The 57,671-nt window shown below is 43.4% G+C and carries 54 protein-coding genes and 3 tRNA genes (2 of these 57 only partly in view); 32 read left to right on the forward strand and 25 right to left on the reverse strand.

The features are described from left to right. On the reverse strand, positions 1-1,851 hold the 5' portion of the coding sequence (locus AC59JT_RS11610; RefSeq protein ID WP_497398932.1) for a valine--tRNA ligase. 807 nt of this gene lie to the left of the window's left edge; the window shows 1,851 of its 2,658 coding nt (coding positions 1-1,851); its start codon is at positions 1,849-1,851; the stop codon falls past the left edge of the window. A 164-nt stretch (positions 1,852-2,015) separates the two neighbouring features. On the opposite strand from AC59JT_RS11610, the gene AC59JT_RS11615 reads away from it, so the two are divergent. The 4 genes from AC59JT_RS11615 to mazG all read left to right on the forward strand — a co-directional run bounded on the left by AC59JT_RS11615 (position 2,016) and on the right by mazG (position 7,156). Next, positions 2,016-4,058 (forward strand): M13 family metallopeptidase, encoded by a 2,043-nt coding sequence (locus tag AC59JT_RS11615; RefSeq protein ID WP_497398934.1) that lies wholly within the window; start codon positions 2,016-2,018, stop codon positions 4,056-4,058. Between the two features lie 55 nt (positions 4,059-4,113). Continuing rightward, positions 4,114-5,448, forward strand: coding sequence for a rhodanese-like domain-containing protein (locus AC59JT_RS11620; RefSeq protein WP_497398936.1), 1,335 nt, complete (start codon positions 4,114-4,116; stop codon positions 5,446-5,448). A gap of 3 nt (positions 5,449-5,451) precedes the next feature. Continuing rightward, complete coding sequence (gene mnmC2, locus AC59JT_RS11625) at positions 5,452-6,126, forward strand: tRNA (5-methylaminomethyl-2-thiouridine)(34)-methyltransferase MnmC2 (protein ID WP_497398938.1); 675 nt, start codon at positions 5,452-5,454, stop codon at positions 6,124-6,126. A gap of 226 nt (positions 6,127-6,352) precedes the next feature. Further along, a complete protein-coding gene (mazG, locus tag AC59JT_RS11630; RefSeq protein WP_497398940.1) occupies positions 6,353-7,156 on the forward strand; it encodes a nucleoside triphosphate pyrophosphohydrolase in 804 nt (267 codons plus the stop codon). A gap of 421 nt (positions 7,157-7,577) precedes the next feature. On the opposite strand, the gene AC59JT_RS11635 is transcribed toward mazG, so the two are convergent. Continuing rightward, positions 7,578-8,798, reverse strand: a complete 1,221-nt coding sequence (locus AC59JT_RS11635) for an ABC transporter permease (protein WP_497398942.1) — start codon at positions 8,796-8,798, stop codon at positions 7,578-7,580. 64 nt (positions 8,799-8,862) lie between these two features. On the opposite strand from AC59JT_RS11635, the gene AC59JT_RS11640 reads away from it, so the two are divergent. Both AC59JT_RS11640 and fmt read left to right on the forward strand, forming a co-directional pair. Further along, on the forward strand, positions 8,863-10,095 hold the full coding sequence (locus tag AC59JT_RS11640; protein ID WP_497398944.1) for an exo-beta-N-acetylmuramidase NamZ family protein: 1,233 nt from the start codon (positions 8,863-8,865) through the stop codon (positions 10,093-10,095). Between the two features lie 37 nt (positions 10,096-10,132). Then, on the forward strand, positions 10,133-11,053 hold the full coding sequence (gene fmt / locus AC59JT_RS11645) for a methionyl-tRNA formyltransferase (protein WP_497398946.1): 921 nt from the start codon (positions 10,133-10,135) through the stop codon (positions 11,051-11,053). A 315-nt stretch (positions 11,054-11,368) separates the two neighbouring features. On the opposite strand, the gene AC59JT_RS11650 is transcribed toward fmt, so the two are convergent. Together AC59JT_RS11650 and AC59JT_RS11655 are read right to left on the reverse strand one after the other, a co-directional pair. Beyond that, positions 11,369-12,205, reverse strand: coding sequence for an aminotransferase class IV (locus AC59JT_RS11650; RefSeq protein ID WP_497398948.1), 837 nt, complete (start codon positions 12,203-12,205; stop codon positions 11,369-11,371). Positions 12,206-12,211: 6 nt separating this feature from the next. After that, positions 12,212-13,267, reverse strand: a complete 1,056-nt coding sequence (locus tag AC59JT_RS11655) for an RluA family pseudouridine synthase (protein WP_497398950.1) — start codon at positions 13,265-13,267, stop codon at positions 12,212-12,214. A gap of 133 nt (positions 13,268-13,400) precedes the next feature. Here AC59JT_RS11655 and AC59JT_RS11660 point away from each other — a divergent pair, with 133 nt between their 5' ends. From AC59JT_RS11660 to AC59JT_RS11675, 4 genes are all read left to right on the forward strand, one after another. Further along, positions 13,401-14,471, forward strand: a complete 1,071-nt coding sequence (locus AC59JT_RS11660) for a DUF6588 family protein (RefSeq protein ID WP_497398952.1) — start codon at positions 13,401-13,403, stop codon at positions 14,469-14,471. Positions 14,472-14,479: 8 nt separating this feature from the next. Then, positions 14,480-15,367: a 1-aminocyclopropane-1-carboxylate deaminase/D-cysteine desulfhydrase gene (locus AC59JT_RS11665; protein ID WP_497398954.1), complete on the forward strand. Its 888-nt coding sequence runs from the start codon at positions 14,480-14,482 to the stop codon at positions 15,365-15,367. Positions 15,368-15,638: 271 nt separating this feature from the next. After that, complete coding sequence (gene lat / locus AC59JT_RS11670; RefSeq protein WP_497398956.1) at positions 15,639-16,973, forward strand: L-lysine 6-transaminase; 1,335 nt, start codon at positions 15,639-15,641, stop codon at positions 16,971-16,973. 185 nt (positions 16,974-17,158) lie between these two features. Beyond that, on the forward strand, positions 17,159-17,596 hold the full coding sequence (locus AC59JT_RS11675; RefSeq protein WP_497398958.1) for a hypothetical protein: 438 nt from the start codon (positions 17,159-17,161) through the stop codon (positions 17,594-17,596). A 13-nt stretch (positions 17,597-17,609) separates the two neighbouring features. Here AC59JT_RS11675 and bshB1 read toward each other — a convergent pair whose 3' ends face one another. From bshB1 to AC59JT_RS11690, 3 genes are read right to left on the reverse strand one after another with little or no spacing between them, the layout of a single operon-like run. Further along, complete coding sequence (gene bshB1 / locus AC59JT_RS11680) at positions 17,610-18,329, reverse strand: bacillithiol biosynthesis deacetylase BshB1 (RefSeq protein WP_497399361.1); 720 nt, start codon at positions 18,327-18,329, stop codon at positions 17,610-17,612. Positions 18,330-18,337: 8 nt separating this feature from the next. Further along, positions 18,338-18,838, reverse strand: a complete 501-nt coding sequence (locus AC59JT_RS11685; protein WP_497398960.1) for a glutathione peroxidase — start codon at positions 18,836-18,838, stop codon at positions 18,338-18,340. 2 nt (positions 18,839-18,840) lie between these two features. Beyond that, positions 18,841-19,452, reverse strand: coding sequence for a DUF4294 domain-containing protein (locus tag AC59JT_RS11690; protein WP_497398962.1), 612 nt, complete (start codon positions 19,450-19,452; stop codon positions 18,841-18,843). A 107-nt stretch (positions 19,453-19,559) separates the two neighbouring features. Here AC59JT_RS11690 and AC59JT_RS11695 point away from each other — a divergent pair, with 107 nt between their 5' ends. The 5 genes from AC59JT_RS11695 to AC59JT_RS11715 all read left to right on the forward strand — a co-directional run bounded on the left by AC59JT_RS11695 (position 19,560) and on the right by AC59JT_RS11715 (position 24,527). Continuing rightward, positions 19,560-21,779: a RelA/SpoT family protein gene (locus AC59JT_RS11695; protein WP_497398964.1), complete on the forward strand. Its 2,220-nt coding sequence runs from the start codon at positions 19,560-19,562 to the stop codon at positions 21,777-21,779. Between the two features lie 120 nt (positions 21,780-21,899). Beyond that, entirely contained in the window at positions 21,900-22,367 is a 468-nt protein-coding gene (locus AC59JT_RS11700) for a Fur family transcriptional regulator (protein ID WP_497398966.1), read from the forward strand. Between the two features lie 5 nt (positions 22,368-22,372). After that, on the forward strand, positions 22,373-22,666 hold the full coding sequence (locus AC59JT_RS11705) for a DUF6922 domain-containing protein (protein ID WP_497398968.1): 294 nt from the start codon (positions 22,373-22,375) through the stop codon (positions 22,664-22,666). Beyond that, positions 22,621-23,250 carry a nucleotidyl transferase AbiEii/AbiGii toxin family protein gene (locus tag AC59JT_RS11710; protein WP_497398970.1) on the forward strand — a complete coding sequence of 210 codons (630 nt, stop codon included), beginning with the start codon at positions 22,621-22,623 and terminating at the stop codon, positions 23,248-23,250. Before AC59JT_RS11705 ends, AC59JT_RS11710 begins: the two co-directional genes overlap by 46 nt. Continuing rightward, positions 23,250-24,527 carry an adenylosuccinate synthase gene (locus AC59JT_RS11715; protein WP_497398972.1) on the forward strand — a complete coding sequence of 426 codons (1,278 nt, stop codon included), beginning with the start codon at positions 23,250-23,252 and terminating at the stop codon, positions 24,525-24,527. The genes AC59JT_RS11710 and AC59JT_RS11715 overlap by 1 nt, the downstream gene beginning before the upstream one ends. 65 nt (positions 24,528-24,592) lie before the next feature. Here the strand turns inward: AC59JT_RS11715 and AC59JT_RS11720 are convergent, their stop codons facing one another. From AC59JT_RS11720 to AC59JT_RS11730, 3 genes are all read right to left on the reverse strand, one after another. Beyond that, a complete protein-coding gene (locus AC59JT_RS11720) occupies positions 24,593-24,949 on the reverse strand; it encodes a hypothetical protein (RefSeq protein WP_497398974.1) in 357 nt (118 codons plus the stop codon). Positions 24,950-25,031: 82 nt separating this feature from the next. Continuing rightward, positions 25,032-25,385, reverse strand: coding sequence for a hypothetical protein (locus AC59JT_RS11725; RefSeq protein WP_497398976.1), 354 nt, complete (start codon positions 25,383-25,385; stop codon positions 25,032-25,034). 211 nt (positions 25,386-25,596) lie between these two features. Continuing rightward, positions 25,597-26,286, reverse strand: coding sequence for a S24 family peptidase (locus AC59JT_RS11730; RefSeq protein ID WP_497398978.1), 690 nt, complete (start codon positions 26,284-26,286; stop codon positions 25,597-25,599). Between the two features lie 480 nt (positions 26,287-26,766). Here AC59JT_RS11730 and AC59JT_RS11735 point away from each other — a divergent pair, with 480 nt between their 5' ends. Then, positions 26,767-27,192, forward strand: coding sequence for a hypothetical protein (locus AC59JT_RS11735; RefSeq protein ID WP_497398980.1), 426 nt, complete (start codon positions 26,767-26,769; stop codon positions 27,190-27,192). A 104-nt stretch (positions 27,193-27,296) separates the two neighbouring features. Here the strand turns inward: AC59JT_RS11735 and AC59JT_RS11740 are convergent, their stop codons facing one another. Beyond that, positions 27,297-27,575, reverse strand: coding sequence for an RNA recognition motif domain-containing protein (locus AC59JT_RS11740; protein WP_497398982.1), 279 nt, complete (start codon positions 27,573-27,575; stop codon positions 27,297-27,299). A 94-nt stretch (positions 27,576-27,669) separates the two neighbouring features. Further along, entirely contained in the window at positions 27,670-28,245 is a 576-nt protein-coding gene (locus AC59JT_RS11745) for a hypothetical protein (RefSeq protein WP_497398984.1), read from the reverse strand. Between the two features lie 175 nt (positions 28,246-28,420). Here AC59JT_RS11745 and AC59JT_RS11750 point away from each other — a divergent pair, with 175 nt between their 5' ends. The 11 genes from AC59JT_RS11750 to AC59JT_RS11800 all read left to right on the forward strand — a co-directional run bounded on the left by AC59JT_RS11750 (position 28,421) and on the right by AC59JT_RS11800 (position 37,080). After that, complete coding sequence (locus AC59JT_RS11750; RefSeq protein ID WP_497398986.1) at positions 28,421-28,891, forward strand: terminase small subunit; 471 nt, start codon at positions 28,421-28,423, stop codon at positions 28,889-28,891. 30 nt (positions 28,892-28,921) lie between these two features. Continuing rightward, positions 28,922-30,145 carry a terminase large subunit gene (locus AC59JT_RS11755; protein ID WP_497398988.1) on the forward strand — a complete coding sequence of 408 codons (1,224 nt, stop codon included), beginning with the start codon at positions 28,922-28,924 and terminating at the stop codon, positions 30,143-30,145. After that, complete coding sequence (locus AC59JT_RS11760; protein WP_497398990.1) at positions 30,142-30,729, forward strand: hypothetical protein; 588 nt, start codon at positions 30,142-30,144, stop codon at positions 30,727-30,729. Before AC59JT_RS11755 ends, AC59JT_RS11760 begins: the two co-directional genes overlap by 4 nt. Positions 30,730-30,897: 168 nt before the next feature. Beyond that, a complete protein-coding gene (locus tag AC59JT_RS11765) occupies positions 30,898-32,103 on the forward strand; it encodes a hypothetical protein (protein ID WP_497398992.1) in 1,206 nt (401 codons plus the stop codon). Between the two features lies 1 nt (position 32,104). Further along, a complete protein-coding gene (locus tag AC59JT_RS11770; RefSeq protein WP_497398994.1) occupies positions 32,105-32,536 on the forward strand; it encodes a hypothetical protein in 432 nt (143 codons plus the stop codon). 37 nt (positions 32,537-32,573) lie between these two features. After that, entirely contained in the window at positions 32,574-34,280 is a 1,707-nt protein-coding gene (locus AC59JT_RS11775; RefSeq protein ID WP_497398995.1) for a hypothetical protein, read from the forward strand. Between the two features lie 24 nt (positions 34,281-34,304). After that, on the forward strand, positions 34,305-35,264 hold the full coding sequence (locus AC59JT_RS11780; protein WP_497398997.1) for an acyltransferase family protein: 960 nt from the start codon (positions 34,305-34,307) through the stop codon (positions 35,262-35,264). Positions 35,265-35,319: 55 nt separating this feature from the next. Continuing rightward, positions 35,320-35,688, forward strand: a complete 369-nt coding sequence (locus tag AC59JT_RS11785; RefSeq protein ID WP_497398999.1) for a hypothetical protein — start codon at positions 35,320-35,322, stop codon at positions 35,686-35,688. Next, entirely contained in the window at positions 35,685-36,068 is a 384-nt protein-coding gene (locus AC59JT_RS11790) for a hypothetical protein (protein ID WP_497399001.1), read from the forward strand. The genes AC59JT_RS11785 and AC59JT_RS11790 overlap by 4 nt, the downstream gene beginning before the upstream one ends. After that, positions 35,960-36,508, forward strand: coding sequence for a CHAP domain-containing protein (locus AC59JT_RS11795; RefSeq protein ID WP_497399003.1), 549 nt, complete (start codon positions 35,960-35,962; stop codon positions 36,506-36,508). Before AC59JT_RS11790 ends, AC59JT_RS11795 begins: the two co-directional genes overlap by 109 nt. Next, on the forward strand, positions 36,505-37,080 hold the full coding sequence (locus tag AC59JT_RS11800) for a hypothetical protein (protein WP_497399005.1): 576 nt from the start codon (positions 36,505-36,507) through the stop codon (positions 37,078-37,080). Before AC59JT_RS11795 ends, AC59JT_RS11800 begins: the two co-directional genes overlap by 4 nt. Positions 37,081-37,088: 8 nt before the next feature. Here the strand turns inward: AC59JT_RS11800 and AC59JT_RS11805 are convergent. Together AC59JT_RS11805 and AC59JT_RS11810 are read right to left on the reverse strand one after the other, a co-directional pair. Beyond that, a tRNA-Leu gene (locus AC59JT_RS11805) sits at positions 37,089-37,172 on the reverse strand. A gap of 53 nt (positions 37,173-37,225) precedes the next feature. Continuing rightward, positions 37,226-37,309, reverse strand: a tRNA-Leu gene (locus tag AC59JT_RS11810). A 129-nt stretch (positions 37,310-37,438) separates the two neighbouring features. On the opposite strand from AC59JT_RS11810, the gene AC59JT_RS11815 reads away from it, so the two are divergent. The 4 genes from AC59JT_RS11815 (at position 37,439) to AC59JT_RS11830 (ending at position 41,546) form a co-directional block, all read left to right on the forward strand. After that, positions 37,439-38,464 (forward strand): WD40/YVTN/BNR-like repeat-containing protein, encoded by a 1,026-nt coding sequence (locus AC59JT_RS11815; RefSeq protein WP_497399006.1) that lies wholly within the window; start codon positions 37,439-37,441, stop codon positions 38,462-38,464. Positions 38,465-38,574: 110 nt separating this feature from the next. Continuing rightward, positions 38,575-38,647 (forward strand) — tRNA-Lys (locus AC59JT_RS11820). A 230-nt stretch (positions 38,648-38,877) separates the two neighbouring features. Next, a complete protein-coding gene (locus AC59JT_RS11825; protein WP_497399008.1) occupies positions 38,878-40,521 on the forward strand; it encodes a carboxylesterase/lipase family protein in 1,644 nt (547 codons plus the stop codon). 41 nt (positions 40,522-40,562) lie between these two features. After that, complete coding sequence (locus tag AC59JT_RS11830) at positions 40,563-41,546, forward strand: glycoside hydrolase family 43 protein (protein ID WP_497399010.1); 984 nt, start codon at positions 40,563-40,565, stop codon at positions 41,544-41,546. A 64-nt stretch (positions 41,547-41,610) separates the two neighbouring features. Here the strand turns inward: AC59JT_RS11830 and AC59JT_RS11835 are convergent, their stop codons facing one another. From AC59JT_RS11835 to AC59JT_RS11850, 4 genes are all read right to left on the reverse strand, one after another. Beyond that, on the reverse strand, positions 41,611-42,762 hold the full coding sequence (locus AC59JT_RS11835) for an acetyltransferase domain-containing protein (protein ID WP_497399012.1): 1,152 nt from the start codon (positions 42,760-42,762) through the stop codon (positions 41,611-41,613). 82 nt (positions 42,763-42,844) lie between these two features. Then, a complete protein-coding gene (locus AC59JT_RS11840; RefSeq protein ID WP_497399014.1) occupies positions 42,845-46,060 on the reverse strand; it encodes an error-prone DNA polymerase in 3,216 nt (1,071 codons plus the stop codon). Positions 46,061-46,066: 6 nt separating this feature from the next. Beyond that, entirely contained in the window at positions 46,067-47,572 is a 1,506-nt protein-coding gene (locus AC59JT_RS11845) for a Y-family DNA polymerase (RefSeq protein ID WP_497399016.1), read from the reverse strand. A gap of 2 nt (positions 47,573-47,574) precedes the next feature. Further along, positions 47,575-48,306 carry an ImuA family protein gene (locus AC59JT_RS11850; RefSeq protein ID WP_497399018.1) on the reverse strand — a complete coding sequence of 244 codons (732 nt, stop codon included), beginning with the start codon at positions 48,304-48,306 and terminating at the stop codon, positions 47,575-47,577. An 85-nt stretch (positions 48,307-48,391) separates the two neighbouring features. On the opposite strand from AC59JT_RS11850, the gene AC59JT_RS11855 reads away from it, so the two are divergent. Next, positions 48,392-48,670, forward strand: a complete 279-nt coding sequence (locus tag AC59JT_RS11855; RefSeq protein ID WP_497399020.1) for a hypothetical protein — start codon at positions 48,392-48,394, stop codon at positions 48,668-48,670. A gap of 62 nt (positions 48,671-48,732) precedes the next feature. On the opposite strand, the gene AC59JT_RS11860 is transcribed toward AC59JT_RS11855, so the two are convergent. The 7 genes from AC59JT_RS11860 to AC59JT_RS11890 form a co-directional block, all read right to left on the reverse strand. Continuing rightward, on the reverse strand, positions 48,733-49,830 hold the full coding sequence (locus AC59JT_RS11860; protein ID WP_497399022.1) for a PKD domain-containing protein: 1,098 nt from the start codon (positions 49,828-49,830) through the stop codon (positions 48,733-48,735). Between the two features lie 202 nt (positions 49,831-50,032). Further along, positions 50,033-51,157 (reverse strand): PKD domain-containing protein, encoded by a 1,125-nt coding sequence (locus AC59JT_RS11865; protein WP_497399024.1) that lies wholly within the window; start codon positions 51,155-51,157, stop codon positions 50,033-50,035. A gap of 33 nt (positions 51,158-51,190) precedes the next feature. Continuing rightward, positions 51,191-52,672, reverse strand: a complete 1,482-nt coding sequence (locus AC59JT_RS11870; protein WP_497399026.1) for a hypothetical protein — start codon at positions 52,670-52,672, stop codon at positions 51,191-51,193. A gap of 79 nt (positions 52,673-52,751) precedes the next feature. Then, on the reverse strand, positions 52,752-54,590 hold the full coding sequence (locus AC59JT_RS11875) for a DUF4983 domain-containing protein (protein WP_497399028.1): 1,839 nt from the start codon (positions 54,588-54,590) through the stop codon (positions 52,752-52,754). Between the two features lie 82 nt (positions 54,591-54,672). After that, complete coding sequence (locus AC59JT_RS11880) at positions 54,673-56,292, reverse strand: DUF5008 domain-containing protein (protein ID WP_497399030.1); 1,620 nt, start codon at positions 56,290-56,292, stop codon at positions 54,673-54,675. Positions 56,293-56,343: 51 nt separating this feature from the next. Continuing rightward, positions 56,344-57,126, reverse strand: coding sequence for a fasciclin domain-containing protein (locus AC59JT_RS11885; RefSeq protein WP_497399032.1), 783 nt, complete (start codon positions 57,124-57,126; stop codon positions 56,344-56,346). 15 nt (positions 57,127-57,141) lie between these two features. Continuing rightward, positions 57,142-57,671 carry the 3' end of a RagB/SusD family nutrient uptake outer membrane protein gene (locus AC59JT_RS11890; RefSeq protein WP_497399034.1) on the reverse strand. 1,114 nt of this gene lie beyond the right edge of the window, so 530 of the gene's 1,644 nt are visible here — the last part of the coding sequence; its start codon lies beyond the right edge, outside the window; the stop codon is at positions 57,142-57,144.

Consider the following 57,671-nt stretch of genomic DNA (forward strand, 5'->3'; position numbering starts at 1 on the left):
AAAGCGGCTTTCAAACCAATCCATAGCGGTGTGGTTAGGGCAGGAAATACTGTCGTCAACTTTCCAACCCTTAACTAATAAGAAAGCGTTCCATATTTTGTTGTAGAAGTTACGGCCCTGCAGACAGTAGCTTTCGTCAAACATCAGATCGTTCCCGGCAGGCGAACTCATCAGCATACCTACGCGTACGCCATCGGCTCCGTACTGACCTATAAGATCCAATGGATCAGGCGAATTACCTAGTTGTTTTGACATTTTACGGCCCAGCTTATCGCGAACGATACCCGTTAGGTAAACATTTTTAAACGGCACTTGTCCCCTAAACTCATGCCCGGCCATGATCATACGCGCTACCCAGAAGAACAGGATCTCGGGCGCGGTAACCAAATCGTTGGTTGGGTAATAGTAGTTAATGTCGGCATTATCCGGGTCCTTAAATCCGTCAAATACAGATATAGGCCACAACCATGAGGAGAACCAGGTATCTACTACGTCCTCGTCCTGTGTTAAGTCTTGAGTTGTGAGTTGTGAGTTGTGAGTGAGTTGCTTTGCAAGTTCAAGCGCTTCTTCTTTAGTCTTGGCAATTACGTGCTGGCCGTTTGGCAGATAGTAAGCAGGTATTTGCTGCCCCCACCAAAGCTGGCGACTAATGCACCAATCCTTCACGTTCTCCATCCAGTGGCGGTAGGTGTTGATGAATTTTTCGGGGATCAGTTTTATCTCGCCGTTCAATACATAATCAAGCGCCGGTTTGGCCATCTCTTCCATCTTGCAAAACCATTGCATAGATAGTTTAGGCTCGATAACGGCGTTGGTACGCTCGCTAAAACCAACTTGTGATTTGTACTCTTCTACTTTTTCCAGCGCACCGGCTTCTTCCAACATCGTGGCAATTTTTTTCCGCGCCGCGAAACGATCTTCGCCTACTAAAATCTGCGCTTTTTCATTCAGCGAGCCGTCGTCATTCAAAATATCAATAACGGGCAGGTTGTGCTTCTGGCCCAGCTCATAGTCATTCAAGTCATGCGCAGGTGTTACTTTCAAACAGCCGGTACCAAAATCCATTTCTACGTACTCGTCCAGGATGATCGGTATCTCGCGGTTTATAAGCGGGATGTATACTTTTTTGCCATGCAGGCCGGTGTAACGCTCATCATTAGGGTTAATGCATATCGCGGCATCGGCCATGATGGTTTCGGGCCTTGTTGTCGCAATCGTCAGATCGCCTTCGCCACCAGCAACTTTATATTTAATGTAGAAAAGCTTTTGGTTAACTTCCTTACGGATAACTTCCTCGTCAGATACTGCCGTTTTCCCCTGTGGATCCCAGTTTACCATGCGGATACCACGGTAGATCAAACCTTTGTTATAAAGGTGAATGAAGGTATCAATTACCGCTTCACTCAGATTATCATCCATCGTAAACTTAGTACGATCCCAATCGCACGAAGCGCCTAGTTTTTTTAATTGCTCCAGGATAATGCCGCCGTATTTTTCCTTCCACTCCCAGGCATAAGCCAAAAACTCGGGGCGGGTAAGGTCTTTTTTGCTGATGCCGCGCTCTTTCAACATGGCAACAACTTTAGCTTCGGTGGCTATACTGGCGTGATCGGTACCCGGTACCCAGCAGGCGTTTTTGCCTTTCATACGGGCACGGCGGATCAAAACATCCTGTATAGTATTGTTTAACATATGGCCCATGTGCAGCACGCCGGTTACGTTTGGCGGCGGGATGACAATGGTATAAGGCTCGCGTTCATCCGGCACCGAACGGAAAAATCCGTTGTTCATCCAGTAGCTATACCATTTTTCTTCGGCTTCTTTAGGCAAATATGTTTTTATAGTACTCATAAGATTGCAAAAATAGCGTTTTCGCTGCAAAATTTTGCAGTATACTGCACACACTGCGATTTTTTGCGCTATGTAAATAACATGCAATATTTATTACGCCGATATAATTATTAAATACCTAAATACGTTACATTTGCCTATCCAATAACTGATATTATTATTCAATGAAACTTAAATTCACTCATCTGATGATGGCGGGTGCCTTGTGCATTACTACCTCTGCCATGGCTACTGAAGATCCGAAACCGGGTAAAAAATTTATCGACCCGGCTAATATGGACAAAACGGTTAATCCCGGCGACGATTTCTTTTTATACTCAAGCGGTGGCTGGTTAAAACGTAACACCATACCGGCTAAGCAAAGCGCTTTCGGTTCGTTCCATATTTTAATACAGGATAATACCGACAAATTGCTGGCTTTGTTAAAAGAAGTTAGCAACGCTAAAGGCCAGGTAAAAGGCAGCCTTAAACAACGCGTTGGCGACCTGTATGCCAGCGGTATGGATAGCATTACTATTGATAAACGTGGCTATGACCCAATCAAACCATCATTGGCGCGTGTTGATAAAATTGCCGACAAAGCCGGCGTGTTAACTGAACTTACCTACCAGCGTATGCATGGCGAAGGTGGGGGCTTGTTCAGCTTCGGCGTTGGCCGCGATTCTAAAAATCCATCAAAATATATGGTAAGCTTTGGTCAGGGTGGTACTACTTTGCCTGATCGTGATTACTATTTGAAGGACGACGCGACATCTAAAAAGATCCGCGACGCGTATACCAAATACATTGTAGCCTTATTTACATTGACCGGGACCGATGCAAATACTGCCGCCACTAATGCCAAAACTATTATTGCCATTGAAACAGAGCTTGCCAAAGCACAAATGACCCGCGTTGAAATGCGCGACCCCAACAAAACTTACAACAAACTGGTAACTACCGAATTAAACAAAACTACGCCTAACCTAAACTGGTCAAACATTATGACCATGTTAAAAGTTACGCCGCAGGATACAGTATTAACCACATCGCCATCGTTTTTAAAAACTGCCGATGCTTTGTTTGCAAGTACCCCTGTTGACCAGTGGAAAGTTTATTTAAAATGGAACATCCTGAAAAGCAGAACAGGCTCGTTAAGCGCGTCGTTTGTTGATGCCCGTTTTGCGTTTAACAGCGTATTAACCGGCCAAAAAGTACAGGCACCACGTACCGAGCGTATGAGCAACCTGGTTGACGGCAGCCTTGGCGAATTGCTGGGCCAGCTTTATGTTGAGAAATACTTTACCCCCGCCGCTAAAGCGCGCATGCTGCAACTGGTAAACAACCTTAAAGTTACTTTGGGCGAACGTATTAAAAACCTGGAGTGGATGAGCGCCGAAACCAAAACTAAAGCGCTGCGTAAACTGAGCGCCTTCACCGTTAAAATTGGTTATACCGACAAATGGGAAACCTACAAAGGCCTGGTTATTAACCGCGATGATTACAGCGGCAACCTGCAACGTATAGCCGAATGGGGTTATAATGATAACATTAGCAACCTGGGCAAACCCGTTGATAAAACTAAATGGGGCATGACGCCACCAACAGTTAACGCTTACTATAATGCGCAAAACAACGAGATCGTTTTCCCGGCAGGTATACTGCAGTTCCCATTTTTCTCGCAAAGTGCTGATGATGCCTTTAATTATGGCGCTATTGGCGCGGTTATCGGTCACGAGATGACCCACGGCTTTGACGATAAAGGCCGTTTGTTTGATGCCGACGGTACCCTGCGCGACTGGTGGACCAAAGAGGATAACGAGAAATTTACCGTACGTGCCGAACGTGTTGCCAAACAATACGACGCGCTTACCGTGTTAGATACTTTACATGTTAACGGTCACCTTACCTTAGGCGAAAACCTTGCCGACCTGGGTGGTATTAACGTAGCTTACCAGGCCTTCAAAAAAACGCCGCAAGGTAAATCAAACGTTAAAATTGACGGCTTCACGCCCGATCAGCGTTTCTTCCTGGCTTATGCGCAGGTATGGCGGGGCATGCAACGCCCTGAATACGCAGCGCAGCTGATCAAAACCGATCCGCATTCGCCGGGCGAGCACCGCGTTAACGCGCCGCTTACCAACATTGATGCCTGGTACAAAGCATTTGATGTGAAGCCGGGCGATAAGCTTTATGTAAAACCGGAAGACAGAATCAGAGTCTGGTAAAAACCTCACCCCAACCCCTCTCCATTTGGAGAGGGGCTTTTTTACTTTGAGCCCTATGATTATTCATCAATTTTATGATAAGGGATTGGCGCATGCATCGTACGCGGTGGTAAGGGATGGCAAAATGTTGGTTATTGACCCCAGCCGCGACCCACAGCCGTACTATGATTTTGCCGCCCTCCATAATGCCGATATTACTGCCGTTGTTGAAACGCACCCCCATGCCGACTTTGTAAGTTCGCACATGGAGATACACCAAACTACCGATGCTACCATTTACACCAGCAAGCTGGTTGGTGCAGCCTACCCGCACCAAACGTTTGATGATGGCGATGTTTTGCCATTGGCCGATGTGCAGTTAAGAGCCATTAATACCCCTGGCCACTCGCCCGATAGTATTTGTGTTTTGCTGCGCGATGAGCATGGTCATGATAAGGCCCTGTTTACCGGCGATACGCTGTTTGTAGGCGATGTTGGCAGACCCGATCTGCGAGAGAGCGTGGGAAACATTACCGCTAAAAAAGAAGAACTGGCCAGGCAGATGTATCGCAGCACACGCGAGAAGCTGATGACGCTGCCGCACAACATCACCGTTTATCCGGCGCACGGCCCCGGTTCGCTTTGCGGAAAGACTACGAGTACCGATCTGTGTAGTACGATCGGTCGTGAGGTGGAGCAGAACTACGCCTTGCAACCTATGAGTGAAGATGAGTTTGTGAAGCTTTTACTGGCGGATCAGCCGTTTGTGCCGCATTATTTTGGTTATGATGTGGACATGAACAAGCAAGGCGCGCCCGCTTATAAAAAAAGTGTGGACGCGGTTTTGGTATCGACCACTGCTGAAGGTTTAGCAGCCGGTATACCTGTTATTGATATTCGCCCTAAAGCCGATTTTGATAGCGGCCATACCAGTGGTGCCATCAATTTACAGGACGGCGAGAAGTTTGAAACCTGGCTGGGCTCCATCGTAAAACCTACCGAGCGGTTTTATTTAATTGGCAATGACGAAGAAGCTTTGGCTGTCGCGATTAAAAAAGCTGCCAAAATTGGTTATGAGCAAAATATTAAAGCGGCGCTGATAGCCACCACGGCCAAACCCAATACCGCAGCCCAACTGGATGTGGATGCCTTTAAAGCATCGCCGCAAAACTATACTATTGTAGATGTACGCAACTGGGGCGAGATCAATAACGGGCAGATATTTGAAAACGCGCTGAGCATCCCCCTACCCGAGCTGCGTGATCGCGTTAGCGAAATACCTACTGATAAACCCATTGTGGTACATTGCGCGGCAGGCTACCGCTCGGCAGCGGCAAGCAGTATTGTTGCGGCCCAAATTACCAACGTACCGGTTTACGACCTGAGCGAAACCATAACCGAACTGAAATAGCCTATGGACCAAAACTTACAAATTGTAACCACAGCCGACGGCTCAAAAACCATATTTAACCCACAGGTTGGCGAAAACTACCACTCTAAACATGGTGCCCTGCAAGAGAGTAAACACGTGTTTATAAACGCAGGACTGAACTATTTCCTGGAGCAAAATAACGCCACCGAAGTATCAATATTTGAAGTGGGTTTTGGCACCGGCCTCAACTTTTTGCTAACTGCTGACGTTTGCACCGAAAAGCAAATTAAACTGGATTATTTAGGTGTGGAAGCCTACCCCCTAACAACCGACCTGATAACCGAAACCGGCTACGCAGAATATGCCACAAAACCAACCTGGGAAGCATTCATTAACAACTACCCGGCGGCGCTAACCGCCCCGGTTGAATTGAATGACTATTGCAAACTGCAAATTGCCCATAGCCAACTGCTCGACCTAAAGCCCGAACCACGTTTTGATGTGGTATACTTTGATGCCTTCGCCGCCATACACCAACCCGAGATGTGGAACGAGGAAGCTATTGGCCATACCGTACAATTTTTAAAACCCGGCGGCATATTTGTAACCTACGCCATAACCGGCAACCTAAAAAGGATGCTGAAAGGCATGGGCCTGCAGGTACAAAAAATACCGGGAGCACCGGGCAAGCGGGAAATGCTGCGGGCGGTGAAGTAAATGTGCAAATATGCAGATGTGCGAATGTGCAGATGCTTACCAATTTGTCATTGCGAGGAACTAAGCAATCGCACGGAGAAAAGTTCGCGACCTATCTAGTTCGCGATTGCTTCGTTCCTCGCAATGACATATTCTTTTGAGTTTGTAATTTAACATCAGCCCATCAAAAAATATCTGCACATTTGCACATCCGCATATCTGCACATCAAAAACACATCTGCAAAAAATGGCACTAACTCCACCCATCACGGCAAATAACCCCGCAACCGCTTTTGAACGCCTGCTTACCATTATGGACGACCTGCGTATTAACTGCCCATGGGATAAAAAGCAAACCCTGGAAAGCCTGCGCCATTTAACCATTGAGGAGGTTTACGAACTATCTGACGCCATACTTGGCGCTGATATGAATGAGATCAAAAAGGAAATTGGCGATATAATGTTGCACCTGGTGTTTTATGCCCGCATAGCATCCGAAACGAATGATTTTAATATCACCGACGTATTGAATGCCATCTGCGATAAGCTGATCAATCGCCATCCCCATATTTATAGCGATACCGAGGTAAACGACGAAGCAGACGTAAAACGTAACTGGGAAAAACTGAAGCTGAAAGAAGGCAATAAATCTGTTTTAGGTGGCGTGCCGGTTTCATTGCCGGCCCTGGTTAAAGCATCGCGCATACAGGAAAAAGCCCGCGGCGTGGGTTTTGACTGGGAGGAAAAAACCCAGGTTTGGGAAAAGGTGGAAGAGGAAATGCAGGAATTTAAAAACGAATTTAACGCTGCCGATGAAACCACCATCGACCACGAAAAAGCCGAAGACGAATTTGGCGATCTGCTGTTTTCATTGATCAACTACGCCCGTTTCATCAACATAAACCCCGAAAACGCGCTGGAGAAAACCAACCGCAAATTCATCAAACGTTTTCAATACCTGGAAAGTAAAGCCGCCGAACTTGGCAAAAACCTGCACGACATGAGCCTCACAGAAATGGATGTGTTTTGGAACGAGGCGAAGAAGCTTTAAGTTTAGTATTGAGTAGCAAGTATCTGGTGTCAAGTAAGAGCGGCAAGTTTGTTTCGGATGCCGCCGGAGGTTGTGTGCCAGCCACACCCCCACCATGTCATTTCGAACGAGGAACGAGTGAGAACTACTCTCTTGAGCGCTAACGAAAAAATCTTATACGCGTAACTAAATAAGTGGCATAGTCAGGGCTTGTATAAGATTTCTCTTGTTGGTCAAAATGACATTTTTTCATTAACAAAGGGTGCGCCACTTTTTTAAGGTATAAACTTTTAAATTTTATAAATATCTAATAATCAGCTATTTATAAAAACCAGCGGGTGCGCCGCATTGCGCCGCTTTTTTCTATAATAAATTAACAATCAATAACTTAACAAAAACAAGTGCGCCACTTGCGCCACTTTAAATGGCGCACCCTAGCCTGTTATTTAAACTGTATAGCCCGTACCGGTGATATTTTAGATACCAGCATGGATGGGATGATGAGCACCAGCAGGCATATCACCAGGGTGCCGAGGTTGAGTAAAAGGATATCCGACCAATCCAGCAATACCGGCACAAAGGTCATGTAATACGAAGCCGGATCAAGCTTAAAGAAATGAGTTTCGTATTGAAACCAGCTTAGCCCCAGTCCCAGGGCGTTGCCCAGTAGCAGGCCCAGTCCTATCAGGTAAGCCGCATTGTATAAAAACACCTTCTGTATGCTCCAGTTGTTGGAGCCCATGGCTTTCAGGATGCCGATCATGGCAGTGCGCTCCAATATCATGATCAGCAGTGCCGATATCATGTTGATCAGCGCCACGGCCAGCATCAGCACCAGCATAATTACGGCGTTAACATCCAGTATCTTCAGCCACTCAAATATGGCGGGGTAGTTTTCGGTAACGGTGCTCAGGCGCAGGCGGGTTGGCAGCAGGTTGTTTACATAATCGGCGGTGGCGTCAAGGCGTTCAAAATCGTCGACACGCAGCTCGTAACCGCCTATTTCGTTCGGGCCCCATTCGTTTAGCTTTCTGATATGGGCAATATCGGCTACCACATATGTCTTGTCAATATCCTCAATACTGGTATCATAAATACCCGCCACAGTAAATGAACGGCGGCGTAAGGGATCCTGCACAAAATACATCAATAGTTTACTACCCACTTTAAGGTGCAGGCGGTTAGCCGTAAACTGTGATACCATGATCTGCTTTTTAGCTTTTATACTATCGCTAAAGTCAATAACCTTACCGGCAAGGAGGTTTTGTTTGATAAAGCTCCAATCGTAACCGGCATCAACCCCTTTTAGTATAACACCTTCTATATCGTCATTAGCTTTAATGATACCCGGTTTGGTGGCAAAGGGCATTATTTGTGTGATGAAGTGACGCTTTTTGATCTTAGCTTCCAGCAGGGGATCGCGCTCAAAAGGTGAGTTTTCAAAGGAGGTATTCAGGTCAAATTTAACCACGCGTATGTCGCCGTCAAAGCCGCGGATCTTCTCGCGTATCTCGTGCTTAAAGCCTTTTACTACCGCTACCGAAAGTATCATTACGCCCAAACCCAGCATAATGCCGATGATGGCAATGCGCACGATCAGTTTAGAGAAAGTGCGTTTTGATTTAAACGTTATACGACTGGCAATAAATGAAGCGAAACTCAAAGCAAAGAGGTTTTTTTCGTAACTTAGCAAATATGCGGTTTTACTGCTTAAAATAGTACTTTTTATGACAGCAACTACCATTTTTTCAAGAACAACCCTTGTAGCCCTACTGTTGTTTGGCAGCGCTATGGCCAACTGCTCGCCTGCCGACCAGCCTCAGCAAAATCAGCAAAAAAATAACAAAAAAATAATTTGCGGTGCCGACCAAACTCAGCTATATATTAGCTATCTTAAAGGCAAAAACATAGGCATGGTTATTAATCAAACTTCCGTTATAGGTTCGCGCCGTACCGCAAGTGTTGATAGCCTCCTGAGTTTGGGTATTTCTATCAAAAAAGTGTACGGACCCGAGCATGGCGTACGCGGTAATGCCAGTAACGGTGCCAAGGTTGATAACAGCGTTGATCCTAAAACCGGTATCCCACTTATATCACTATACGGCAATAAGCACTACAAACCAACAGTAGATGAATTGAAAGGCATCAACCTGATGATATTCGATATCCAGGATGTAGGCGCGCGCTTTTACACCTACATATCAACCCTGCATTATATTATGGAGGCCTGTGCCGAAAACAACATTGAGCTGTTGATCCTGGACCGCCCCAATCCTAACGGTTTCAGCGTTGACGGACCAATACTGGATACAGCCAAATTCCGATCGTTCGTTGGTATGCATCCCATCCCTATCACCCACGGCATGACTATTGCCGAATACGCCCAAATGATAAACGGCGAAGGCTGGCTTAAAAACAAGGTAAAGTGCAAGTTGAAGATCATTAAAATGCAAAACTACACGCACGCGTCTGATTACACCTTGCCTATTCCTCCATCGCCAAACTTGAATACGCAGCAATCTATATTGCTATATGCCAGTACCTGTATGTTTGAGGGCACTACATTTAGCTTAGGCAGAGGCACTATGATGCCTTTCCAGATATTGGGGCACCCGTTATTAAAAGGCAAATATCAATATTCGTTTACGCCGAAAAGCATTGTAGGTATGAGCGAAACCCCGCCGCAACAAGATAAGGTGTGCTACGGTGTGGACCTGAGCAAGTATAACACCAGCACTTTTAAAGATGGCAAGATCAACCTGTCATGGCTTATCGGGTTTTACAAGGAATTTCCGGACAAGGCCAACTTCTTCAACGCTTACTTCGCCAAACTGGCCGGTACCGACCAATTGCGCAAGCAAATTGAAGACGGCAAAACCGAACAGGAGATACGCAAAAGCTGGGAGCCCGGCTTAAGCAAATACAAAGCAACCCGAAGCAAATATTTACTCTATCAATAAAAACATAAAGAACACTACTTAAAAAACATATATAGCTATGAGAATTGTATTTATGGGTACACCCCAATTCGCTGTTGCATCGTTAGATGAACTGATACAATCGGGTGCAGATATTGTAGGCGTGGTTACCGCGCCTGATAAACCTGCGGGCCGTGGTCAGAAAGTAAGCGAATCGGCTGTAAAACAATATGCTGTTGAAAAAGGGATAAAAGTGCTGCAACCCAGCAACCTTAAAGACCCTGACTTTTTAGCCGACCTGAAAAAACTAAATGCCGACCTTCAGGTAGTAGTTGCCTTCCGCATGCTGCCCGAAGAGGTTTGGACCATGCCGTCAAAAGGCACCATCAACCTGCATGCTTCCTTGCTGCCGCACTATCGCGGTGCCGCCCCTATTAACTGGGTACTTATTAATGGCGAAAAGGAAAGCGGCGTTACCACCTTCTTCCTGAAACATGAGATTGATACCGGCAACGTACTCTTCACCGAAAAAATAACCCTTACCGGCAACGAAACCGCCGGCGAACTGCACGATCGCCTGATGAATAAAGGCGCGGGCCTTCTGGTTAAAACCGTTAAGGCGGTTGAAAGTGGCCGATATAACGAACACCCCCAATCAACTTTTATTGCCGAAGGCACCGAGTTAAGATCGGCACCTAAGATATTTAAAGATACCTGCGCCATTAACTGGAACCAACCGGTTGTTAACGTATACAACCACATACGCGGCCTTAGCCCCGTGCCTGCGGCGTACACCCAACTAAACGAAAAAACCTTCAAAATATACAAAGCAGACTACAACGAAACTGAGCCCGGCATACAACCAGGCGGATTTGTTACCGATGGTAAAACGCACCTGAAGTTTGCTGCGCAGGATGGTTTCATCAGCGTAACTGATGTGCAGCTTGAAGGTAAGAAACGGATGAGTATTGAAGAATTTTTAAGAGGAGTAAAACTATAAAAACCATGAATCTACCAGGATCAATTTGGGAAACATTAACTATGGAGCAGCAGCAGTGTGTGTTGGAAGCTTACCTTGAAAACGAAAAGGAAGAGCGGCTGAATTCAATATCAGAGTTGAATAGACGGCGGTCTATTATTTCGGGAGATACCGACAGGGCTTATTTGGGAGATAAGACGAGTAATTGAAGTTAACCCTTCCTCACCCCTAATTGTCATTTCGAGCATAGCGAGAAATCTTATACGCCTAGCCAATAGTCGCATGCAAAAGATTTCTCCTCGTTCCTCGTCGAAATGACAAAAGGGAAGAAAAGCCCTACAACTTATTCAACTCATCCATCAACACCTTACTTACTTTATTAAAATAACGACGGATGCCGTATCCCATAACGGTTTGTATCCCCCTACTGGCGTTGGTTAAAAATACCTCGTCGGCTTCAAATAGTATTTCGGGGTTTATCTGGGCTTCGGTTATGGGCAGGTCTATTTTTTTGGCAATATCTATAATTACCTGGCGCATCACGCCTTCTACGCAGCCTTCGCTAAGCGCCGGAGTGTATAAATGGTTTTGATACCAAACAAAAACATTACTGCTGCTGGCCTCGCATAAAAAACCGTTTTGGTTTACTAAAAACACATCGTCCAGGTTGTTCTGCGTTTTGTACAAGCCTGCCATTACGTAAGGCAAGGAGTTACAGGTTTTTATGTTAGATAGATAGTTGGTGGGCTTGGGTATCTCGCTAAAAACATCAACTATCAAGCCTTTAGCATTTAAAAAATAACGCGGCTCATCGGCTGGTACAAACTCCATGCAAAAGCCGTTTTTGTTTTGCGATGGGGTGTATAAACCCTCCGCGTCGCGATATACCGTTAAACGGATGCGGCCATGTTTTGATTTATTGCGGATAGATAGCAATTCGGCCTGCTCTTTTAAAAACCAGGCATCCATTTGCGAGTAACCATCAATTTTAAGGGCCTTCATGCCACGCTGCAAACGGTCAACATGCAGGTCAACAAACTTTAGTTCGCCTTTAAGCATGCGCATGCTTTCAAACAAACCATCGCCATACTTAAACGCGCGGTTTGCCACAGCAAGCACCTTGGCATCAGCAGGTAAAATTTCTCCGTTAAAATTGATAAATAGAGGCATCATGCAATACTAAACGCTAATCTCGTCATTTTGCTCTGCACTGCTACCAACATATTTTTGCCACTTCTGCAAAACCGCTTCAAAATCCTGTGGCAGAGGCGCTTCAAAATGCATATACTTTTTTTGCGATGGGTGCACAAAACCTATGGTTTGCGCGTGCAGGGCCTGGCGTGGCATCAGCTCAAAGCAGTTTTCAACAAACTGTTTGTACTTGCTAAAAACGGTGCCTTTTAAAATTTTATCGCCGCCATACGTAGCATCGGCAAATAGCGGATGCCCGATATGCTTCATATGCGCGCGGATCTGGTGAGTACGACCTGTCTCCAGCTGGCATTCAATCAGCGTAACATAATTAAAGCGCTGCAGCACCTTATAATGGGTTACAGACCATTTACCTTTTTCGGGGTCATCATATATTGACTGCACCCGCCTGTCAGCTATGCTACGACCAATATAGCCGGTAACAGTGCCATCCTCGGGCAGATCGCCCCAAACCAGGGCAATGTATTTACGGGTAATGCTATGATCAAAAAACTGCCGGGCCAGGTAGGTCATGGAGCGTTCGTTTTTGCTGATCAGCAATAAACCCGAAGTATCCTTATCAATACGGTGCACCAAACCCGGGCGGCCATCATTACCCGGCAACGTAGGCAGTTGCTGAAAGTGATATACCAGCGCGTTTACCAGTGTACCGTGATAGTTATTATACCCGGGGTGCACTACCATACCGGCTTCTTTATTAACCACCAGCAGGTCATCATCCTCGTAAACAATATTAATAGGCAGATTTTCGGGATAAACTTCGGTATCGCGGGGCGGATGCGGTAATACTACCGATATCACATCCAGTGGCCGCACACGGTAGGCCGCCTTGGTAACTTTGTCATTAACCAGCACGTTACCGGCATCAATGGCGTTTTGTATGCGGTTCCGCGATGCGTTCTCAACCCGCAGCATCAAAAATTTATCAATACGCAATAACGACTGACCTTTGTCAACCACCACGCGTAAATGTTCGTAAAGGTCCTGCTCTTCCTGTTCGTAAATATCCTGTTCGGTTGCCATTTGCGCAAAAGTACTGGTTTTAAAACTTTTTGCGCTACGAAAATACAGAAGTGCCAAATACACAAATATTTAATATTCATAAATATTTATACTTTTGTTGAAATAAATCACCTTTTACTTTAAAACAATTTTCATGAAAAAACTTTACCCCCTAATTGCAGTCGCAATTTTGACGGCTGTTTCGTTCAAAGCAAGCGCTCAGGACGAGTTTAACCAATTGATCAAATCAAGCCCTGCTGATGCGACCAAATTATTAAGTGCTTATGCCGACCCAATGTTCAAGGGCTTTGGCATTGGCCTTAACAGTGGCTGGAACAACACCGCGGCAACCAAGAAATTTTTACACTTTGATTTACGTATCACTGCTAACGTAGCGATGGTACCGATGTCTGAAAGAACCTTTGATGTTACCAAAATTGGTTTATCAAGCAACCTTAGCGTTGATGCTAGTTCAACAACAAATATTGCGCAAACTTTTGGCGGAAAAGAGGGTGTTGCCACACCAGTTATGCGTATCAACGACGCTAACGGCAATAAAGTTGGTAACACGTTTACTTTACCGGCGGGTATTTCGCAATACGTACCGGCACCAAACGTGCAATTTACTGTAGGTTTAATTAAAAACACCGACGTTACAGCACGTATTACACCTGAAATTAAACTAGGTGACGAAGCCGGATCTGTAAGTATGTTTGGTATTGGTGTTAAACACAACATCATTCAAACACTGGCTAAAAAAGGTACAGTTAAACCTTTTGATTTGGCGATTGCGGTTAACTACAATCAAATTAAATACACCAAAGGCTTAAGCGTAAAACCTGATGCGGGTTCAACTCCTGCTCCGGGTAACAGCGCGGCTGATTTTTCGACCCAGGAGATCTCTGCAACTTTCAGAGGTGTAAACGTACAGGGTATTATTTCAAAAAGATTATTATTCTTTACGCCATTTGCGTCAGTTTCTTATCAAACGGCAAATACCAAATTGGGCGTTTTGGGTAACTATCCGTTACAATCAACCACTCCTGGTCAGGGTACTAACTATGTAGTAGTAAAAGACCCGATCAACATTGATAAAAGCAGCATCAGCGGTATCCGTGGCGATGTTGGTTTCCAACTTAACCTGGCCATCCTGCGCATTTATGCATCGGTAGGTAGCGGCAGTGGCTATGTATCAGGCAACGCCGGTATCGGTTTAGGCTTCTAATACGGTTGATGAATATCGACTTAGAAATTTTCAGCCCCGTTCATCAGATCAAAGATCCTTTGTTTGATGAGCGGGGCTTGTTAGTTTACATAAAACGCGATGACCTGATACATCCCATCATATCGGGCAATAAATGGCGTAAACTTAAATACCTGCTTAAAAAAGCGCAAGTCGAAGGTAAAACGCATTTGGTAACTTTCGGCGGCGCATACTCCAATCACCTGCTGGCCACCGCCGGTGCGGCAGCTAAGTTTGGCTTCAAAGCCACCGGCATTGTACGTGGCGAAGAGGTTGACAACAACATGTTATTTATGTGCCGTTTGCATGGCATGAATTTGTTATTTGTTGATAGAGATAGCTATCGCGATAAGCAAGCACTGTTCACTCAATATTTTGGCGATGATGTTAACGCGATGTTTATCAACGAAGGCGGCGCATCCCACGAAGCCGCCCAAGGCTGCAGCGAACTTGTTGCCGAACTACCCGAAGTTTACGACCACCTGTTTTGCGCCTGCGGAACCGGGACCATGGCAGCGGGTATCATCAACGGCTTACAACAACATCAGTTACCTACCCTACCCAACCCTGTACCTGTATTTAAAAACGGCGGCTTTATTGCCGATGAGATCAATAACCTCCTACTACAACCCGCAGACTATACCCTCCACACCGACTATCATTTCGGTGGCTACGGCAAGGTGAATAATGAACTAACAACGTTCATCAAAAACTTCGTTACCAATACCGGCATCCTCATAGATCCTGTATACACCGGCAAAATGCTATACGCTATTTACGATCTGGCCGCCAAAGACTATTTTAAACCCGGCAGCCGCATTTTGGCCATCCATAGCGGCGGTATTTGGGGTTTGTTGGGGATGAGAGATAAATTTTAGATATGCAATAGTTGATGTGCAAATATGCAGATGTGCGAATGTGCAGATGCCACGCTAAATTTTGTCATTGCTCTAAAATTTCACCTTTTACGCCATCTGCACACCTGGACATCTACTGATCTGCACATCCGCACCGCTATACCAAAATAGCGAACGGTTTAAAAAACAGGTTTAAACAATTTAAAGTTAGTTTTCACTACCTCGGTTCAAAAACCGCTTAAATTAGTATTTCAGGGCACTTTTTAGTAACTTGGCTAAAAGTAATTCGCCTATGTATAAGCTATCAGTATCCCCCGAAAATGTAATTGATTCGTTAAGCAAACATGTGCTGGCGGATGGTTTCGATCTGACTTTTGATATGGAACGCAGCAGCGGTGTGCACATCTACGATTCAAAGTATGACCGTACCCTGTTAGACTTTTTTACCTGCTTCGCTTCGGTGCCTTTGGGCTACAACCACCCCAAAATGCTGAACGACGAGGAGTTTAAAAAGAACCTGATGCTGGCGGCATTAACCAACCCATCCAACTCAGATATCTACACCACCCAATATGCCCAGTTTGTAGCCACGTTTGACCGTGTGGGGATACCTGATTACCTACCGCATGCCTTCTTCATTGCCGGCGGCACACTGGCCATTGAGAACGCCTTAAAAGTTGCGATGGACTGGAAGGTTCAGAAAAACTTTGCCAAGGGCCAGAAAACCGAAAAAGGCCATAAAGTGCTGCATTTTGAAAACGCTTTTCATGGCCGCTCGGGTTACACCTTAAGTTTGACCAATACCGCGCCTGTAAAAACCAAATGGTACGCTAAGTTCGATTGGCCGAGGGTATCGTTCCCGGCTATACAGTTCCCGCAAACAGAAGCTAACCTGGCGGATCTATTGAGGCGTGAGGAGATTTCCATCAACCAGATAAAACAAGCTTTTGCTGATAACCCCGACGATATTTGCGCCATTATAGTTGAACCCGTTCAAGCCGAAGGCGGCGACAACCATGCCCGTAAGGAATTTATGGAGCAGCTACGCATTCTGGCCGACGAGAACGATGCCTTGCTGATCTATGACGAGGTACAAACCGGCGTAGGCTTGAGCGGTAAGTTTTGGTGCCACGAACATTTTGGCGATAAGGCGAGGCCGGATATCATAGCCTTCGGTAAAAAAATGCAGGTATGCGGCATACTGGCCGGCAGGCGGATTGATGAGGTGGAGCATAATGTATTCAACGTATCATCGCGCATTAACTCAACCTGGGGCGGCAGTTTGGTGGATATGGTGCGATCAACCAAAATACTGGAGATAATTGAAGAAGATAACCTTTGCACCAAAGCCGCCGAAAACGGCCGTTACCTGCAAGATGGTTTAAGCGCAATTGCCAGCCGTTACCCTGCCGTTATAGGCAATGTACGCGGCAAAGGTTTATTAACCGCCTTTGATTTTGCCAATACCGAAAAACGTAATACTTTTTTACAAACCGGCATGGCCAATAACGTAATGTTTTTGGGTTGCGGTAACCATACCATACGTTTCAGGCCTGCGCTCATTATCGAAAAGGAAAATATTGATGAAGGACTTGATATGCTGGAAAGCATAGTAAAAGGCCTTTAAATATGTAATAATGTTGCTACAAGTTGTAACAATAAGGGTTGTTTGTGCCTCATAAAAGGGCCATATGCATTAAATTTGGGCTATTACCTTTGAAAAACTGTACTGACTGCTGTTTCCCCTAATATTATTGCAGTGTCAAAATATATGAGAGTAAAATAATATAACCCTGTAGCAGTTATTTTATTATGAGCAAACCTATCGACAAGTTAAAAAAACAACTTATTGAAATTTCAGAAGTTGTTAATTCATTCCGATCTGAAGCAGTTCAAGTAAGAGTTGTGGATAAATTATTAGATGCGATGATCGAATCAGACAGAGGAGATGCCGAAGGCACTGATCTGTTTAAAAAAGCCGGTCGGCCTGTTGCTGCCAGCGAAAGTAGGGCAGCTTTACCCTCCCGCAAAAAACCGGGCGCTACCAAAGTTTTAAATCAGCTATTGAGCACAGACTTTTTCAAAACCGCCCATTCAATAGCCGATATAGCCGAGCATTGTAAAGCTTTATTTGATTCGGAATTTAAAACTTCCGAGCTATCGGGCATATTGTTAAAGCTTGCCAACGAAAACAAGCTTAAACGCCAGCGTAATGATAGCAATAACCGTTTTGAATATGTGAAGGTTTAAGCCTTCACATATTTTATTTTAGGTTAAACAAGTTATCAACCCCTAACATCTTTCTTGAGGTAAAGCCCTCGGCGTACCTGGCTTGTATTACCTTGCCATGTTCGCGTGCGCGTGCTTCTATGATCTGTATAAAATCGGGCGATGAGATATAGGTTTGCGGCTCGTTCTCCCATTCCGGGTTATGAAACTGCGAACCGTAGGCATAAATGCTTTCCAGTTTTTTGTCCCAATACTCACTTACGTCAACCAGTATATCGGGCTTAATATACATATCCTGTATAAAATGCAGCAGCATTTCGGGGCGCCAAGGCTCTTGCACCTGGCCATCAACAACCGTTTCAATTTTGCGCAAACCGGCTAAAAAGTTTGCCGTTTCTACCAACTCATTGGCACGGCCATGATCGGGGTGCCTGTCGTAATAGGCATTGGTTATTACAATTTCGGGTTGATACTTGCGTATGGCCTCAATTACTTTAAGCTGGTATTCTTTAGTGTTTTGGAAGAAACCATCAGGCAGGCCCAGGTTTTCACGTATGGTAAGGCCCAGTATTTTGGCGGCAGCGGCAGCTTCCGCGTCGCGAATCTCGGCCGAACCGCGGGTACCCAGCTCGCCGCGGGTAAGGTCAACAATACCTACTTTTTTACCTAATGCAATGTGTTTTAGTATGGTGCCGGCGCAGCCCAATTCGGCATCGTCGGGGTGTACGGCTAAAACCAGTATATCTAATTTTATCATGGTACTTATTTTTCAGTCGCTAAAAGCTTAGCTATCTTTTTCTTGATTTTGGAAGATGTTGGTTTGGTGAAAGGGTAATAAAAATCAACCGGCACACCATCACGGTTAATTAAAAACTTATGAAAGTTCCAGCGTGGAACAGATGACAGCTTGCCGTTAGCTTTTCTATCGGCAAAAAACTTGTACAGGTCATCGGCATAAGGGCCGCGTACTCGCATCTTATCAAACGTGGGGAAGTTGGCACCATAACTTTCGCAGAACTCGCCTATGGCATCCCCCTCTAAAGGTTCCTGCTGGCCAAAATCATTTGAGGGGAAGGCCAGTATTTCAAAATCCTGGTCAATAAATTGCTTCTTAAGTTCAACCAGCTCTTTCAACTGTGGCGTAAATCCACATTGAGATGCGGTATTGACAACCAGCAGTACTTTGTTTTTATAGTAATCGAGTTTGATCTCGCGCCCATCAAGCCGATGAACCGAGAACTGGTAGATGGTATTATCAGCCATTATTAATTTCGATGCGAATCGTAACCGGCCTCTTGCAATATCGCTTCAATATCGCGTTGCTCGTCACGGTCGTACTTTTGTTTAAGATTGTGCCCAAATATGCGGGCCACCGATTGAAACATGAATGCTTTGAAACCGCCTTTCATGTCCTTCAACAAATCAAATGTTGAGTTTTCGGTTTCGCGGTCAATCAGCTTTATTAAAATTTCGCCCTGGGTTATGGTGAGGTTTTGTACTTCTTTAAACTTAACTTTAATATCATCCTCGCACTGCTTCATCAGCTCTTTCTGCTTGCGCTTATCGCCGGTCATGGCCAAATCGCGCTGTAATTTGCGGTAGCGGTCGCCGGCAAAATGGGCGTAAGGAATAACTTTGTAAACGTTGTATTTCAGCATCCGGAATGCCTTTCTGTCAGCCTCGGTCTTAAAAATACGCACATCGCGTATCACCACTTCTGACAATGGCAGCCATGGGATCATTTCGCCGTCATATTCAACCAAAAAGGTGCGTATGGTATCGTTTTTGCCCAAAATAGGGGGAGCAAGGGTTTTGTCCTGGGCGCTTGCAGTGCCCAAAAAGCTACATAACAGTATCAAAAACCCAAGTTTTTTCATAAATTTAACATTGCAAAATTAATGCAATTTTTTTTGGATATCTCATATTAACAAGCAATTTAACAGTTTATTGCGAGTTTATGATAAATATACGTTAATGCCGCAACATGAAAGAATTATTAATTGACCTGGAAGCCGAAAAAACCGAGATCCTGAAAAGGTATCGGGCTCTGCTGCGCGCAAGTAAATCTACCCTGCAAAAGGGCGATAAACGTATGATACGCAAGGCCTTTGACATGGCCCTGGAGAGCCACAAGGATATGCGCCGTAAAAGTGGCGAGCCCTATATATACCACCCTATTGCCGTTGCCCAGATAGCCGCCGAAGAGATTGGCTTAGGTACTACCTCTATAGTATGCGCCCTGCTGCATGACGTGGTTGAGGATACCGATGTTACGCTGGACGATATTGAACAGGAGTTTGGCAAAAAGGTAGCCAAGATCATTGACGGCTTGACCAAAATATCGGGCGTGTTTGATACCAACAGCTCGCTGCAGGCCGAAAACTTCCGTAAAATGTTGCTTACCCTGGCGGATGATGTTAGGGTGATACTGATAAAACTGGCGGATCGCCTGCACAACATGCGTACCATGGAGTTTATGCCGCGCGATAAGCAGCTTAAACTATCATCAGAAACCATTTACCTGTATGCCCCGCTGGCGCACAGATTGGGTTTATATGCCATAAAATCTGAACTGGAGGACCTATCCATGAAATACATGGAGCGCGAAACTTACCAGTTTATCAAAAATAAGCTCAACGAGAAAAAAACCGAACGCGAGAAATTTATACGCGACTTTATTGAGCCGGTAAAAAAGATCCTGGAAGCACAGGGTTTGGACGTTGATCTTTTCGGTCGGCCCAAATCTATTCACTCCATCTGGAACAAGATGAAGAAAAAGGCCGTGCCTTTTGAGGAAGTGTATGACCTTTTCGCCATTCGCGTGATATTAGATAGCGCGCCCGAAAATGAGAAGGCCGATTGCTGGAAAGCCTACTCAGTAGTTACCGACCTTTACCGCCCTAACCCCGACCGTTTGCGCGATTGGATATCGACCCCTAAAGCTAACGGCTATGAATCCTTACATACAACAGTAATGGGCCCGCGCGGCCAATGGGTTGAAGTGCAGATACGTACCAAACGGATGAACGAGATTGCCGAAAAAGGTTTCGCCGCGCACTGGAAATACAAAGAAGCCAGCAGTGATAGCGGGCTTGACCAGTGGGTACACAAAGTGCGCGAAATGCTGAAAAACCCGGACGCCAATGCGCTGGAGTTTTTGGATGATTTTAAGATGAACCTGTTCTCTGACGAGATCTTCATTTTCACCCCTAAAGGCGCCCTGATCCAATTGCCATTGAACGCCACCGCGCTCGATTTTGCTTTCGAGATACATACCGACGTTGGTGCCAGCTGCATTGGTGCCAAGGTTAACCATAAGCTGGTTCCCCTGAGCTATAAGCTGCAAAACGGCGACCAGGTGGAAGTAATTACTTCGAGCAAGCAGGTGCCAAAAGAGGACTGGCTGAGCTTTGTGGTTACGGCTAAGGCCAAAGCCAAAATTAAATCGGCCCTAAAAGAAGAGAAGCGTAAGGTTGCCGAGGACGGTAAGGAGATTTTGGAGCGTAAGCTGAAATCGCTTAAGATCACCTACAATTCTGAAAACTTACATAAGCTGAGCTATTACTTTAAACTGCAATCAACCCAGGACCTGTTTTTCAACGTGGCTAAAGGGCTGATTGATATGAAGGACCTGAAAGAATACCAGGTATCTGAAAAAGTAATTGAGAACAAGCCACAGGATAAAATTGACCAGGAACAGGTACAAAGCCTGTTAAAGCATATTAAAGCTAAAGACAGCGACATGCTGCTGATTGGCGAGGACATGCAGAAAATTGACTATAAGCTGGCCAATTGCTGTAACCCTATCCCCGGCGATGATGTGTTTGGTTTTGTTACCGTAGGCGATGGCATAAAAATACACCGCACCAATTGCCCTAACGCTGCCAAACTAATGGCCAACTACGGCTATCGCATTATAAAAGCCCGCTGGACCAACCAACAGGAACTGGCATTTTTAACCGGCCTGCGTATTACCGGTATTGATGATGTAGGTTTGATCAACAAGCTTACTACCGTAATATCGCATGATTTTAAGGTGAATATGCGATCTATAACTGTGGATAGCGATAATGGTATTTTCGAAGGTTCGATAATGGTATACGTAAACAGTACCGAACACCTGGATAACCTGATAAAAACGCTGAAAACGGTAAACGGTGTAACATCGGTAACCAGATTTGATGCTATTGAGAAAGCGTCTTAGAGAGGATCAAGAGTCAAGAAACAAGAGTCAAGATGACCTAATGTCAAAAAAGTCTTGGTTCTTGACTCTTGGCTCTTGATTCTATTTAAAATTCATAACTTTGCACATTAACAATACACTATGTCTCAACAGGAAACGATAGCAATGGTAAAAAAGATTTTCGAGGCTTACCTTGAAAATAAAAGTCTGCGTAAAACGCCGGAACGCTTTGCTATTTTGGAAGAAATTTATTCGCGTACAGACCATTTTGATGTGGAATCATTGTATATCCACATGAAGAATAAGAAGTACCGCGTTAGCCGTGCTACCGTGTACAACACGTTGGAGCTACTGGTATCATGCGACCTGGTTACCAAGCACCAGTTTGGTAAAAACATGGCCCAGTTTGAAAAATCATACGGTTATAAACAACATGACCATATTATTTGCCTTGATTGCGGTAAGGTAGTTGAGTTCTGCGACCCTCGTATCCAACAGATACAGAGCATGATGGGCGAGCTATTGAAATTCGACATCAAACACCACTCTTTAAACCTGTATGGTAATTGCTCAAAATTAAGAGAAGGTTACTGCGACAGAAAAATATAAGCACGGTGAATAAACCCATTTTAAGCAAACAGGCATTTTGGGATGTTGATATGGATAAGATCGACTATGAGAAGAATGCGCGCTATGTAATGGAGAAGGTTATTGACAGAGGATCTATCGATGATTTTGTTTCACTAAGGAAATTTTACGGTGACAATAAAATCAAAAAAGAAATTGTAAAAGCTAGCTGGATTGGCGATAAAGAACTTTACTTTTGTTGCGCGATATTTGATCTTGAACCCAAGGATTTTAAATGCTACACGAACAAACAGTTAGACCCGAAACGCTGGGTTTACTGAAAGAATTAATGAGTATTCAGGAACTGGAAAAATTCAGATTAGTTGGGGGTACAGCATTATCTTTATTGTTAGGTCACAGGGAATCGATAGACCTGGACCTTTTCACCGATGAGCCTTTTGACAGAGATCTTATCGTTTATAAATTACAAAATCAGTTTCCGTCGTTCTCTTTTGAAGGAGTAAAAAGTCCCAGACTATTCTTTACATATATTAATGAGGTAAAAGTGGATTTTGTATTTACCTTTGAACCTTTCACTTACCCCCAGCATTTAGAAGATGGTGTTAGGTTTGCATCTATTGAAGAAATAATTGCCTTAAAACTAAACGCGATTGCCGGGCGTGGAGCGAAAAAAGATTTTTGGGATTTATATGAGTTGTTAAATCACTATTCATTTGAGCAAATGATGAGTTTCTACCAAAAAAGATACCCCAACAATGCGCTTATGATGATAGCAAAATCAATAACATATTTTGCAGAGGCAGATTTACAACCAGACCCATATTGTTTTAAAAATTTGAAATGGACTGAGATCAAGAAAACGATCTTGAAGAAATTTAATACATATATTCAAAATAAAAATTAATGGCTGTTGACGTATTATTAGGCCTCCAATGGGGCGATGAAGGTAAAGGAAAAATTGTTGACGTACTGGCGCAAGGTTATGACCTGATAGCCCGCTTTCAAGGCGGCCCTAACGCGGGCCACACTTTAGAGTTTGACGGCAAGAAATTTGTTTTAAACACCATACCTTCAGGTATATTTTTTAATAACACTATTAACCTTATTGGTAACGGCGTTGTTATTGATCCTATCACCTTAAAAAAAGAAATTGATAAATTGAAAGATGCCGGGCACGACCTGTTGGCTAAAAAGAATTTATTGATAGCTAAAAAAGCGCACTTAATATTGCCTACCCACCAGTTGCTTGATGCCGCGTCTGAAAAAAATATGGGCGAAGGTAAAATTGGATCAACCTTAAAAGGTATTGGCCCAACTTATATGGACAAAACCGGCCGTAACGGCCTGCGCATCGGCGATATTACTTTGCCCGATTTTAAAGCACGTTACCAAAAACTGGTTGATAAACATACTTCAATGCTACAATCGCTTTATGGCGAAGTGGCTGATTTTTCGGAGCGCGAAGCTTTGTTCTTCGAAGCTATCGACCTGATCAAACAATTTGAACTGGTTGACTCGGAACATTTGGTAAACAGCTACCTTAAAGCCGGCAAAAAAGTACTGGCCGAAGGTGCACAAGGCGCTATGCTCGATATCGACTTTGGTTCATATCCGTTCGTAACTTCATCAAACACTACCGCTGCCGGCGCTTGTACGGGTTTGGGTATTGCCCCGCGTACAATTGGCGATGTGATAGGTATTTTCAAAGCCTATTGCACCCGCGTTGGTGGCGGCCCCTTCCCTACGGAGTTAGAGAATGAGACCGGCGAAGAACTACGCCGTATAGGCCACGAGTTTGGCGCTACTACCGGCAGACCACGCCGCACCGGTTGGATCGATCTTCCGGCTTTAAAATACGCTATTATGCTTAACGGCGTTACCCAAATGGTAATGACCAAGGCCGACGTATTGAGCGGTTTCGATAAGATCTACGCTTGTACCCACTATAACTACCTGGGCGAGAAAATCGACTACATGCCTTACGATATCTGTTCGGTTGATGCTGTGCCTGTATTAAAAGAAATTGATGGCTGGGCAGAAGATATTACCGGTATTACCGAATTGAACGAGATCCCTGCTAAGTTGCAATCGTACATTGAGTTTTTAGAGGCAGAGCTGGAAGTGCCTATCAAATGGCTATCAGTTGGACCAGACAGAAAACAAACTTTAGTATTGCACTAAGCTGCAATATTGATATAAAACAAGAAAGCCTCCGAGATATCTCGGAGGCTTTCTTGTTTTATATACTAACCAACTTGCTGTTGATCGTTATTCTTCTTTAGTTCGGCAATCTCCAGTTCAAAGGCGCGCATGCGGGCGTGTAAAATATCCAGCTCGGTACGCATCATTTGTATTTCGGTGATGAGCTTGGCAGATTCGGGTTTGTTGATCTTCTTTTCGCCGGTGCCCAGTATCAGCCACTCGGGCGAATACTTGAGCTGGAAACAAAGCTTGCGGATAAGGTAATAGCTTACCTCCTGCTTTTTGTTAATCACCTTGCTTATAAAGCCCTGGTCAACGCCAATCAGTCCGGCCAGCGCCAGCTGTCCGCCATGATCTTTAACAATAACTTTAATACGTTTTAATAAACCTTCGTCGCTCATACGTGAGCGCAATATTAAACATTGTACTTATAAAACAAGTAAAATTATTTATTCATTATTAACGCGGGGCGAAAAGCAGCGGTTATAGCTTGCTCACTTTCATCTGCAACGCGTGCAGTTTATCGCTATATGTTTTTAAAGGAATCTTTTTGCTGTTGTAATCGCGCTCCAACTGCTCCAACTCCTGTACCAACTGCAATTTGCGGCCTGTAGCTTTAGGAGCTTCGCCTGCGGCGGATTTTACACCGTTATCATACAAAGAAGCGTAAAGTGATTGCAGTTTCTTTTCAACAGACTTTTGCAGAAACATGGGCTGCATTTCTTCGGCATCCTTTAAAAAGCTGTTAACAGTATTTTTTTGTTTTTTGTGGTTAAGTACGATGATAAAAATAATGATCACCACCGCACCAATAGCGTAGAGGACTAGATCTTCCATAAATTAATTATAACAGGGTTTTAAGTTGTATTCAATATCATCGCGCCAGTTAACTTGCTTATAACTAATGCTAAATATTTAGGTTTAAAAATATATATAATATTTAAATACTACTATTAATTAATAAACTTAACTACCTTTTTACCTCTTTTGTCCACCCTGCTACAGCTAAATACTGCAAATTTGTCTGGCTAGCCACGTTAAGCAATAATTAATGATTGTGCTTTTTATGAATATCCTTAACCAGGCAAAGCTTTTTAATGTCGGCTATCTTGATAACGAAGGGCGCATATTTGAGCTGGTTGCCAATCATCTCGCTGGTATTGTCTGAGTGTGCCACCACCTCATCCGGATTACTGCTGGCCAGCAGGCGCTTGTACATGCGGTAATCGCCCCACTCTATATAGTATACCTCGCCCGGCAATATCTTTTTATCGTGAATTATTTTCAAGGCCACCCAGCAACCGTTTTCCAGGTATGGATACATAGAGTGCCCCCAAACCGGTAAAGCGAAATCACAATCCTCAATGCCGGGGAAATTCATACGGCCCACGGGCTGCATATCGTTCATGTCATTATACACCTCCACGCCCGACGCGCTGGCTGTTATTTCAAACATGGGGATGCCATCGGGTTTAGGTACAGCTATCACCTCCGGCTTCTTTTCACCTGTTAAAAAATCTTTATATTCTTCTTTAAATATCTTTAATTTTTCAGGATCTATGTTTTGCCTGCTCTTTATTATTTCTGTAATAGAAGCCGCGGAGTTAAAGCCTAAAACCTCGGCCAGTTGGGCATTACCTGTAAATGCTCTGCCTCTTAGCTGATTATATAAAATAATAAACTCCAGGGTCTCAGGGCGTACGGTTTTGATCTTATTTGCTTTGTCGGGCTTTTCCATAATTGTGCAAAACTTTTTAAAATTTTCTTTATAAATTAAAGATATTTCTTTATATTTGTATTCGAAATCGATACAAGATTACAGCAAATTTATTTATAAAACAAATTATGAATACAGAAAATAAAGAAAAATTAGAATCAGGACCATAGGTAAACCGGTTTTAAACAAAGAAATCTACTTCACGAACTACAAAAAATCCTAAACTTATGTATATAGCCTATTCCGCATTCGCAAAAAAGAGAAACAAAAAGAGAAGATGCCGCAACCGAAGGATTGAAAAACTAGCGCTGCGTTACCGGGCCTACCAGGCTGTTTGCCAAAAATACAGCCACGAAATAGCCGATATACAGAAATACTTTCCGGGTTGGACGCCAAGCTTCAACCATAATAACTAAACCTTACACAGCCTGCTCTCCGCAGGCAGCAACCATTATTAACCGCCGTCCCGTTCCACAACAGGACGCTTAATACTTTTTTAAAATGATTAAGATCTCTCAAAAACTAAAAGACCTGCTGTGGTGGATGATCATCTCTGTTGATTACGATTACAGCCGCATCAGCATTGCTGATTATGACCTGACCGAAGACGCCTTAACCCTTTGGCTGGAAGACAAACACGACTTTAAAAACACCCTGGAAGAATGCCTGCAGGTTGACCTGCCCCTAAAGCAATTTGCCAAACTCATCCGCGCCGAAAACCTGAACAGTTATGAAGGCACCAAAATGCACGTTAAAAAGAATTTCATCTACAAAACGCGCATCGAAATTAACGAACCCATACGCTGGTACAAGGAAGACGCATCGCCGACCGAACAACAATGGGCACGCGAGGCCGTAGTGAAAACCTTGCTAACCCAGCTGGTAGAAAATGAGGTGGCAGACACTGAAGCAAAATATGCCATTTAGCATATTAAACATATTTTCGTATATTTGCATTGTCGAAAGTTTAGCGCAAAAAAAAGCCGGCACACAGCCGGCTACAAAATAAGAACATCTTTTTATCTGGACGTTTAGTTACGCCTAAACCCGCGGTCTGCTCCTTCTGAGTCTTTGTCCTGGGCTATGTTAACTGTAATACGGCGGCCATAATAGCTCGCTCCGTTCATGCATTTGATTGCTTCTTTTGCTTCGTCTTCGTTAAACATTTCAACGAAACCAAAACCTCTGCTCTCTTTTGTGTCGCGGTCTTTGATTATTCTGAGGGATTTAACCGGCCCAAAATCGCCAAACACTGCGGTTAACTCTGCTTCATCTACCTCTGTAGGAAGCCCTGCAATAAATACTTTCATGCCGCAAAGGTACGCATAAAATAGCGTTTTTTAAGGGAAGAGGAGGAGCAAAAAGCAATCGAAGTCCTAATTGTGACGTACAAATTACACGAAGCTATTTTAGCTTTAAATTAAAGCTGCCTACCACCGGCGTAGGCGCGGTAGCGGCTTTGCCATCTTTAGAGAGTGAGATGTAAAAAGTGCCCTTTGTTGAAGTGCTATCCTGCAGGTACTGAGCCAGGTTTATCTTACCGGCATCTTTCAGTTTTTTGGATAAGGTATACTGAAGTACGGATTTCTCGCCTTTGTTAAACAACAATTGGCTACCGGCTATAGCACTATTAACGTCAGAGGCCGCCACACCTTCAGAACTGATGCCAAAACTAATGGTGTGGGCCTTGTTGATGGCGGTGATACCAAAGTATTTTGTGCTATCTAAAGAAACATTTACAAAAGCGATGGAGTCGGTTTCGGCATCGAAGGTATAGGTTGAATCCTCAACCGTAACTTTTAAATTTCCTTTGATGGCTAAAAAGCTGCCGGGGGCGTTAAGCAAGTTGTTTTTAGCGGCAGATGAATCAGCGTTTAATAGCTTTTTGATGCCGGCCGGATCTACAGACTCATCTTTCTGGCACGCTGCTAAAGCGACAGAAACAAAGAGAAATAGAAACGCAAGCCGTAAGTACCTCATAAGCGATTAGATGCGACAAATATAATGATTAGTATAAGCCTTATTTAGAATAATCACAAATTAACTATTAACTGACAAACAAACAAATTTTAACAAAATCAGGCATAAAACTTTCAAATGCAACGGATTATTTGTATATTTGAATGAATTTATGCCGATTGTCATTTATATCATAATGAAGAAACAATCGAAGCTTTTCAGCACTAAACAAGCCTTGGGCGAATTAATAGACGCCTATTTCAAACAAATTGAAGGCGCGTTTCACATCGAGTTAAAACCTCCTAAAAAACTCACTGACACTGCCGAGCCCACCGAACAAAAAGTATGGGACCGCGAGCCTGAGCCGGCAACCATTAGCGGGCTTGCCCTAGCGCTGGGCTTTAACAGTCGCGATGAGTTTGACGAGTACGAAGCTGGCGGCAAATACGCCGTGCTACTTAAACGTGCACGCCTACGGGTAGAAACCGCGTACGAAAAGAAGCTGCACTACCAATCGCCCACCGGTGCCATGTTCGCCTTAAAAAATATTGGGTGGAACGAGAAAGCCGAAACCAATAGCCCCGAAGGCAAGCTGAAAAGCATTAAAGTAAAAATCATTGAATCGGGCCCGTTGCCCGCTGCTAACGAAAAGGAAGTGACCTTGTAGCCTCCCCTTTTCACAATCATTAACATCAATATGAAAAAGGAATACGAAGCGTCGGTTTTGTTTAGGCATAACTATGCCAGTATGGCAAGCGTGGTGGTTAACCAGGGGGGCACCAGTTCGGGTAAAACCTATGCCATTGAACAGGTACTGTTTTGTTTGGCCTGCGAAGCTAAAAACCAGGTGATCACGGTGGTTGGTCAGGATATCCCCAACTTGAAAGCCGGCGCATTGCGCGATGCATTGGCTATATACAATGGTTCCGCGCAGCTGAAACAACTGGTTAAAAACTTTAATAAAACCGACAGGATATTTGAGTTCTACAACGGCTCCATCATGGAGTTTAAGAGTTACGACAACGCGCAGGATGCCAAATCTGGCAAACGGGATTACTTATTCATTAACGAGGCCAACGGCATTGAGTGGCCGGTTTATACCGAACTGGCGCTACGTACCAAAACCCGGGTGTTTATTGATTACAACCCCAACGCCGCGTTTTGGGTGCATGATAATTTGCTGGGGCGGGATGGCGTGGAGCTGATCATATCCGATCATCGGCATAACCCCTTCCTGGACCAAAAAGTACGGGATAAGATAGAAGCCGTAAAAGAAACCGACCTGGAACTATGGAAGGTGTACGCCCGCGGCGTTACCGGCAAAATAAGCGGCCTGATACTCGATGACTGGTATTTATGTAATGATATTCCGCCAGATGCTAAACTGGTAGCCGCAGGGCTTGATTTTGGCTTTACCAATGATGAGACCGGTTGCATTGAAGTGTATATGCAAAATGGCGAGCTGTGGGTGGATGAAATGTTTTACGAAACAGGCCTCACTAATAAAGAAATTGCAAGCCGGCTCAGCACCACAGGTGTAAGTAAAAGCACCGAAATAGTTGCTGACAGCGCCGAGCCAAAATCCATCGAAGAATTGCGACGCTTAGGCTGGCGGACCTCTCCGGCTAAGAAAGGCCCGGATAGTATTAAAAACTCTATCGACATTTTAAAACGCTATAAGATCAATATCACCCGCCGCAGCGTGAACCTGCGTAAGGAACTGGAACGCTATAAATGGCGGATAGACCGGTCTGGCAAGGCGATGAATGAACCTGTTGATTCCTGGAACCACCTGATAGATCCGCTGCGCTATGTGGCGCTTAACAAACTTAAAATAAACAACCTGGCCTCGCCAAAATCAAGGCTGCCTTACAAGGCGCCCGAACAGCAATCATCGTTATTAAACCTATTCAACATATGATTCAAAAAAAGTTAAAAACCACGCAGGGCAACTTGCCGGTAAGTATCCCAACGCAGTTGAATGAAATTACGCTGGGACAGCTGATGGCCATGCAGCAAAAAGAGCAATTGAGCGATCTGGATGCCATCAGCATTTTATCCGGCATCGCGTTAGCAGACCTACAAAATGTGCAAAGTGCCGCCGAACTGGATGTATTTGCCGAAACCGTGTTATCACTATCCAACCAGATAAAATACCTGTACAACAGCGATGCGATACCTGATAAGGTGAGCTTTGTGGTTGATGGTAAAGAGATCAAAGTAAAAGTTATTCGCAACCTGTCTGTAGAACCTGCCGGCGCTTTTATGGCCGCCCGGGATATTATTGCCGAAGAGATAAGCGAACATATTAAACAACATGGCGAGGAGGATTGGCAGCAGCGTTTCAATCCGTCGTTAAAAGCCTGCGCGCAGATACTGGGGCATTACTTTTATTGCCGCGTTACCGGCAAGCCATATAACGAATACGAGGTCGATCAATTTGCAGACACTATTAAAAGCATGCGGGTAACGGAGGCACTGCCCATAGCCATGCCAACGAGGTAGAAAAATTTCTGTGGGATCACCGGGCGGAGTTTCCATTGTGGCAATATGACGGTAAAAGCAAAAGCGCCCGCCAGGCAGGTCCGCGTATTCGAGGGGTTGATAAAACCGGCTTTAATTATCCCGGCAAGTACGATCAAACTAATTATTCACCCTTAATCGAAATGATCAATGTCTGATAAAAAAATAACCGAATTGCCCGTAGCGTCGGCGGTTAACTTAAGCGATGTGTCCATACTAGTAAGCGGCGGTACTAATTATCAGTACACGTTTACAGGCTTGCTGCAGCTTATTGCATCAAGTTTGAGTGTGGGTGCTAATATTTCTTTCGGCACCACACTGCCGGCCAACACGGTAGGCAAAAACGGAGATGTATTTATAAAAACCAATTCCGGCGCATTTGCCCAGAAAACAGCCGGCGTGTGGACTATCGTTTACAGCTTGCCCGCTTCTAATGGCCTTACTGACGGCACTGTATTGTATGGGCTGGGTGTGCCTGGAAGCGGCACGGGTGCCGATAACGACACTTACATTAACACTGGTACCGGTGTGTTTTATAAAAAGGCATCGGGAACCTGGGCTCAGGTATTCTCTATGCAAACCGGTCCGCAAGGGCCACAAGGAACCTCAGGCACTAATGGCAGCAACGGAACTAATGGCTTCAGCATATTAAGCGGCACGTCAATACCCTCAAATAGCGGTACTGGGGTAAACGGCGATTTTTACCTGAATACAATAAGCTACACGTTATACGGCCCAAAAACAGCCGGTGTATGGGGCGAAGGTGTTTCGCTGATAGGCCTGGGCATTGAGCCCGGCGGAACAACCGGCCAGGTACTTACCAAAGCCAGCAATAATGATTACGATGTAAGCTGGACCACGCCGCTTACAATTGACGACAGCACGGCATCGCTAACTAAAGTTTACAGCAGTCAAAAAACAAGCACGTTAGTAAGCAACGAAGCAGCGGCAAGATCTGCGGCAGATGAAGACCTGCAAGCGCAGATTGAAGGCTTACAAGCTTTCATTAATGGCGATGACATAGACCTGGATACTATCAAAGAACTAGCCGACGCCATCAAGGCCGATGAAAGTGTACTCACCGCCCTTACTGCCAACAAGCTGAACACCAGTGATGTTTATAACGCGCTTGACCGTGCAACATCAGGCAAAGCTTTAGATGCCCGGCAGGGTAAGGTTTTGAATGACCTTATCAGTGCCTTATCTGGCAAAGTGGTACCCACCGGCGGCACAACGGGGCAAGTATTGGCTAAGGTGAACGGTACGGATAACAACGTTGGCTGGGTTGATCCTCCTGTGGGTGGTGGCGATTCTTCAAGTAACATATCTTATAATTTTTATCAATCAGTTTTATAAAATGGACAGTTCATCAAATCAACTATCTTTCGCAACCCTAACGGGCACCTACCCGGCCGTAAAGCTAACTTCAGGCTTATCAATAAATACCGATACTTTAATTGTTACAGGTGGCGCACACGCCAGCATTGTTCTGGACGTATTATTCAGAAGCAAAGATGCATCTGCACGCAACTTTGATATTATAGTGTGTGCCACAGGATCCAATGGGACAGCTGAAAATGCCCGAGTGCAGGTGGTAATACCAGCAAACTCAGGAAATAATGGTTCCACCGCGCTTGCGTCGCTGGCATCATTAGCCCCTTCCCTGTTCGACCTGGACCTTGCCGGAAATCGAGTTTTAACATTAGAAAACGGCGTATCAATTTATATTAGAAACACAAGCGCCCTGGCCGGCGATTTTCACATCACAACTAAGTTAAGGAGTTTTTAAAATGCAGGCTGTATCTACATCACCTTTCAATTTGTCAATGCTGAGAAAAGGCAATGTTTGGTATTCGGTGAAGGATGGGAATTGGACGGATCCGACGGTTTGGATGAGTAATGGGAAGAAAAAGTATTTGTATCCGCAGAATGGGGATACGGTGTATGTCACAAACACGATTACAGTGAATACTTCTGTAACGTTAAACAATTTGTATGTCTCTGAGACTCTTAAATTAAATCAAGTTTCTTTGATTTTGAATGGAAATCTACAAGTAGTTGGAACAATAGACCAAAGTGCCTTTAGTAGTACTATTATATTGAATGGCTTTAACAACTTCATAAGAAATTATCTACCCGGCTCGACGGGAACTATTCAATACAATAGTTCCATGTCGCAAAATATAATGCCCTTAACTTATTTCAATCTAAACTTGTATGGCGATTACAAATCTTATAAATATTTGAGTTCCAATTTAACAATTTTAGGAAATTTAAGGATTGGGGCTGCTCTTGACACAGTCAGTTACGATGTCTCGATAATGGGTACGATCACCGCCACAGTAAGAAACGCTTCAATTATTTCTAACTATTCTATTTCGTGCATTGGCAGCGTAAACGCATCCGGTGGTGGAACCTCGTTAGATATTATAGGTTCAGCAAGTGTAGAGTTGAGAAATGGAATTACTGTAGCATCTGTAGGGGTTAATTGGGCGAACAGCACAATTAATTTTACAACAAACAACCAGTCCCTGTTAATTAATGATGCTGACTTATTAGTAAAAAATATAATTATTACTGGAGATATAACAGTAACCAATGGTGCGAGCGGACTTTTATCTTTAACATCCAATTTAAATGGCACAACTTCGTCAAGTACATTCAATAATAACGGTTACATGCAATTTAATAGTTCGGATACTCAAATGCCTGTCGGTATTTTCAACTATCGTAATTCATCTAATTCAACTATTTCATATAACATTCTTGGTTCTTATACCTTACCATACACAACCTACGAGAATTTGATAATAAAGGGAGGAGGTACTAAAACGATTTCAGGAAATATTACATTAAACGGCAATCTCACAGTTCAAGCAACCGTGTTGGAATTATCTAACTATAATTTAATAGTCAATGGTGTTTCAAATATCACAGCCTCTGGTGGTGGTCTAAAAAAATCTGGCGCGGGAGTTTTAACCTTCGGAGGTACGCTTAACGTGACCACTGGCGCACACGGTTCTGATTTTAGTATTGGTAATCCCGCCGTTGAAATTAAAAATGGATTAAACTTTTCTAACGGTTCTCTCGATTTCGGAAATGGAGGAATCAGATTCACTTCCAACAACCAAACAATAACCTCTAGCTCTGGAAATGATATAACCTTTAATTCAAACGTTATTATAGAAGGTAATATTAGCGTAGTCAAAATTTCTGATGGGCAAAAAACTATTTTTAATGGAACTTTGGATGGAACTGTCAGTTCATCATCATTTGTCAGTCGTGGAGTGGTTCACTACAATAATAACATACAACCGATGCAAATGGGACACCTAGATTGCCACACATCATCAAATACATTTTCCTATAATTTGAATGGAAATCAAGATGTTACTTCAGGCATCTATTGGAATTTGATACTAAGCAGCGGAGGTATCAAGCGGTTAATGGGCGATGTGTCTGTATTAAACACTTACAATTTAAATACCCCTGCACTCCTAGATACTAATGGTTTTGCATTGTCCAATCCTTAAAGATATAAATCATACCTTTAACTTATGAATCGATTTAAGCATATTGATATTCTTCGAGGCATTGCGGCATTGATAGTAACCGTTTTTCATTTAGCCAAAAGTTCTGGATTATCTAACACTTCTTTTGACTACGCTAAATACGGTTGGACTGGCGTGGAGATTTTCTTTGTTATCAGTGGCTTTGTTCTTCCTTACAGTTTATATAAAAGAGATTATACTATTAAAAATTATGGAACTTTTCTCTTAAAACGAATTATAAGAATATACCCAGCTTACCTTGTAGCGCTAATATTAGGTATAGTATTAACTATTATTACCAATCGGGAATTAATACCAGTAAGTGCTATATTAGCACATTTATTTCTAATAAACGATATCATAAGTTTGCCATTTAATTCTGCGGTTTTTTGGACTCTCGCTATTGAATTCCAATTTTATATAATTATCGGTTTATTATATCCTTATTTCTTAAAGTCAAATCTCAAAGCCGTACTGTCAATCACAATTTTATCGCTATTATCTTTATATTTAAAACAGCAACAATTTATAACAGCATGGATGCCCATCTTCGGTTTAGGCTTACTAACTTTCAATAGAAAATTTACAAACCTAAAATCATGGTTATTCTGGCCAGTCACAATAGCATTGTTGGCAATAATAACTTTCAATTTAGGAGTGGCTCATTCTGCTTCTTCTGCACTTGCTGTTTTGTTTATTTTGTATGCCAATTTTTTAAAGAAAATAAAACTTAACAACCCTTTATTTTTCCTTGGAACCGTGAGCTATTCGTTATATCTCACTCATTGGGATATTGGTAGAGCAGGAGTAAGAATATCTAGGCACTTTCCTTTGATTGGAGAACATGATCAAGCGCGAGTAATATTTGGAATACTACTTTCTATATTTTTTGCATGGTTACTTTATATTTTTATTGAAAAAAAATCGGTTGACTTAAGTTCAAAAATCAATTACAAAAGCCGGTGAGGCTATATAATTATTAACAATCTTGCTCGAAGTTTAAGGCTTCACCCACTCCCCCATGCCATCAGAAACCATTGCAACCACAATAGTTTCGGCAATCACGTCCGCAGGCTTCGGTGTGCTTATAACCGCTTTAGCTCTGCGCAAAAAAAACCAAGCCGAAACAACCCTTTTCAACACCGAAATATACAGCACCATGCTGGGCGACCTGCGAGCTCAGCTCAACCTGCAAGGCGACCAACTAAAAAACCAGGCCGAACAGATCCTTACTCTCCAGAAAAAAGAAAGTGAGTATCTCAAGATCATCAAAAATGCGCATTCACGTGAGCGCGAATACATCAACAAGATCAAAAGCCTGGAAAAAGCGCTGAAAGAAACTGAAGAGCTTTTAAAAGAACTACAATTTAAATTTCAAACACAATCATGATCAATAAATTAAAAAGCATACTACTTGCACACACCGAGTATTTGCTGCTGCTGGCAGCGCTGTTGTTATTTATCATTTCGCCAATGCTATTAAGGATTTTTGATCCTACTGCGGGTGTATTTGATATTGGCGTATTACAGATCAATATTACCTCTATCATTAGCCTCTGCATTTTTCAGTCGGTTACCTGGATGATATTGAAGCTTATCTGGCCATCGCTTCGCGCTTATTTCGAAACCGAATTTGAAACCGATTTTAAATCTTTACTCCCATGGCAAAAAATTTGTATTGGCCTTTTATTTTACTGTTTTTTACTGCTTTCCCTGGTTATGCTCAACCAAACAGTACCGGGAGCAACAACCATTTCCGCAATGCGGTAAAGCAAACCTACGCATCGCAAATCGGCATACGCGAACTAACCGGCAATAATGACGGCGACGCTGTAGAAACCTACCTAAAATATGTTGCCCTATCAAAAGGTAATCCCTGGTGCGCCGCCTTTGTGTGCTGGGTGCTAGGCCAAAACAATATTAAAAACCCTCGCAGCGGCTACTGTCCAAATTTATTTTCGGCAACCAATACCGTTTACAAACGTGATAAAAAAGCAAACATAACTCCTTTGCAAGGCGATGTGTTCGGCATTTACTTTCCTGAAAAGGGACGGATAGCGCACGTAGGCTTTGTTGAGAATTGGGGAACCAAAAGTATTGTCACTGTTGAGGGTAATACTAACGAAGCTGGCAGTCGTGAAGGTGATGGCGTATATAGAAAAATAAGATTAACCCGGCAGATATATGCCGTTGCCCGATTTATAAAATGAAAAATCTATTAATAATACTCTTAGCAGTAGCAATACTTTTCGGCTGCGCTAAAAAAAATTACACCGGTACTAAAAGCTCATTATCTGCTGTTTCAACCCAATTACTAAATATCGTTTCAAATACTTCAGCTACGCTGATTGATAAAAGCACTACTATAAAAACCAAGCGGTACGACACAACATTTTTGTTTGGCGGCGATACCCTGGCCGGTATTATTGATAGCCGAAAACAGCCATATCTTTATTATGAAAATGATAAGCTAAGTCTTAACCTCATTAGTGATTCAAACGGTATAGTTAAGGCCAGAGTGACATCAAAGCTAAAACCCATTCATATCAAAGTTGATGAAACTATAGCCGGCTTTAACGATATCAGGAAAACGGAAGATGTTAAATCAAAGACAAACCTGAAAACAGACTCAAAACTGGATTCTTTATCAGTCTTCGAAACAAAAGTGGTTGAGCCGGTTTCGGTAAGTGCTGAGTTGAAAAAAACGTTAATGATCCTGTTGTTAGTAGGCCTGCTGACAGCAATCGTTATTTACACGTTCAGAACACTACAGAAAGGATAGTTGAGAAGTGCCCGGAACGAGATTCGAACTCGTACATCCTTACGAATGCCACCCCCTCAAGATGGTGCGTCTACCAATTTCGCCACCCGGGCTTTTAATATATTAAAAAGGCCTAAGTGAAAACTTAAGCCTTTTTAAATGGATGTGCCCGAAGAGAGACTCGAACTCTCAAGAGACAATTCTCAACGGCTTCTGAGACCGCAACGTTTACCAATTTCGCCATCCGGGCATTTTGCAAGCTATTGCTCACAAATGGGATGCAAATATAATTTTTCTGATCAATGCAACCTAAATAAATGTATAAAATGTGTGGGTTATTATTATTGATGTATTAATTTCGATAAACACATTTGCATACATGAAAAAACCATCGCTAATAACCTATTGTTTCACAGCATTTTTACTACTAAACACTTTGATTGTAAAAGCGCAACAAATTCAGCTGGTTGAACAGGGTAAGGCTGTTAGTATTCGCGGGCTTTCTGTTGTTAACAATAAAGTAGCTTGGGTAAGTAGCAGCAAAGGGCAAACTGCACTAACTATAGACGGCGGCAAAACCTGGACATGGCAGCAGGTTAAAGGTTTTGAAAAAGCCGACTTTAGAGATATCGAGGCTTTTTCTGACAAGGAGGCTATTATTATGAGTTCGGGTACGCCTGCCTTGATCCTAAAGACTGTTGATGGGGGCTTAAACTGGCAGGTTAAATACCATAACGCAGATACTGCTTACTTCTTAGATGCAATGGATTTTGCTAACAAAAAGCATGGCTTTATTTTGGGCGACCCAATTGATGGAAAATTTGTTTTGTTAGAAACCAAAAATGGCGGAGATACTTGGGCGATGGTAAAAAATCAGCCTCCGGCTTTACCCGGCGAAGCCGCATTTGCTGCAAGCGGTACGTGCTTGCGGGTTGATGAAACTGGGATAGTGACTATTGTAACCGGCGGTAAAGTTGCTCGGAGTTTCTCGATCACTAAGCCGTACAAAGAATGGGCAACGTACTTTTTGCCGATTAAACATGGAAAAAGTAGTGAGGGTGCTTTTTCAACAGATCAACAGGGCTTCATTTTTGTTGGTGGCGATTATTCAAAAGACAAAAGCGTTGACAGTGTAGCTTGTTTTTTTGACCCTATTTTAGCTGGCACTAAAAATGGCTTAGGCGTTACTAACAAAGGACCGGCCGGTTATCAATCGTGTGTTGAAGGTATTATTGGCAAAACTTTCCTTTCAACAGGCACCTCAGGAAGCAATATTACACTTGATAATGGTCATACTTGGCAACAAATTGACAGCACCAGTTTCAACGTTTGCCGTAAGGCGAAGGTCGGAAACCTGGTATTATTAGCTGGCGATGGTGGCCGGATAGCTATTTTTAAAAATTAGTTAGCTGGCAATGAAGGGCTTATTTTTAATTTAAAAATAATTTAAAATAGGGTTTGCACACAAAGCCAATAAACTCTATATTTGCACCACTTTAATCGGAAACGGTTAATGATTCCGTAGCTCAGCCGGTAGAGCATAACACTTTTAATGTTGGGGTCCTGGGTTCGAGTCCCAGCGGGATCACAAAAATGTCTCCAACGACGTTACTGATAAGTCAAAAGGCGCCGAAAAGCGCCTTTTTTTGTTTTTAAGATTTTTGCTTGCTGTTATCCTTCTTGAAACTTATTTCCAGAATATAGCATAATATAGTCACAATCAGACAAAATGCAGCAATAATAGCGTCATCGTTCCCTTTAATATTGTACTACCAACTATAAACTGTTTAGTTTAATAACTATTCAAACCCTAAAAAAATGGAAACTACCAGGCGTAAGTTTATCCAGGCAACCGGTATTGGCATAGCCGGATTTGGACTCGGTGCTGCTGCTATCTCTTCATGTAATTCGAAAAGCGACGGCGACGAAGATGATCAGTTTTTATTGGTCGGAAAAGATCATGCTCATGTTGATACCAAATATGGCAAAGTACAGGGCTATGTTTTTAAAGGTATCAACACTTTTTTAGGGATACCTTATGGTGCAGATACCTCCGGCGAAAACAGGTTTATGCCACCACAGCCGCCTAAACCATGGACTGAAACCTTTCAGGCCTTATGGTGGGGTAATTCTGCCGCGCAAAATATTGGCGACAGGTTCAATAAAAAAGTAAATGCCTTTGTTGATCAATGGCATTATGATGAGATAAGCGAAAATTGTCTGAGCATAAATGTATGGTCGCCCGCGCTTGATAATAAAAAAAGACCGGTACTATTTTGGCTGCACGGTGGTGGTTTCTCTAATGGCAACGCCATTGAACAAATGACTTACCATGGTGAAAATCTTGCGCGTAAAGGTGATATTGTATTCTGCTCTATCAACCATCGCCTGAATGCTTTCGGCTTCGCTAACTTCTCGTCGGTCGATGCTAAATTTAATCAATCAGGTAATGTAGGTATATTGGATTGTGTGGCGGCTTTGGAATGGGTCAAGGATAATATTACCAACTTTGGTGGCGACCCTAATAATGTAACCATCATGGGCCAATCCGGTGGCGGGCAGAAGGTTTGTACTTTAACGGCTATGCCATCGGCAAAAGGGCTTTTTCACAAAGCTGTGGTATTGAGCGGGGCAACCAATCGTGTATTAGATAAAGATATCTCTGTAGCTATAGGCGAACGGGTATTTAAAGAAGCTGGCGTAAAAACCATGCAGGAACTACAGGCGATGCCGTGGAGAGAATACCTGGAGATTGCCGACCGGGTGGTTAAAGCTTACACCGATGAGCTAAAGAAAAGTGGCTATAAAAATAAAACAGGCTGGGCTCCAGTAGTTGATGGCGCAGATATTCCCGCTCATCCCTATGATCCGGACCCTACCCCGCTAGCGAACGATATACCGATGATCGCTTGTTCTGTTTTTCAGGAATATTCGCCAAGTAAAAATGATGCTTCGATAGAGGATGTTACTTTAGATGGTGTTAAAAAAAACCTTAAAGAAGAATATAAAGAAAAAACAGATCAGATAGTGGATGCTTATGCCGCTACTTTCCCTGGTTTAAAGCCAAGTGATATTTGGTCATTGATCATCAGTAACCGGAAAAGAAATTTAAATTTGGCCAATGTAAAATGCAGGCAAAAGGCGGGTTTGTATGTGGCCTGGTTTGGCTGGCAGCCACCGTTGCTGGATAACAGGCTTAAAGCTTTTCATTGCATTGATATATCGTTCTGGCTTTATAATACTGATAGGATGTATACGCACACCGGCGGCGGTTCGCGGCCACGCAAACTCGCTGATAAAATGGCGGGCGCACTCATTCAGTTTATGAAAACCGGCGACCCTAACGGAGGCGGTTTGCCTGAATGGCCGCGTTATACCAGCGCCAAAGGCGAAACTATGGTGATTACCGATAATCCTGAAGCCAAAAACGACCCGGACGGAGACGCAAGAAAATACATTTAAAAAAACGAATGACAAAAACACTAATAATAAACCCTAAAAAAATGAGATCTATTTTTATTTATTGCATGCTGGCGTTTACGGCATTGCAGGCAACAGCACAGGAAAAGAAGCAAATATTTTTTGCTGACGTAACCATATATTCCGAAGGTGGCAAATACTATCTTACCGGTTCAAAAGGTGGCGGCGGCGGTCCACAAGGCTTTGCGTTTCTGGAATCAAAGGATCTGAAAACCTGGTCTGTACCGGCAAAAGCGAAGGATTCTACAGGCATGATCCTTACGCGTGGCGACCAAACCTTTGGTACTAAAGGTTTTTGGGCTCCGCAGATATGGAAAGAAAACGGTACTTATTACATAACCTATACTGCTGATGAGCAAACTGTATTAGCTGAATCAAAATCACTATTCGGTCCATACCGTCAAAAAGAGGTTGGCCCTATCGATCCGTCTGAGAAAAATATCGACTCGTACATTTTTAAAGATACTGATGGTAAACACTACCTGTATTGTGTACGCTTTAACAAAGGCAATTACATTTGGGTGGCCGAGTTTGATATGAAAACCGGCAAAATAAAGCCCGAAACCAAAAAACAATGCTTCGGCCAAACCGAACCATGGGAAGCTACGCCTAACTTCAAATCATCACCAATAATGGAAGGTCCTACTGTTATTAAGCTGAAAAACAAATATTACATGTTTTATTCAGCCAACCACTTCCAGAATATTGATTATGCTATCGGCTACGCGACTGCTGATTCGCCATATGGCCCATGGACAAAAGCTAAAAATAACCCGATACTTCACCGCTCTATTGTAGGTGAAAACGGATCTGGTCACGGCGACTTGTTTGAAGGACCTAAAGGCCAGTTATATTATGTTTATCACATTCATAACTCGGCAGATAGAGTTAGCCCACGCCGTACCCGTATTGTACCGGTTGTGAAAGAATGGGACGAGAAAGCCGGTATCTACAACTTCAGTGTAAAAGGCAATGAAGTTATTATACCTGTAATGGCAGACAAATAAAAAATATCCCTATAAACCAAAAGCCCCTTTAAATTTATTAGAGGGGCTTTTTTTATGACGTTTTTTAAATGTATGATAACCACCAATGTTGGTGCGTACGTTTATAATTGCCATACCATCGACACACAAAATATAACGCGGCCACTACACCTATCCAAAGCAAATAAACCTCCCACAGCGGCCTGCCGAATCCCGCAACCTGCCATACTATGGGCGAACCGTCGGATTTTAAAGGCAAGCCCATGATCAGTATCAGTACCACATTAATTACCCGCAGTACAAACAGGTGCACTATAAAATAAAAATAAGGCACATTACCATACACGCGGAAAAACGCTGTCATTTTATTGCTCATGCGTTCGGCAAGTGATAGTAAAAGCAGCATTGGCCCCAGCGTCATACAAAAGAAGATGAGCGAAGGCGTTTGTTTACTGGCGTTGAGGAAAGATAAGAAGGTATATACGGTATTACGCTGCACGGCCCAATGCGATGGATCGCCGTATTGATTTATGGCACGTAATACGATGAACAAAACAATGAATGCAAGGCCGGCCCTTAGCAAGATCAATTGTCGTTTTTGGGCATCGGCTTTGTAAAGTGTGCCGAAAGCATAGCCCAGTAATAAGGCGCCGGTCCATGGGATAGCGGCATATAGTACGATGATAGAGTGCGTTGTGTTAAGCGGAATAAACGTGGCAGGGTTCGTCAACAAAGCCCCGGGTATGTACCCCAACCAGCCATCTTGCGGGAACCTTACATAGGCCAGCAGGTTATGCCCGAAAATAATAATTAACCCAATAGTGGCTATTACACTCACACGTGCCCGTACCAGTAACGACAGTATGATCATACCGAAACCAATAGCCCACAATACTTCCAGCACCAGGATGTGATATTGCAGATCAAAGCTGAACAGCAGGCTGATGATCAATAGATCCGACGCGATGAGCCACAACCCCCTTTTCAATAAAAATGCACTTAACTCCTGCTTCGTTCGGCGCTGACCGGCAAGGTAGGCGGATACACCGCTTAAAAACACAAAGGTTGGCGCACAGTAATGCGTTATCCACCGGGTAAAAAACAAAATTGGCGTAGTATTCTGCATATCCAGCGGATTAGCGCCGGGCAGGTGCAAAAAATCGCGGGTGTGGTCAAGCGTCATGATCACCATGATCAGGCCGCGTACGATATCAATGCTGTGTATACGTTCTTTCATTATACTAGCCGTTTATTTGGTTTATAGCTTATCCAAATTAAGAAAAACCTTTTAAAATATCGCTTCGCTGCTGCAAAACCATTTACATAAAATTGCGTCCCTTATGGAATACCTCTTTTTGCTTGTTTACCTGCTGCTCGCCTTTGTTGCTGCCATGCACAGGTGCCGTAGTTTCATCGGCGCGTGACAGGGTAAGTACGGGCTGATCCGGGATTTCTATCGTGGTTAGTTTGGATAGCAGGCTGTTCAAATTAAAGCAGCGTTTTACAACCACATGTATCACCTGCCCCTCTATCTGCAGCTTTCCTTCAACCATTAACAGACGCGATTGTATGATCTCTTTGCGATACTTATCAAATAGGCTCTCCCAAACTACCAGGTTGGCAAAACTGGTTTCATCTTCAACCGTAATAAAAACAACGCCTTTGGCTGTGCCCGGGCGCTGTCTTACGGTAACCAGGCCGGCCACGCGTATATGGTCGCCATCCTTACAGTCCTGCAGTTTGATGCTTGGGGTTACGCGCAACATGTCCAGCTGTGCCCGCACAAAGCTAACCGGATGCGCTTTGAGTGATAATCCTGTGGCCGCATAATCATTCACTACATGCTCGGGCTGACTCATAAATGGCAGGCTTATCTGTGTCTCCCTGCTACTTTCGGATGGTTGGCTTTTAAACACACCTATTGGTTTATCCCTCAAAGCGCGTATCTCCCACAAAGCCTTCCGCCTGTCTAATTGCATGGAGTTAAAAGCATCGGCATCCGCCAAAATCTCCAAAACGCTTTGCTGTGCCCCTGCATCGCTTATTTGCTGAATGGAATTATAGCCTTCGCCCCTACCCGCTATCAAAGCCTGTATATCTGCCTCGTGCAAGCCTTTAACCTGCCTAAAACCCAATCGCACTACGCAATATTCACCCTCTTTTTCTTCCATCGTATTATCCCAAATGGAATAGTTAACATCAACAGGGCGCATTATAACGCCATGCTTTTCGGCATCTATCACTATTTGTGCGGGCTGATAAAAACCCATAGGCTGGCTGTTGAGCAATGAGGTAGCAAATACATCCGGATAATGGTACTTCATCCAACATGATATATAAACCAAATGCGCAAAACTAGCCGCATGGCTTTCAGGGAAACCGTAGCTACCAAAGCCTTCCAGTTGCCTGAACACACGGGCGGCATACTCAGGTTCATATCCTTTCGTAACCATTCCGTCAACCAACTTTTTTTTGAATGCGCTAACCTCACCTTTGGCTTTAAAAGTTGCCATACTTCGTCGTAACTGATCGGCCTCGGCGGGAGTAAAATCGGCGGCTACAATGGCTATTTCCATAGCCTGCTCCTGGAATAAAGGGACACCAAGTGTTCTGCTTAATACTTCTCTCAATTCTTCTGTCGGATACTCTATCGGGTCAATACCATCACGCCTGCGCAAATACGGATGTACCATATCGCCCTGTATTGGACCGGGCCTTACAATAGCCACTTCTATCACCAGGTCATAAAAACAGCGCGGCTTTAATCGCGGCAGCATAGACATTTGTGCGCGGCTTTCTATCTGGAAAACGCCCAGCGTATCTGCCCGGCATATCATATCATAAACCAGCGGGTCATCCTGCGGTACGCTTTCCAGGTCATAGCTCAGGCCGTAATGTTGGCGTATCAGGTCAAAAGCCTTGCGTATACAGGTTAACATGCCCAGGGCCAGCACATCTACCTTTAAAATGCCAAGTGCTTCCAGATCGTCTTTATTCCACTCCAGTTGAGTGCGGTCTTCCATACGGGCATTCATTACGGGGCAAATGTCTGATAGTTTGCAACGAGTTATTACAAAACCACCCGTATGCTGCCCCAACTGCCGCGGGAAGCCCATCAGTTGTTCGGTAATTTTTAATACTTTATGCAGATGCGGATCTTCGGGGTTCAGGCCCTGCGCCAGTATGCGTTCGCGGTCGAAAGCTTCTTCGGTAAAATGCCAGATGGTAGCGCCCAGGCGTTTTATAGTATCTTCTGATAAACCCATAGCTTTGCCTACATCGCGTATAGCGCCTTTATGCCGCTCCTGCGTTACGGTGGCTACAATGGCGGCATGTTCGCGGCCATAGGTTTGGTATATCCATTGGATGATCTCCTCGCGCCGTTCATGCTCAAAGTCAACATCCACATCGGGCCATTCATCCCGTGCGTCTGACATGAAGCGGGAGAATAATAACCTATGTTTATCCGGGTTTACCGGCGTTATCCCCAAACAAAAACAAACCGTACAATTGGCTGCCGAACCCCGCCCCTGGTGCAATATACCCAGCTCTTCGGCCTTTTGGGTATATTCATATATCCTCAAAAAATACGGGGCCAGTTTCCGTCGTTTAAAAAAGCGAAGCTCAAAATCTATCTGCTTCTTTATTTTCTTTTTTACACCTTTCGGGAATCTTTTTTCAGCTCCTATCCAGGTCAATTCTGCCAAGTGCTCATCTGCCGTGCGCCCATCCGGGCTTATCCATTCGGGCTCAAGGTATTTCAGCGTATCTAATGAAAAATCGCAGGCATCAGCTATCTCCATCGCGTTAGCAATAGCCCCTGGGTATAGTCTAAATAAGCGATCCATCTCATCAACGCTTTTTAAATGCCGCTCAGCATTGGCATGCAGTTTATAGCCAGCTGTGGTAATGGTACATTTTTCGCGCACGCAGGTTACTATATCCTGCAGTTCGCGCCGCTCTAAATCGTGATAATGAACATCATTGGTAGCCACCATGGGTAGGCCCAACCTGTTTAAACGATGAAAGCGTTTATCATCATCGCCATTATACATGCGGCTGGCGGCTACATAAAGCGCGTTACCTAAATGCTGTTTATATTCTTTAATAGCCTGCTTAAACTCTTCGTCAAAATCAAAATAACTATTTAGTGTATCAGGGGGGATAACTACAAACCTGATATTGCCTGCATAGTCAAATACATCTTTTTTATACAGATGGCATTGACCTTTCTCTGTACGAAGGTTGCCCAGGGTTAACAAGCCCGACAATCGGCTCCATGCTGCAATATTTACGGGATAAGCCAGTAGACTTGGCCCATCAAGCAGATCAAGCCGGCAGGCTGGGATAAATTTAAAATTGTTGATGGTTTTAGCCAGCTTATGTGCACGTACAACCCCGGCTACGCTATTCCGATCGGTAATAGCTATGGCGGTATACCCAAGTGCAGCGGCCTGCCTTACCAGTTCTTCCGGATCAGAACCGCCACGCAGGAAGCTAAAATTGCTGGTTACCTGTAATTCTGCATACCTCATACGTTGTCAGGCAAAAAACCCGTGAATAAACCATTTTCCGTTATGCTCGCCATCATAGTGCCCCGAACGAAACACCCAGTAGCGTTGCCCTTTTTCATCTTCAACCTGGTAATAGTCACGGTGCTCGCCTTCATCCAGCCACCATTCACGCTCAATACGTTCGGGGCCATCGGCTTTTTTTACCTGGTGGGTTTTGTTTTTGTAGATGAACAGCATCGGCGGATAATCGGGCAAAAGCGAAGTAACTTCTATCCGCTCGGCACGGGGCAATAAAATAGACGGGCGCTGCCTGTCAGTACGCCAAGTGGTGGTAGGTTTATCTTTGAGGGACAGCGTTTGTATGATAGAGCGCTCGGGCCAGTAGTGCTCCTGCGGCAGGTAGCGGTGTATGCTTTGGATACCTATTTTATTGGCCAGGCGGTCCAGTAACTCGGCCAGGGCACTTTCGCTTAGCTTACCTTCGCCGGGTGCCCATAGGGCTTCCTGGTCGGCTTCTACATCCTCCACTAAAGTAGCATCCAAAACAAATAGCTCAAGACCCAGCCCGGGAGCAATCGTAGCTATTTTAAGCTCAAATAATTTAAATAAATGCTCAATTTGATGCGTGGCATTATTGATCCCCACCTCAACAGCTATTACTTTACCATCAACCCGGTAACATTTTAACACTAACTTTTGCGCGCCTTTACCTTCGCCGGCCATGCGCCTGCAAAGCATCCGGAGTAGTTCCCTGATGGCTATTTCGATAGCTACAGCGGTACGTACAGGCTCTAAACACGGCAGGCGTTCTGAGTATGCTTCTACAGGATGCAACAGTTGTAAGGCTTCGGTAGTATTGCCCAGGGCCTGGTCCAGCCGCAACAAAAATTCGGTTCCAAACCTGCGGCGCATGGCCGAGCGCTGGATACCCATAAAACTTTGTATGGTATAAAACCCCAACTTTTGCAGGCTACTTAATATGGCGGGGTCCAGGCGCAACGCGCGGGGCGGAAGATCTAATAAAGCCTCGCATTGTGCGCCGGGCTCAATAATAGGCTTAACACGTCCGAAACGGGCTACCGCCCATGCCGCGCCAACGGTATCGGCCATGGCGCCACGTACCAGGTAGCCTTTGCCGCGCAGGCGGGTCACTATTTCCTTTAAATAAGCCCGCTCGCCGCCCCAAAGGTGCGCGCAACCACTTATATCCATCAGCAGGCCATCGGGCTCGTTAACGGCCACTAATGGCGTGTAGCGAATGCACCACTCGCCCAATGCATTCAATAATTTGGTGGCTTGCCCCGGTACTTCGTCAATAACCTCCAGGTTAGGTATCATGGCTTTGGCATCCGCAGCGGCCATACCAACGCTTATGCCCTGCTGTTCGGCCAGCATATTTGCCGCTGTAATAATGTTTCGGTTACGTACAGATGCAACCAAAATAAAAGGCATCTCCTTTAACTCGGGCCGGCGAAGAGTTAACCTATCCGTTGTTAAATAACGAAACCATAATGAAATATATCTCCGCTGCATACCTACCCTGCCTTCCGTTCATCCAGTTGTATAATTTGTGCTTCTTCAATAACCGGTATAAACCGGCCGGCTACCCATTCCAGTTGCCAACTGCCGGGGTTGCCGTTACGTACCCGTAACAGATCAACCTGCCAACGCGGAAAACCTACCCCAGGCATATCATCGGGTAGCTGGCTGGGTAATGAAGTAATTTGCCAGCGAGCCACACAGGTGGTACTGCTTAGCTTTTTTATATCATTACGCAGCAAAAAGCCGGTTACCTTACTACTTTCCACCGCTAATTGCAAACGCCGCGATTGCGCGAAACTCAATTCCTTTACTTCGCCTATTACAGCTGCCAGGCCTTCGCATTTCAATGCTTCCTCCATGGCCCATAATACATCCTTCTCTTTTTGCACATCAATAAATATGATCCTATCCGGCGGCACATTAAAAGTGGCCAATGCCGGCGGGAAAAGTTTACGGCAGGTGCTTATCCATAAACAGCTACCTTCATTGCGCATTAAAGTGGCCATTATACCTGCCATTAAACCACTGGTTGCGGCGGCATTTTCATACGTGGGGCATAGCATTTCGTGTATAACACCTGTTGGGAATACACCATTAGGGAAAGCCTTCTCAAGCGGACCTAAACCCATACCTTTAGCCGCATCTGCCGGCGGCGGCACAAAGCCCTGCCACTGCAAAATATCTTTCTGCAAACGGCTTATGATATCTTTCCGGGCTTCCGTCATTGACTTGCTAATTACACAGTACAAATTTATGCTAATATTTTTAGCATTTTATATTATTTTTCAGAAAAAATTTTCCACTTTTGTTATGATGAAAACTACCCACACCCTACTGCTTGATGACGCCAAGGCCTGGCTTAAACGTAAACACGGCCCTGATGAGGTGATACGTGTTATGTTGGATATTGAAAGTACTATTGCTGTAACCAGCTATGAACTTTTTACTGCTTACGAAGAAAACCCGGAGTATATGGGCCGTATTTTGTTTGATGTGCAAGGCTATTGGATATATGATGGCACCCACCTGAGTATTGATGAGCAGGAGCAATTGGCCAAATTCATTATTAATTACGAGGAAACGCTTTAGCCTATACCTTATACAATATATTATAACAAAGGCCCCCGAAATTTGGGGGCCTTGTTATGATACTAATCTTGCTTAAACAATTTAAACTCTCCTGCCTGAAAATCATTACTATTCCACAGATCGGTAATTTGCCATCTGTAAATTTTATAACTACCGGGGTTGGTAATGCTAAAATACCATATACGGTTTTTCCATCCGGTTATCTCGTCATCATTATCAGTGTTCCATCCTTTATCATAGGCCTGGTCCTGAAAGTTTTTGGCAATTGTGTGTGTAGCAAGGGTGGTCCAAACAAGCCCATCGTTTGATCCTTGAATGTTCCACGTTTTAGGGTCACGCTCCGGCGAGTCGTTAGCATTACCTACTGCATAGTATACGCACTTTTGCGGTGTATCATAAGTAATGTCAAAAAACACATTAGGAAAATAGCTTCTGAAATTACCTTTAAACATTTTAGTTAACCTGTTGCCATCAAATATTTTGGTAAAGTCTTCGGTTGTGCTTGAGCTGTTATTAGCATCCGATGGTACAATTGCAACGCTGGCCCTTTGTTGTGTAATTTCGGTTACATAACCTGCTGGAGTAATGTTGTTTTTAGTTACAGTTACCGTTGAGCCTTTAGTTGATTTGGCGGTTACTGTAAATGTGCTGATGTTATCCGGGAATGTGTAGAACTGAGGTTCCACCGAGTTAACTACTTTACCAGGGTTTACGTCCCTGAATGTCCATACGGCTGATGCCAGCGGGAAGCTTGGCACCAATGTTAATTTAAGCTCATTGCCTTCGCCTGTTTTTGTTGGTACTATTTTCAATATGCTATCCGGCACGATATCAATATCATAAAACCTGCGCGATTCGGTATTTGTTACAGAAAACGCTTTCAGATCTACCGTATACTTTCCGGCTTCAAGATAGGTATGCACGGGGTCAATTTCGGTACTTAGGGTATCATCGCCAAAACGCCATTCCAGCCTTTTATAATCTTCGGATGTATTTTTAAAACTGTAAGTAAAAGCGTCTTCAGGATCGACAGTAGCAGAGTAACTGGCCAATGCGTTTACATCGGGCACTTCGGTATCGGGTACAATTTGTTCGCGTTTACAGGATGCATACAAGCCAATGCATAGCACAATGGCCAAATAGTTAACTATTCTTTTCATAATTATATAGGTAAGATGATTAATTACTTAGGGAGGATTGTTGTGCCGGGCCTATTGAATAATGGGAATTATTAAGGCAACGACTTAACCATAACTATATAATTTTGTATTTGTTTCTGCGGTTAGGGCTTTGATATAAAAGTGTTACATAACAAAAAAGCCCCCAAATTGGGGGCTTTTTTGTTATAATTAAGCTAAGCTATTATTGTTGTTTGTACAATTTAAACTCACCAGCCTGGAAGTTATCACCACTCCAGATATCGGTAATATACCATCTGTAGTATTTGTAGAAAGCTCCATCTTTGATACCGAAATACCAGATACGGTTTTTCCAACCGGTGTTTTCGTTATCATTATCAGTAGCGTTGGTAACTTTTGCATACCACTGATCTTTGAAGTTTTTAGCAATGGTACGGGTATCAAGCGTTGTCCAGGTAACACCGTCTAATGAACCTTTCACGTTCCATGATTTAGGGTCACGTTCAGGCGAGTCATTAGCGTTACCTATCGCGTAGAAGATACATTTTTGCGGTGTATCAAAAGTTAGCTCAAAATAACCCTGAACGTTCACGAATGCACCTCTGAAACCACCTTTGTACATTTTGGTTAACCTGTTACCATCAAATAACTTGGTAAAGTTTTCGGTTGAGCTTGAAGCGTTATCAGCACCTACAGGATTAATAGTTACGCTGGTTCTTTGCTGGGTAACTTCCAAAACATAACCTTCGGCTGTAGTATTGGGTTTAGTTACAGTTACAGTTGAACCTTTAGTTGATTTAGCAGTAACGGTTACTGTATGGATATCATCAGGTATTAAACTGTAGTTAACAAACTGAGGAGTAGCACCACTGGTAGTAAAGGTTTTATTTGGGTTTACGTCTTTAAACGTCCAAACGGCTGATGCCAAAGGAAATTTGGTTACCAAAGTATACTTTGACTGGCCCGGAACAGCAGCTATTTTTTCAGGAACAATTTTCAAAACGGTATCCGGCTGGATATTGATATCAAAAAACCTTCTTGATTCGTTATTCGTTTCAGAAAACGCCTTTAAGTCAACAGTATATTTACCCGTTGTTAAGTAAGTGTGAACCGGGTCTGTGACTGTGGTTAGCGTGTCGTCACCAAAACGCCACTCTAATCTTTTATAACCCTCTGATGTATTTTTAAAGCTGTAAGTAAACGCATCAGTAGGATCTACCGTGGCGGTATACTTTGCCAAAGCGTTTTTTACAACCGGATCAGGTGTTACAGCCTCTTCCTGTTTTTTACATGACACTATGGTGCCGATGTAACCCAACATTACAATTGGTATCAATAATTTTTTCATAATTATAATATGATCACTTTTTATAATAAATTATTAACTAGTTCTTTTAAATACGAAACCTCTAAAGTCAAACGCACCTACGTTCCAGAATGCTTTTAGAATGTGACGACCTGCAGTTAATTTAATACCCGAAGTTAAAACAGGCTTTTGGTTACCGTAAGCACCGGTGTTTATACCCTTTATTTGTTCAACGGTATTAAGTAATACGTTATCAAGGAATACGCTAGCCCTACCGTTGGCATTATCAGAGCCTAAGAACATGGTCATATCATAAGTACCGGTTTGCTCAATATTGACAGTGTAAGTTAACCACTCGTTGTTGGCAGTCCATCCTACAATGGTTCTTGGGGTTGAGTCGCCAGATACGTCAACGTTATCCGGAGCTCTCCAGGCACCATCACCACTTTTCGAACCATCGTCATTATAGGCTACGCCCTGGCCACCAAAGTCATAATAAGCTGCATAGATCATGTCAGACTCGACACCAATAGTGCCTTTAATTAAAAATGGCACGCTGTAATATGGTCTGAAGAAGTTTGGATCAAGCCTTACGTATACTGTAGTGTTGGTTTTAGACAGTTGGAACTGAGACGGATTTGTAAGCTTAAAGGCTACCACAGGCATATCAACAGTTTCAACGCCACCAGCAGGTTGAACAGCTAATAATGTATTAATTTTTGTAGTAAAAGATAATAACGCGGTATTTGTACCTGCATTAAACTTAATTGACGGGCTGGTTAAAGCTACTTTATTACCAGCATACAATACTGATTTAGTTAATGTACCATTATTAATGTATTTGGTTACACTATCAGGAGCAAGCTCAGCATTAACTGTAAACTCAGGCCCTACAGAGCCTTGCATTTTAACAGGCACGTTAATGGTAATATTTTCAGAACCTACCTCATAATAACCAGCTGTAGGTATGTTTAACAAACTGCTTGGCGTACCAAATGATACTTCGTGAATTGTACTTGCATCCAACACTTCACCGGATCTTACAACCACAATCAGCGCATTTTTGCCGCTTGAAATAGTATTACCTTTGGCGGGATTTGATATTTTAATTACTGCAGCCAGGCTTTTACCATAAAATTTCTCCATAATAGAGCGGCTAAGCGTAGCGTTAAAGCTAAATGTTTTAACACCGATAGGAACATTGATAGTTGATGGCACACCTACCGACCCTGCTGTAAACGCAACAGTTGTAGCAGGTAAAGTACCCGCAGTTATCAATTTAGCTACGGTATCAACATCTGCAGCTAAATTAACGGTAAACGCCCTGGTTGTAGGCGCTGAGAAATTTAAAGTAACAGGTACAGTTACATCGGCACCACCTACGGTAAATGCGCCCCCACCAGTGCCTATTTCTAACTTACTATCGAACGATAAGCTAACAGAAGCAAACGTTTCTTTAGAAAGAACTTCGTTAAGTTTTTCTGTTTTACAGGAGGAAACTGCTATTGTAACTATCGCCAATAAGCCCAGCTGTAATTGAGTAATAATTCTTTTCATATCTTATTTTGATTAATCAATATTTTATATGGTATTATGCAGGAGTAACCTTATAGTGATACTCCTGCACAATATTTTCTTAGTTAGGTATCCAAACTTTACCGTCTAACTCCCAGCCTGATTGACGAGAGATGTTAAACCAGCTTAATATTTGAGCCGGAAGGTCGGAGTTTTTTGGAACCAATAAAGCCAGGTTACTAGCCGGAGGCGAGCAAACTAAATCTGTAAAGGTTTCCCATTTATAGGTACCGCTCATAGTTATAGTTTCGGTCAATGCTGCTAAACTTTTCAGTTTATTTCCAGATCCTTCATTCATTGGCCAGTAACCTATCAGGTAATCCCAATAAGGGTGGCTTATGTTCATTGTCGGATCGCAGGCATACTGTTTTACAGTAGCATCAGGTAGCGCAACGCTCCATATTTTTAGCTCCCTAAGTTCAACGTCAATTTTACCGAAGCTACCATCAATTTCGCCGCTGGTATAACCAATACGGAATGGAGCGTTGTTAGTAGTATTCGGGTTAAAGTTACCGTCTAATTTATACTCGGTTCTTTGTGGGTTGGCAAGGCTATTGCTGCCATTGTTACTAATACCCAGTACACCATCGGTATAAACTCTTACATACTTAGCGCCGTCAGTTTTTCTTTCAACAACGGCAGTAAGGTCATGCCAGGTATCGCCGCTAAAGTCAAGGCCTTTAAACTCGTTACCGTTCGGGAAAACACCACCGCTACCACCACCAATGAAGAATCTCCAGGTGTTTTGGATCAAGCAGAAGTCCCAACCGGCACCTGCGCCTGATGTACCCCAACCTGTTGCATTGGTATTTCTTCTACCCATAAAACCAGGCCACTGATAGTAGTAGTCGCCACGAGAGATGTTGCTAGGGTTTTTGTGTTTTTTAACTTTTACTGATACAGACCAGTTTGCTGTCGAGTCATACCCGAAGTTAAAATACTTGGTCGAGTCGTATGGAGTTGGTGTAGTACCAACCGCTTTCTCAGGATCACCCAGGAAACGAGGCGCACTGCCCGACCATGTATTACCAACAAATGGTTTAGCAATAAATGTTTGGCTGAAAGCAAGGTTAGCAATGATAGTAAATGTATTTACATTGGCATTGCTAAATATTGTTTTATCATCCTGAGCAGCAGGGGTAGCATAAGTACCGCCTTTGTTTGAAGTGATAATAACCAACCAGTTTTCGTTAGCATAGGTTGGTCTGGCTTTAACAGCTGTTAAAATTTCGCCTACCTGGCTATCAAAAGTGTTGATAGCTGCTTTATAAGCAGGGTTTTTAACGTTGTCATAACCATCAACAGCTACGCTTTTGCCTGCTGCGTCAATTGCCGAGAACTCGCCAACTATTAATGACGCAGTATCTGTTTTTACAAAGTCAACCAACTTGTTTTTTAGTGCAACGTCATTAGCTTGCAATGCATCAGCTGCAGATACATCATTACCTGTGGTTAAGTTGTTTTTAAATGCCGCTGTTGTAGCAAATACCGCTATACGTGTAGTTGGTTTTACAGATTTAATACGCTCAAAAATGGTTTTGTAGGTAGTTAGTTTATTACCCGCAAAATCCTCGGTTAAAACGTTGTGTTTCTCTTTTTTAACACCGGTTATCATATCAGCCCAGTTAGCAGCATTTGTGCCGTTAGCATCAGCTAATGAGTTCCAGGTGTAAATAGCACCCGTTGTTAGTGCTCTCAGGTTAGTTATATCGGCATCTCTAACCGATGTACCACGTGCACCATCAGCAATTATATAAAGCACTTTTGGTTTTTTGAAAGTTACGTTAGTAACTTCGGCCGGAGATCCTGGTAGTACTTTATCAAAATCCCTGTTACAGGATGTTGCTAAAGCCAATACAAAAACTGATGCCCCGAGCAGTTTGGTTTTTAAATTTTTCATACTCTCTTTAATAATTTAAAATTTATTGGTTGTGAGTTATATTTTTCGTGCAAATAATATTTACACTATAGTTATCTCTCTATTATTCAATGGTTACCCTAACAATATTATTTTTTTGTTTACTATCAAATATATTGAAACTTCCCATCATTAACAATGCACGTTTACCGTCGGCAGATTTGGTTTCATAAATATCAACCAACTTACCACCGCTAAAGTTACCTATGGCATTATATCCTTCGGCCAGGTTTCCTGTTTTATCCAGGATCAACATACCGTTCCTGATCACACCATCGTATGACCTGAAATCGCCGGTGATAACTATTAAACCATCTGATAACAGTTTAACAAACTGCGGCGTACCGGCACCAAATTCTTTAGGCGTAAAAGTGTCATCAACACTACCGTCATAGTTTAACCTAACTACATATTTAGCAGCTTTACCATTAAACGATGTAAATGAACCTACAGCGATGTATTTATTTTGAGTTGGATCATAGCTCATAAACTCAATATAATTGTTTGCACCTGTACCTATGTTAAAACTAGCATCTTTGGTTCCGTCAACGTTTAAGCGTGTTATATAACCTGCTGCAACATCATCAAACTTTGTAAATCTTCCGTATATCAATAATTTACCATCTGTATGCATGTAGCTGTAAATATCACCGTTACCACCAGTCCAGCTTCTACCTGGTTGGTTTCTGTATCCCGGCGCATTTTTATCAAACCTCCAGGTCGAGTCAAGCTTACCTGTTTCATCTAAACGTGCTAATTGGCGGCAATCAGTACTGTCAATAACTGTACTGTCCTGATAAAGGTAACTTGCATAATTATATCTACGAGAAACATAGTAATTAAAGTTGCCTACTACTATCATTTTATTTGTAGTACCCGGGGCCGGATAAACTTCGCGAAGGTTACCACCGGCAACACCACCGTTAAACTTTGGTACCCAACGGGTTTTGTTGGTATAAGTAATAACCTGCATGGTATCAATTGCACCCGAAGAAAACAACCTGGTAATTTTGCTTATGCCCGAACCTTGTTGCGCATAACCTGTAAAGTCGCCCACTATATAATAGTAAGGGCCAACTATAGCCATACTTGTTAATAAAGCGTTGGCGCCTTCGCCTGATTGTAATGATCTATCCCAGGTACCGTCAGCAAATACCCTGGCTATACGTCTGATAGGTTTAATAGTACCTTTGTTATCGTAGTTGGTAAAAGTACCTAACAACATCAGATTTGTTGTGTTAGGAATTGGCACCGCTTTAAAAACCGTACCGTTGGCACCAACAGTATTTACATAAGTAGGGTCAAGATTTACCTTGCCTATAACTGTAAATGTAGGGCCGAAAACTAACTGGCCACCTACCACAAAGGCAGTAACGCCTGAGCTGGCTTTTGCAGGTACTTTAACTTTAATACCTGTTGCTGTGATCTCAACTATCTGTGCCTGTTGACCATTAAATAAAAACGTCAAATTGTCTTTATGTGCCAATAAGCCCGTTGCTTTTATGCTTACCTCGGTGCCGGCAATACCTGCCGATGGTACAGCAATCTGTTGCGGATCAGACACAATGCCTAGTGGCGACTTACCGCCTGCATAAGGGTTGTCAAACTCAGTTTGTTGCTTTTTACAGCTACTGAAAAGCAAACCGCCCAGCAATATTAATAAACCTGTATACTTTAATTTCATAACGTTTATTTATTTCAAAAAATCTAACATCAATTTTTTGTGTCCCTAATTCTATTTGCTTAAACGAACTTCGTTATCCCAATCCCATGACATCCCGAATATGTTAGATCCAACCGGGTCTAACCTTACGTCGCCAATGTTGTTATTGGCAAACCAAACTGCCAACACATGCACAACACCATTTGTGGGCTGAATATCTGAAGATGCTATTGCCGCCGAATAATATTGATTCGGGTTAGATGGATCAGGTAAACTTGAGATACTCAATTGGCGATAACCGGTATATTTTACGTTGTTTGCCGAGTTGTAAACCACACCAATATTGGCTAAATCGCCATTGTAAGTGTAGTAATAACCGCCCGGGTATAGCGGCCTAAGGTCAAAATCAAGCTGAGGGTAGTCTTTCAATAAATATTTGCCTTTAAACACATATCTCAGCAGGTACTTTCTCCATATATCAGGCCTAACGTCTGATAACGTTTTCAAAGTATCTTTATTGTCTTGAAACAAGCGTTGGTTTACACCATTGTTTAATTGCGGTATCTTGCTGTTAACCTGACCAATACATCTTCTGATAACTTCGTCTGTCGGCGCAAAAAAGGTGATCTCCTCTTTGTTAAACATATCTTCTAAACCGGCTAGTTTTACAATTTGTGCTATGGTATCAAACTTTGGATTTGATTTAAGATATTCCAAAATGGTACCATTAAATTGAGCTTTAGCAAGTCCACCGTCCCTGTAATAATCATCCTTTTTACAAGAAGAAACGGTTATCATTAGTAATACCGAACATATTACTAGTAGTGCTGTATAATTTTTTATAATATTTTTCATGTTCTTAATTACTTATTATAAACCGCTACCTCTCCAATATGCATTCAATGTCATATACGGGTTATTTGCTAACGCAGATTCAGATATAGGCCAGGTCCAGGCACCACGTCCAAATTTATCTGCAGTAAGTGGGTTATCCGTATAAACTTTGCTCAAAATTCTTTTAGTACGTACCAAATCAAAGTAGTGGCTACCTTCGCCCATCAACTCTTTTGCACGCTCCCAAAAAATCGCATCTTTTATACCGTTACCGTCATTTAAGCCGGCAGGGAATAAAGTTGCTCTTGCTCTTCCTCTGATATCGTTAAGACGTAATACTGCATTAGCTTCATCAGCGCCACCAAGCTCGGCACAAGCCTCTGCTTCTAATAAAATAGCGTCAGCGTAGCGCATGATCAGGAATGAGTTATCAGGTACACCTGATTGTGAAGTGTTACCTACCTCGATAAAGGTGTTACCGGCAAACTTTTTCAACTGGAATGTTTCGGCATTTTGGTTAAACGGATCTTCAAACCAGGTACTTAAGCGGTCATCTAATCCGTCAG

The organism is Mucilaginibacter sp. A3364, from assembly GCF_059690715.1.

Coding starts and splice junctions, on each gene's coding strand:
- AC59JT_RS11615 (WP_497398934.1), top strand. CDS start 2,016: ATGAAACTTAAATTCACTCATCTGATGATGGCGGGTGCCTTGTGCATT.
- AC59JT_RS11620 (WP_497398936.1), top strand. CDS start 4,114: ATGATTATTCATCAATTTTATGATAAGGGATTGGCGCATGCATCGTAC.
- mnmC2 (WP_497398938.1), top strand. CDS start 5,452: ATGGACCAAAACTTACAAATTGTAACCACAGCCGACGGCTCAAAAACC.
- mazG (WP_497398940.1), top strand. CDS start 6,353: ATGGCACTAACTCCACCCATCACGGCAAATAACCCCGCAACCGCTTTT.
- AC59JT_RS11640 (WP_497398944.1), top strand. CDS start 8,863: ATGACAGCAACTACCATTTTTTCAAGAACAACCCTTGTAGCCCTACTG.
- fmt (WP_497398946.1), top strand. CDS start 10,133: ATGAGAATTGTATTTATGGGTACACCCCAATTCGCTGTTGCATCGTTA.
- AC59JT_RS11650 (WP_497398948.1), bottom strand. CDS start 12,205: ATGATGCCTCTATTTATCAATTTTAACGGAGAAATTTTACCTGCTGAT.
- AC59JT_RS11655 (WP_497398950.1), bottom strand. CDS start 13,267: ATGGCAACCGAACAGGATATTTACGAACAGGAAGAGCAGGACCTTTAC.
- AC59JT_RS11660 (WP_497398952.1), top strand. CDS start 13,401: ATGAAAAAACTTTACCCCCTAATTGCAGTCGCAATTTTGACGGCTGTT.
- AC59JT_RS11665 (WP_497398954.1), top strand. CDS start 14,480: ATGAATATCGACTTAGAAATTTTCAGCCCCGTTCATCAGATCAAAGAT.
- lat (WP_497398956.1), top strand. CDS start 15,639: ATGTATAAGCTATCAGTATCCCCCGAAAATGTAATTGATTCGTTAAGC.
- AC59JT_RS11675 (WP_497398958.1), top strand. CDS start 17,159: ATGAGCAAACCTATCGACAAGTTAAAAAAACAACTTATTGAAATTTCA.
- AC59JT_RS11685 (WP_497398960.1), bottom strand. CDS start 18,838: ATGGCTGATAATACCATCTACCAGTTCTCGGTTCATCGGCTTGATGGG.
- AC59JT_RS11690 (WP_497398962.1), bottom strand. CDS start 19,452: ATGAAAAAACTTGGGTTTTTGATACTGTTATGTAGCTTTTTGGGCACT.
- AC59JT_RS11695 (WP_497398964.1), top strand. CDS start 19,560: ATGAAAGAATTATTAATTGACCTGGAAGCCGAAAAAACCGAGATCCTG.
- AC59JT_RS11700 (WP_497398966.1), top strand. CDS start 21,900: ATGTCTCAACAGGAAACGATAGCAATGGTAAAAAAGATTTTCGAGGCT.
- AC59JT_RS11710 (WP_497398970.1), top strand. CDS start 22,621: ATGCTACACGAACAAACAGTTAGACCCGAAACGCTGGGTTTACTGAAA.
- AC59JT_RS11715 (WP_497398972.1), top strand. CDS start 23,250: ATGGCTGTTGACGTATTATTAGGCCTCCAATGGGGCGATGAAGGTAAA.
- AC59JT_RS11720 (WP_497398974.1), bottom strand. CDS start 24,949: ATGAGCGACGAAGGTTTATTAAAACGTATTAAAGTTATTGTTAAAGAT.
- AC59JT_RS11725 (WP_497398976.1), bottom strand. CDS start 25,385: ATGGAAGATCTAGTCCTCTACGCTATTGGTGCGGTGGTGATCATTATT.
- AC59JT_RS11730 (WP_497398978.1), bottom strand. CDS start 26,286: ATGGAAAAGCCCGACAAAGCAAATAAGATCAAAACCGTACGCCCTGAG.
- AC59JT_RS11735 (WP_497398980.1), top strand. CDS start 26,767: ATGATTAAGATCTCTCAAAAACTAAAAGACCTGCTGTGGTGGATGATC.
- AC59JT_RS11740 (WP_497398982.1), bottom strand. CDS start 27,575: ATGAAAGTATTTATTGCAGGGCTTCCTACAGAGGTAGATGAAGCAGAG.
- AC59JT_RS11745 (WP_497398984.1), bottom strand. CDS start 28,245: ATGAGGTACTTACGGCTTGCGTTTCTATTTCTCTTTGTTTCTGTCGCT.
- AC59JT_RS11750 (WP_497398986.1), top strand. CDS start 28,421: ATGAAGAAACAATCGAAGCTTTTCAGCACTAAACAAGCCTTGGGCGAA.
- AC59JT_RS11755 (WP_497398988.1), top strand. CDS start 28,922: ATGAAAAAGGAATACGAAGCGTCGGTTTTGTTTAGGCATAACTATGCC.
- AC59JT_RS11760 (WP_497398990.1), top strand. CDS start 30,142: ATGATTCAAAAAAAGTTAAAAACCACGCAGGGCAACTTGCCGGTAAGT.
- AC59JT_RS11765 (WP_497398992.1), top strand. CDS start 30,898: ATGTCTGATAAAAAAATAACCGAATTGCCCGTAGCGTCGGCGGTTAAC.
- AC59JT_RS11770 (WP_497398994.1), top strand. CDS start 32,105: ATGGACAGTTCATCAAATCAACTATCTTTCGCAACCCTAACGGGCACC.
- AC59JT_RS11775 (WP_497398995.1), top strand. CDS start 32,574: ATGCTGAGAAAAGGCAATGTTTGGTATTCGGTGAAGGATGGGAATTGG.
- AC59JT_RS11780 (WP_497398997.1), top strand. CDS start 34,305: ATGAATCGATTTAAGCATATTGATATTCTTCGAGGCATTGCGGCATTG.
- AC59JT_RS11785 (WP_497398999.1), top strand. CDS start 35,320: ATGCCATCAGAAACCATTGCAACCACAATAGTTTCGGCAATCACGTCC.
- AC59JT_RS11790 (WP_497399001.1), top strand. CDS start 35,685: ATGATCAATAAATTAAAAAGCATACTACTTGCACACACCGAGTATTTG.
- AC59JT_RS11795 (WP_497399003.1), top strand. CDS start 35,960: ATGGCAAAAAATTTGTATTGGCCTTTTATTTTACTGTTTTTTACTGCT.
- AC59JT_RS11800 (WP_497399005.1), top strand. CDS start 36,505: ATGAAAAATCTATTAATAATACTCTTAGCAGTAGCAATACTTTTCGGC.
- AC59JT_RS11815 (WP_497399006.1), top strand. CDS start 37,439: ATGAAAAAACCATCGCTAATAACCTATTGTTTCACAGCATTTTTACTA.
- AC59JT_RS11825 (WP_497399008.1), top strand. CDS start 38,878: ATGGAAACTACCAGGCGTAAGTTTATCCAGGCAACCGGTATTGGCATA.
- AC59JT_RS11830 (WP_497399010.1), top strand. CDS start 40,563: ATGAGATCTATTTTTATTTATTGCATGCTGGCGTTTACGGCATTGCAG.
- AC59JT_RS11835 (WP_497399012.1), bottom strand. CDS start 42,762: ATGAAAGAACGTATACACAGCATTGATATCGTACGCGGCCTGATCATG.
- AC59JT_RS11840 (WP_497399014.1), bottom strand. CDS start 46,060: ATGAGGTATGCAGAATTACAGGTAACCAGCAATTTTAGCTTCCTGCGT.
- AC59JT_RS11845 (WP_497399016.1), bottom strand. CDS start 47,572: ATGCAGCGGAGATATATTTCATTATGGTTTCGTTATTTAACAACGGAT.
- AC59JT_RS11850 (WP_497399018.1), bottom strand. CDS start 48,306: ATGACGGAAGCCCGGAAAGATATCATAAGCCGTTTGCAGAAAGATATT.
- AC59JT_RS11855 (WP_497399020.1), top strand. CDS start 48,392: ATGATGAAAACTACCCACACCCTACTGCTTGATGACGCCAAGGCCTGG.
- AC59JT_RS11860 (WP_497399022.1), bottom strand. CDS start 49,830: ATGAAAAGAATAGTTAACTATTTGGCCATTGTGCTATGCATTGGCTTG.
- AC59JT_RS11865 (WP_497399024.1), bottom strand. CDS start 51,157: ATGAAAAAATTATTGATACCAATTGTAATGTTGGGTTACATCGGCACC.
- AC59JT_RS11870 (WP_497399026.1), bottom strand. CDS start 52,672: ATGAAAAGAATTATTACTCAATTACAGCTGGGCTTATTGGCGATAGTT.
- AC59JT_RS11875 (WP_497399028.1), bottom strand. CDS start 54,590: ATGAAAAATTTAAAAACCAAACTGCTCGGGGCATCAGTTTTTGTATTG.
- AC59JT_RS11880 (WP_497399030.1), bottom strand. CDS start 56,292: ATGAAATTAAAGTATACAGGTTTATTAATATTGCTGGGCGGTTTGCTT.
- AC59JT_RS11885 (WP_497399032.1), bottom strand. CDS start 57,126: ATGAAAAATATTATAAAAAATTATACAGCACTACTAGTAATATGTTCG.